The following is a 55,228-nucleotide window of genomic DNA, read 5'->3' as shown; positions in this document are numbered from 1 at the left end:
CTTGCCTTCCGGTTCTATGGTGCCCCGGGGGCCGTGCCGTTCACGGAAACTGTCTCGAGCCCGGCCGCACCGCCCGCCGATGCGCCCGCAGAGACCGCGGGCACCGAAGTGCAGAGCCGCGATTTCACCGCCGTGCGTTCAGGGATCATCGAGCTGGGCGGGCCGATGGGGCGGCGCTTTGCCGTGACTGTCGCGCCGGACGCCCCGCCCGCCGTCGATCTGCCCGCGCTGGCCGAACGGCGGGCCGACGGCAAGATGGCTCAACCCTTTTCTGCGGCCGATGATTACGGCGTGGTGCGCGGCCATGCGACGATCTCCCTTGATCTTGCTGCGGTCGACCGCCGGTTCGGGCTCTCGGTGGCCCCCGAGCCGCGCGCCGATCTCGTGTTTGACCTGCCGCTGCCGATCTCGGGCTCACGCGCCACTTTTGCGGAGACGCTGGTCGAGGATGTCTCCGAGCATCCTTGGGCGAACCTGCCCGTCAAGCTCACCCTTGAGGTGGAGGACGGGCGTGGCCAGACCGGGCAGAGCGCGACGGAAACTTTCGATCTGCCCGGCCGGCGTTTCTTCGACCCGCGCGCAGCGGCGCTGATCGAGTTGCGCCGCGATCTTTTGTGGTCGCGTGCCAATGCTGCGCGCTCGGCCCAGATCCTGCGCGCGCTTCTCAATCGGCCCGAAGACACGTTTCCGGCGCAGGAAATGGTCGAGGTGCTGCATGGGGTCGTCGAGCAACTCGAGGCTGTGTCTCTCACCCAGGAGGCGCGCGACGCGGTTGCGGGGATCCTGTGGCAAATGGCGGAACTGCTTGAGGATGGAGGTCTTGCCGATGCGCTTGAGGCGATGCAGCAAGCGCAGGCACGGCTGAGCGAGGCGATCCGCAACGGGGCCTCGAAAGACGAGATTGCGAAGCTCATGGCCGAGCTGAAAGAGGCGACCGACCGCTATATCGAGATGCTCGCGGAGCGCTCCCGGCAGGAGGAACAAGGACCGCAATTCGGCCAGCAGCACCCCGGCCAGCAGATCACCGGTGACCAGATCCAGGCATTGATGGACCAGATCCAGAAGCTGATGGAAGAGGGGCGGATGGCAGAGGCACAGGAACTCCTCGATCAACTCGCGCGGATGATGGAGAACATGAAGGTCACGCAGGGCCAGGGGGGGTCGGGGAGCGGTCCGGGCGGGCAGACGATGCAGGATCTGGGTCAGACCCTGCGCGACCAGCAACAGCTTTCAGATGATGCTTTCCGCCAGATGCAGCGCCCGCCGGGCGGTGGCGCCGGCGGCGAAGACCCGCAGACGGGCGCGGGTGGTGCCGAGGGAGACCCCGGCGCGAATCTGGCGGGGCGCCAACACGCGTTGCGCCGCGAGCTTGAGCGCCAGAAGGGGCTGATGCCGCGGCTTGGCGGCGAGGCGGCCGAGGCCGGGCGGCAGGCGCTCGACGAGGCGGGCCGCGCCATGGACGGCGCCGAGGAAGCGCTGCGACGGGGGGATATTGGCCGGGCGATCGACGGGCAGGCCGATGCCATCGAGGCCTTGCGCGAGGGCATGCGTCAACTCGGAGAAGCCTTTGCGGGAGAAAACGCAGACGGCACGCGGGGCGAAGGCGATCTCGGCCAGCAGCGCGCGGGCGATGCGACGGGCGGGCAGGGCACGCGGATGTTGCCGCGCGACCCGCTCGGTCGCGCCACCGGCGAGGGCAGCCAGATTGGCAGCGAAGGCAACATGCTGCAGGGCGAGGATGTCTACCGCCGCGCCCGCGATCTTCTGGAAGAGATCCGCCGCCGCACCGCCGAACGCAGCCGCCCCGAGGCCGAGCGCAACTACCTGCGCCGCCTGCTTGACAGTTTCGCACCACGCTGATCGGCGCGGCCCCGGGAAGGGTTAGGGGCAGGATCAGTTCGCAGGGGTCTGGCCGAGTTTCTCGGTCACCAGGCGCAGGCTGTCGTCGAGCCAGAGCCGCGCGGTATCTGCGAGCGCCACATAGGTGGCAAGGGCGGGTTGTAGATCCGGCACCGCTTCAGCAACGCGCGGCGCGAACACATAAAGCGCCAGAAGTCCCGCGGCGATCACTACAATGAGCGAAAAGCCGAAGCGAAATCCCGCGCTCCCGCGCGCTCCCGCCGGGCGGGAGCCAAGCGCGGCGGGGTCGCGGCCGCGATCGGCGCTGGCCCGCAGCGTGGAATTGATTTCCTCGATATCGGGCAGACGCTGGCGCCGCGCCACCCGGGCGCTGGCCGCCGGAGCAGTCTCTTCCGGATCGGTCTCGTCCGGGGCCGGATCCTCATCCGCATCCTCGGAGTTGAGATCGCTAAAATCGGGCGTCGGACGTGCGGGGCGCAGTGGTTCCTGCGGCGCGGCGCGCAGGGAAGGCGGGTCTTGCGGCGGGGGAGCTGGTGCGACAACCTTGGCAGGTTCGGGGGCGGCCTCCGGTTCGGTTTCAGCCTCATGCTGCACCTCAGGGGACACCTCCGGGGGCGCGGGCTTCGCCGCGGGCCTGCGCGGGGGGGCCGCGGGCTCAAGGTTCATCTCCTCTTGCATTTCGAGCCGCTGGCCTTCGGCCTGACGCGCGGCGGCCTCGCGTTCGGCTTCCTCGCGCAGGATCGCAAGCAGGTTCGCGTCAATTGCGCGGCGCGGCACTACCCCCACCCGGGGCGCCGGACCCAGATCCGCCTCGGCGCGCGGGGGCATGGAGGGCCCGGGATCGGGGCGGGGCGGCTCGTAGCGTTTTGGCTCGGGGCGCCGCGAGACGACCGGTTCGGCATCGACCAAGGGGGCCGCGGCAGGCCGTTCCGGCGGATCATAGGGCGAGGCGCTCCCGTCGAGCGGGTCAGTGTCTGCTGCCGGCTCCTCCATCGTGGAAGATGCCGCTTCGGCAGGGGGCGTCTCGAGAACGGGGGCTATTTCCGGGGGCGCGGGGGCGGCCTCCTGCATCAGCGCCGCAATCGAGGCATCGATCCCCTCGGGGGGCTCTGTCACCGCCTCAGGATCCGGCACGGCCATCGTTTCTGGGGCGGGCTCCGACGTCGGCGGGGGGGCGGCCTCGGGCGCCAGCGCGGCATCTTGCTCGTTGGGCGCATCCTCTTCCGGCGCGTCGCTCCAGTTGATCGCGGCGGCGGGCGCGGGCAGTTCGTAATCTTCTTCGTATTCTTCGGGCGCCGGATCTTCCGGTGCCATCGGCGGGCCATCGGCTGGCCCGGATGGCGGCGCTGCCTCTGCATCCGGCGTTGGCACGGAACGTTCTGCCCCGGCGATCATGGCGGCACTGGGTTGAAACCAGGTCTGGCCGCAGCCGGAGCATTGCACATCGCGCCCTGAGGCGGGAATGACCGAGTCATCTACCTCATATTGCGCCCCGCATCTCGGGCAGATCAGCCGCATGGTTCGTTCGCCTCGCCCTGCCTTTGCCATTCTGGCATTATCTCTAAACATGTTGTAGCAAGCCCGCTAACAAACTCCAAGCGTTTGAGTGGATTGGATGTCGCCCGGAAAACGGGTGCGAAGGAGGATCAGGCGTGATCGAGTTGCAGGATGTCGCCGTGGGCTATGGCGGGAGCGAGTTGCTCGCGGAGATGTCGCTCAAGCTTGTGCCGGGCTCGTTCCATTTTCTTACGGGGCCCTCGGGGGCGGGGAAAACCACTTTCCTGAAACTTTGCTATGCAGAACTGCTGCCTTCGGCGGGGTTTCTGGGCCTTTACGGGCAGGATGCGCGTACCATGAGCCGCGACGATATCGCGCAGATCCGTCAGCGCATCGGCGTTGTGCATCAGGATTGTCAGTTTCTCGATCATCTCTCTGTGGCCGAAAACGTGGCGCTGCCTCTGACCGTCGCGGGACGGCCGATCGACGCGCAAGCGCTGACCGAGCTTCTGGCCTGGGTCGGGCTGAAAGCGCAGATGGATGCGCTGCCCGCGCAACTCTCGGGCGGTGAGCGGCAGCGCGCGGCGCTGGCGCGCGCGGTGATCATGTCGCCCGAGGTGATCCTCGCCGATGAGCCCACCGGCAACCTCGACTGGGAGATGTCGCTGCGGCTCCTGTCGCTCCTCGTGCAGCTCAACAAGATGGGCAAGACGGTGCTGATCGCCACGCATGATCTGAACCTGATCCGGCAGACGAAAGCGCAGGTCTCGGCGCGGGTACTCAGGATCGCGAACCGCAGGCTGCAACTTGCAGGGGCGGATCTGTGATGCGCTTCAACCCCTTGAGCCATGAGCGTTCGACCTTTGACCGGATCGTGCCGCCCACTGGCTTTACCGCCAACCTCACCGTGCTCACCGCCGCGGCAATGGCATTCCTTGCGGTGTTTGCGCTCGCGCTTTCGCTCGCCTCTGGGCGGCTGGCGGACCGCTGGTCGGATGCGCTGGCGCGGTCCGCAACAATCCGCATCTCCGCGCCGCCAGAGCAGATCGAGGCGCAGTTGCGCGCGGTGCTGGATGCGCTCGCCACCACGCCCGGGATCGAGAGGTATCGCCCGCTCGACGATGCGGAAATGCGCAAGCTCCTCGATCCCTGGTTTGGCCCCGATCTGCCGGTCGAGGCGCTGCCGCTGCCGAAGCTGATCGAGATCACCGAGACCGCACAGGGGATCGATGCCGAGGGGCTCCGTCTGCGGCTAGCGGCGGAGGCGCCCGGCGCGGTGCTCGACGACCACACCCGCTGGCGCCGCCCGCTGGTGGCGGCTGCGGGCAAGCTGCGGCTGCTGGGCTGGCTCTCGCTGGTGCTGATCGGTGGCGCGATGGCCGGGTTGATCACGCTGGCCGCGCAGGCCGCGCTGGCCGCGAACGGGCAGGTGATCCGCACGCTCCGGCTCGTTGGCGCGAAAGACGGATTTATCGCCGGGGCCTTCGTGCGCCGCTTTACGCAGCGCGGCTTTGCGGGCGCAGCACTCGGGACATTGCTCGGCATGGGGGCGGTGGCACTTCTGCCTTCGGCCGATCAGGCGGGCGGCTTTCTGACCGGGCTTGGTTTTGCCGGTGCGGGCTGGCTCTGGCCGCTTGCGCTGCCGCCCCTTGCCGCGGTAGTGGCCTTTGTCGCCACCCGCGCCGCCGCGCTGCGCATGCTCAGAGGAATCCGCTGATGATCGTTTGGCAATATCTGCGCTCGCTCTTCTTCAATGTGCAGATGTATCTGATGTTGATGCTCTTCGCGGTCTGCGGCCTGCCCTATGCGCTGATTGGCGGGCGTTCCGCGGCGATTCATGTCTGCCGCGGCTATTGCCTCTGGGTGCGGTTCTCCGCACGCTGGATCGTCGGGCTGAAAAGCGAGGTTCGCGGCGCTGTACCACGCGGCGATGTGCTGATTGCCGCCAAGCACCAGAGCTTCTTTGACATCCTGATCATCTATTCGGCGATTCCGCGCGGCAAGTTCATCATGAAGAAGGAGCTGGTCTGGACCCCCTTCGTGGGCTGGTACGCCTGGCTGATCGGCTGCATCCCGGTTGACCGCGGCAAACGCGGCGCGGCGATCAAGGCGATGCTGACGCAGGCCAAGAACGAGCGTTTCGCGGGCGGGCAGCTGGTGATCTTTGCGCAGGGAACCCGGGTTGCCGCTGGGGCAAAGAAACCCTACAAGATTGGCGCTGGCGCGCTTTACACCGACCTTGGCCTCACCTGCGTGCCCGCGGCGACGAATGTGGGCGTGTTCTGGCCGCGCCATGGTATCTTGCGCAAACCGGGCGTCGCGGTGGTGGAATTCCTGCCCGAGATCGCGCCCGGCTGCGAGATCTCGGGTTTCATGGCGCAGATCGAGGCAGAAGTGGAAACCGCCTCGGACCGTCTGATGGCCGAGGCGGGGTTTGTCGCTAAATGACTGTCGCGCGCTGAAGGGGGCGGGTTACGCCGCCAGCCCCTTCGATCCCATCTCGATATACTTTTTACGCCGGTCGGAAATCAGCGCGGCACGTTTCTTGCCGGACAATTCATCGAGCATCTTGCCGATCTCGGCGCCCACCGCGGCGATGGTCGCGGCGCGGTCGCGCTGCGCGCCGCCCTTCGGCTCTGCGATGATGCGGTCGATCACGCCCAGTTTTTTCAGATCCTGCGCGGTCAGCCGCAAAGCTTCCGCCGCCTCGCGCATCTTCTCGGCGTCCTTCCACAGGATCGAGGCGCAGCCCTCGGGCGAGATCACCGAATAGATCGAATGTTCGAGCATGGCGATCCGGTTGGCCGTAGCAAAGGCGACCGCCCCGCCCGAGCCGCCCTCGCCGATGATCACCGAAATAAGGGGCACGCCGAGCATCAGGCATTTCTCGGTCGAGCGCGCGATGGCTTCCGCCTGACCGCGCTCTTCCGCGCCCTTGCCGGGATAGGCGCCGGGGGTGTCGACAAGGGTGATGACGGGCAGGTTGAACCGGTCCGCCATCTCCATCAGCCGGATCGCCTTGCGGTAGCCCTCGGGGCGCGCCATGCCGAAGTTGTGGGTGATTCGTGAGGCGGTGTCGTGACCCTTCTCGTGGCCGATCACCATCACCGGGCGGTCGTCGATGCGGGCGAGCCCGCCCATCACGGCATGATCATCGGCAAAATTGCGGTCACCGGCGAGCGGCGTGTATTCGGTGAAGAGCGCCTCGATATAGTCGCGGCAATGCGGCCGGTCGGGGTGGCGCGCGACCTGGCATTTGCGCCAGGGCGTCAGATCCTTGTAGAGATCCGTCAGCATTTGCGCGGCCTTCTTGTCGAGCGCCGCGGCTTCCTTTTCCACGTCCATTCCCGGGTTGGCCCGCGCCATGGCGCGCAATTCCTCCGCCTTGCCCTCGATTTCGGCAAGCGGCTTTTCGAATTCCAGATAGGTGGCCATCATCCCCTCCGTGACGCGATCGTCGCCTATATGACTGCGCGGAGGGGGATTTGCAACTGACGCAGGGGGAAGGGGTAGAGCAGCGTTGACGCCTGCGTCAATCCGCTTCAACCGAAACGCCCCGGCCGACGGACCGGGGCGTTCCTGTTCCCTCATGCAGCCGGGCCTCCCCTCCCTGCCGCTCCGGGATCCATACGATTCGTGTAACGAATCGTTTACAACTCGCCTAAGCTTTAATCATTTCGGCCTGTCTGACAATAACTTCTGCCTGCCGGATGGAAGCAATATCGACGAGACGGCCCTTGTAAACCGTGGCGCCAGCGCCTTCGGCCTTGGCCTTCTCCATCGCGGCGAGAATTTCGCGCGCTTCGGTGACCGCAGCCTCCGACGGCGTGAAGACTTCGTTTGCGAGCGTCACCTGTTTCGGGTGGATCGCCCATTTGCCCACCATGCCAAGCGTGGCCGAGCGGAGCGCCTGCGCGCGGAAGCCCTCATCGTCGGAAAAGTCGCCAAAGGGTCCGTCCACCGGCAGAATGCCATGGGTGCGGCAGGCGGCGACGATGGCCGTTTGCGCCCAATGCCACGGGTCGGACCAGTATTTCGCGCCGTCGCGCAGCATATAGTAGTTTTCCTGCGTGCCGCCGATGCCGGTCGTGGCCATCCCCATCGAGGCCGCGAAATCGGCGGCGCCGAGGCTCATCGCCTGCAGCCGCGACGACGCGGCCGCGATCTCTTCCACATGGGCGATACCGGCGGCGGATTCGATGATCACCTCAAGCGAGATCCGCTTTTTGCGCCCCTTCGCCGCCTCGATCGCGCTCACCAGCGCATCAACGGCGTAAACATCGGCCGCGCAGCCCACCTTCGGGATCATGATCTGGTCGATCCGTTCCGAGCCATCCTCCAGCAGCTCGACCACGTCACGATACCAATAGGGCGTATCGAGCCCGTTGATCCGCACCGAGAGATATTTGGTGCCCCAGTCGATGTTATGCGAGGCGTCGATGATGTTGCGGCGCGCCTGCGGCTTGTCGTCGGGGGCGACCGAGTCCTCAAGGTCGAGGTTGATCACATCCGCTGCCGAGGTCGCCATCTTCTCGAAGATCGCCGGGCGCGAGCCGGGGCCGAAGAGCTGGCAGCGGTTCGGACGGGCGGGGGCGGCGGGCTGGACGCGGAAGCTCATATATTCCCTCGGCAAGTATGTTTCTCTTGTGGCTGCATTTCCGATATAATGTTGCGCGCACGTTGGCAAGGCCATTTTGCAGATGCAGAAACTGCGGGCCGAAATGGTGATGAATTTTGTGGCGGCGTGAAAACTTGCACGTTTCTCCTGTCAAATCGCCAAATTGCGCAAGGAATCCCCCCTTTGCGGCGTGATTGTGCGTATCATTCCAAGGAAATTTGAACCCGTTCGTTGCATCTGTGGGTGAAACTTCCCTTCCTTTCCGAGGCTGCCATGTCGCTGATCGAAACGCCCTATCTGCTCTTTCTCGGGGATGCCCCGGACCAACTTGCCGCCAAGGTGGCGCAGGGCATCAAGGACTGGCGCCCGGAATTCGCGCTTGGCCAGTTCCGCATGGAGGGCTGCAAGGCTGATCTCGGTCTCGCCGACATGACGCTGGAAGAGGCGAAAGAAGCGGGCTGCAAGACGCTGGTGATCGGCGTGGCGAACCGGGGTGGCATCATCTCGCCCGCGTGGAAAAAAGTTCTGGTGGCGGCGCTCGAAGAAGGGTTCGACCTCGCCTCGGGCCTGCACAACCTCCTGCGCGACGAGGCGGATCTTGTTGCCGTGGCCGAAGCCTGCGGGCGCAAGCTGCATGACGTGCGCGTGCCCACGGTCGATTACCCGATCGCCAATGGCGTGAAGCGCAAGGGCAAGCGGATGCTCGCCGTTGGCACCGATTGCTCGGTTGGCAAGATGTATACCGCGCTTTGCGTCGAAAAAGAGATACGCGCACGCGGCATGGCGGCCGATTTCCGCGCCACCGGGCAAACCGGCATCCTGATCACCGGCAACGGTGTGCCGCTGGATGCGGTGATTGCCGATTTCATGGCAGGCGCGGTCGAATGGCTCACGCCCGACAATGACGCCGATCACTGGGATCTGATCGAGGGGCAGGGGAGCCTGTTCCATGTCAGCTATTCCGGTGTGACGATGGCGCTTGTTCACGGCGGCCAGCCCGATGCGCTGGTGCTTTGCCATGAGCCGACGCGGGCACATATGCGCGGCCTGCCGGGTTATAGCCTGCCCGCGCTTGATGCGCTGCGCGATCTGGCGCTGCAAATCGCCAAGGTCGCCAACCCCGAATGCAAGGTTGTCGGCATCTCGATCAACACGCAAAACATGCCCGAAGCCGAGGCGAAAGCCTATATCGCCAAGGTCGAGGCGGAGATGGGCCTGCCCACCACCGACCCGTTCCGGTTCGGGGCGGAGAAGCTGGTGGACGCGCTCGCCGCGATCTGAGAGCTTTCAGGCAGATCTGGCGCGGCCCCCCACGGGCGGGGCCGCCCGCAAGAAAGGGCAGAGCATGATTTCCGTCACGGCTGACACGTTCAAACTGGCCGAAGTTTTCACCATATCGCGCGGCTCGCGCACCGAAGCCAAGGTGCTCACGGTGCGGATCACCCGCGGCGGTGTCACCGGCTGGGGCGAATGCGTCCCCTATGCGCGCTACGGCGAGAGCCTGGAGAGCGTCACCGCTCAGATCGAGGCGGTGCCGGAAGGCATCACCCGCGCGGGGCTTTATGCGGCGCTGCCGCCGGGGGCCGCCCGCAATGCGGTCGATTGCGCGCTCTGGGATCTGGAGGCGAAGACGGCGGGCAAGCGTGCCTGGCAAATTGCGGGCCTGCCCGCGCCCCGGCCCGAAACCACCTGCTACACGCTTTCGCTGGCCGAACCGGAGGCGATGAAAGCCTCGGCGGCGCGCAATGCGCATCGCCCGATCTTGAAGATCAAGCTGGGCACGCCCGATGACATGGCCCGGCTGGAGGCGGTGCGCGCGGGCGCGCCGAAGGCCAAGATCGTAGTCGATGCCAATGAGGGCTGGACCGCGGAGATTTACACCGAGCTTGCGCCGCATCTGAAACGGCTTGGCGTGGCGATGGTCGAGCAACCGCTACCCGCAATTGACGACGAGGCGCTGATTGGTCTCGTGCGCCCGGTGCCGGTTTGCGCGGATGAAAGCTGCCATGACCGCGCGAGCCTCGCGCATCTGCGCGGCAAATACGACATTGTGAACATCAAGCTCGACAAGACCGGCGGGCTGACCGAGGCGCTGGCGCTGCGCGCGCAGGCGCTGGCCGAGGGCTATGGCGTGATGGTGGGCTGCATGGTTGGCTCAAGCCTCGCGATGGCGCCCGCCGTGCTGGTGGCGCAGGCTGCGGCCTATGTCGACCTTGACGGGCCGCTCCTGCTGGCGCAAGACCGCGAGAACCCGCTGCACTATGCGGATGGCATGGTTTATCCCCCCGAGCCGGCGCTCTGGGGCTGATGAGGAGATCGAGATGAGCCGGATCGTTTACCTGAATGGCGACTACATGCCCGAGGAAGAGGCGAAGGTTTCGATCTTCGACCGCGGCTTCGTGATGGGCGATGCGGTCTATGAAGTGACCTCGGTCCTTGGCGGCAAGATCCTCGAATTTGAAGGCCACATGGCCCGGCTTGAGCGCTCGCTGAGCGAATTGCAGATGGTCTGCCCGCTCAGCCGCGAAGACTGGCTGGCGATCCACCACGAGCTGGTGACGCGCAACGAGCTTGTGGACGGGATGATCTATCTGCAGGTGAGCCGTGGCAATGCGGGCGACCGCGATTTCCACTTCCCGCCGGCCGGCACCCCGCCCACGGTGGTGCTTTACACGCAGTCCAAACCGGGCCTCGCCGACGACCCGAAGGCGAAAGTGGGGATCAAGGTGATCTCGATCCCGGATCTGCGCTGGCATCGCCGCGACATCAAGACCGTGCAACTGCTCTACCCGTCGATGGCGAAGATGGCCGCCGAGGCGGCGGGCAAGCATGATGCGTGGTTTGTGGAAGATGGCTTCGTGACCGAGGGCTCGTCCAACAACGTCTATATCGTCAAGGGCAGCAAGATCATCACCCGTCAGCTTTCGCATGACATCCTGCACGGCATCACCCGCGCCTCGCTCCTGAAATATGCCGCCGAGGCGCAGATGGAGATCGAGGAACGCCCCTTCACCATTGCCGAGGCGCAAGCGGCGGACGAGGCCTTTTTCACCTCGGCCTCGGCCTTCGTGATGCCGGTGGTGGAAGTGGATGGGGCCGCGGTGGGCACCGGCAAGCCCGGCCCCGTGGCGACCCGGCTGCGCGAGATCTACCTTGAGGAAAGCCTCAAGCGCACCGTCTGAGCTGCCGCGAAAGACCTTTCAAAGCCCCGGTGCACGCGCCGGGGCTTTTGCATCCGGGGGGCTCAGCCGGTCTAGGCGGGTCGGAAGCGGATGGCCCCGACCGCGAGGCTCTGCACTTGGGTCGCCTCGATGATCAGCGTCGGCGTGCCGTCGAGCGAGACTTGCGCATCGGTGCCGATCTGCTCGATGACGAGATCTTCAGGGCGCGGCAGCGGGCCGTCGATGGCAAGCTCGATCACATCCCCCGGAGAGAAGCCGGTGATCCGCGGCAGATCCGGCGCCGGGGCGGCCTTGGGCGCCGCGGCTCTGGGCTCGGCCCGCCACTCGGCCAAAAGCACCAGCCCGACCGAAAAGATCAGCGCGATGAAAAGCGCAAGCATCCGGAAAACCTCTTTCCGCCAGGGTGCCGGGGGGCAAACCGCGCCACAAGGTGTTTCCAGCCCGCCGCCCTGGGGATTGTTGCGGGCCGGTCGTCAGTCTTTACCCAAAGGCGGCATTCGCGCCGCTGGAGCCGCTCAGGCTGCCGCGGTGGTGCGTAGCGTGATCGAGCTCAGCGGCAGGTCTTCCGGCAACACGCCATCGACCACCATCAGCACCGCGCCATCGAGGCTGATCACCGTGCTGTCAGTGCCGTAGAGCGCCGTGCTGATCGTGCCGCTCTCGGCCGAAGTGACCACTTCGATTCCGTCCTCATCGGCGTTGAAATCGGTCACATGCACCGGATCGAGGCCGATATTGTCGGAAGTGACGACGAAGCTGTCCTCGCCCTTGCCGCCGGTCAGGATGTCGCCATCCTCGCCCGAAAGCGTATCGGCGCCGTATCCCCCGTTGAGCACCGAGACAGAAGAGCCCCCCTCGGGCTCGACCGCCACCAGAAGGTCGTCGCCCCCGCCCCCCAGGAGCGTATCGGCAACACCGCCCGAGAGGATCACATCGGCGCCATAGCCCCCATCGAGGAGGTTGGTGCCCTCGGTGTCGATCAATGTATCCCAGCCGTCGCCGCCGGTCAGCGTGTCATCGCCCGCGCCGCCGTCAAGGGAATCGCCCTCGGTGCCGCCATCGAGGCTGTCATCGCCGGCGCCGCCCACGAGCATGTCGAACCCGGCCGCGCCGATCAGCGTGTCATTCCCGCCTTCGCCCAGAAGCGCATCATCGCCCGCGTCGCCCGAAAGCATGTCGTCGCCCTCGCCGCCGGCGAGGCTGTCATTGCCGGCATCGCCGAAGAGGCTGTCATTGCCGTCCTCGCCGAGCAGCGCATCATTGCCGTCGCCCCCGGAGAGGCTGTCGTTCCCGGTATAGCCCCAGAGCGCGTCGTCGCCCGCATCGCCGTTCAGCGTGTCGTCATTGGCGCCGCCGTCGAGCGTGTCGTTGCCCGCGCCGCCGGAGAGCAGATCGTTGCCATAGCCTCCGAAGGCATAGTCTTCGCCGCCGAGCCCCTCGATCGTATCGGCGCCGAGCGAGCCGAAAATATCGTCATCAAGATCCGTACCGGTGAGCGAATCCGGCCCGTCGGTCCCGTGTTCCGTTTCACCCGGCACGCGGGCATAAACGTAAGTACCATCGTCGAGATTGTCGGCCGTCAGAGCAACGTTGCCATCGAGCTCGTCCGTGGTCGAGCCATCGAAATAGGCCACCTGCGCGTCTCCGAGCCAGAGTTCGACCCCGGTATCGGTCTGCTCGAGCGTGAAGGACGTGCCCGCGGTGTAGGTATCGACCGAGACCAGCACCGCCTCGCCCCCCTCGGTGGTGTCGGCGCCGTCGTTGTAATCAGTCACCGTTACCGGATCGTCGCCCGGGCTCCAGCGCAGCGAATAGGCATCTGTGCCCGCGCCGCCCGTCATCGTGTCGCCATTGTCGCCCATCAGCACGTCGTCATTGCCGCCGCCTTCGAGAAGGTCGGGCGCGGTGGTCGCGCCATCGGCATCGACGGCATAAAGCGTATCGCTGCCATATCCGCCGTTGAGGGTGTCGGCACCGGCATCGTCAAAAAGCGTATCGGCACCAAGATTGCCGCGCAGCACGTCGTTCCCGGCGCCGCCAATGACCGTATCGTTGCCGTGACCGGCATCAATGTAATCATCCTCGTCGGTCCCGACGATGCTCTCGTCTTGCTCGGTGCCCCAGATCGCGTTGGTCGGACCTTCGGGGTTCTGGCTGCCGCCGCCGGTGTCTTCGTCACTGTCATCATCGTCATGCGCCATGACGATGCCTGCGAGAAGGATCGGAAACAGAGACATCAGAATGACACTGCCCATTTCGGACTCCGTTAACAAAAAGTTTCGCGCACGTTAGGCCTTTGGGTGTAAAAGTGGCAATAGCCCCATAAGCTATTTGCCTAAAAAGGAAAAATCCGGAAACAATCGCGCGGCGGTGGCGCGATTGTCCTTCTTTGGGTGGTGTCAGAGCGTGGAAGTTTGCAATGCTGCCACCAGGATCGGGGCGAGGCGGGCCGCCCAGAACTTCTGGCCCGATTCGTCGGCGATCAGATCCTGACGCAGTTCGATCAGCACATTGGGCCGTCCCGGGCCGAGGGCATGACGATCGACGCTGTCGCCCACGAGATGGCCCGAATAGGGCTCGTTGTCCCCCACGCAGATGCCCGCCTGCGCCAGCGCCGCAATCAGCGGCAGCGCCAGCCGGCTGTCGAGATGCGAATGCAGCACGCCCACTTCCCAGGGGCGCGGCGCGCGGCCGCGCAGTTGCGGCGTGAAGGAATGGATCGCGCAGATCACCCGGTCGGGCCGCGCCGCGGCGAGGGTTTCGAGCGCGTCGTGATAGGGGCGATGCAGTCGGTCGAGCCGCTCTTCCACCCCTGCCGCGGAGATCGCCCGGTTCGCCGCGATCACTGTGCCGTCGTAAAGCTGCATCACCAGCGTCGGGTCATCCTCGCCGCGGTTCGGGTCGATCACGAGGCGCGAGAAATCCGACCAGACCACCGGGGCGGCAAGATGGTCGGCAAGGCTGAGCCCGAGCCCCAGCGCGCCGATGTCATAGGCGATATGGCGCCCCATCTCGGCGGGGTCGATGCCCAGATCTCCTCCCGCGACCCAGTCGGGCACCCGGTTGGTGGCGTGATCGATGGTGACAAGCCAGCGGGAAGGGCGATTTTCGGTGATCCGGTGAAAAGCTGCGGGCGCGGTCATGGTTTCTTTGTCATTGTGTTTCACAACAGATTTACGCCCCGAGGGGCCGGAGTGCCAGTTGCCCTGTGCGACTTTTTGCGGCATAGATGACCCCGGCCCACGAAATGATTTAACCCTGAACAATCGAGGACGCATGAGACGCCTCCGTAACGTCAAGATCGTGGCTACGCTCGGCCCTGCATCTTCCGACTACAAGACCATCCGCGCATTGTTCGAGGCGGGCGCAGACGTTTTCCGCCTTAACATGAGCCACGGCACGCATGCCGAGCACAAGGTCCGCTACGACATCATCCGCCAGATCGAGGCCGATACCGGCCGCCCGGTCGCGGTGCTCGCCGACTTGCAGGGACCGAAGCTGCGGGTGGGCACCTTTGCCGCCGTCGCCGCCGAGCTTGAAGAGGGGCAGATGTTCCGCCTCGATCTCGACCCGACCGAGGGCGACAGCCACCGCGTTTGCCTGCCGCACCCCGAGATCTTCGCTGCGCTCGAAGCGGGCGCCCGGCTTTTGGTCAATGACGGCAAGATCCGCCTCAAGGTGATCGACTGTGGCCCCGATTTCGCCAATTGCGAAGTGATGGTGGGCGGCACAATCTCCAACCGCAAGGGCGTCAACGTGCCCGATGTGGTGCTCCCGCTCGCCGCGCTTTCGGAAAAGGACCGGGTCGATCTGGAATTCGCCTGCGAACTCGGAGCGGACTGGCTGGCGCTCAGCTTCGTGCAGCGCCCCGAAGACGTGATCGAGGCGAAGGAACTGGCGAAGGGCCGCGCTCAGGTGCTCTCGAAGATCGAGAAACCCGCCGCAGAACGCGCCTTTGACGAGATCCTCAAGGTCTCCGACGGCATCATGGTTGCGCGCGGCGATCTTGGCGTCGAACTTCCCGTCGAGGCCGTGCCGCCGATCCAGAAGCGGCTCATCCGCAAATGCCGCGCGGCGGCCAAGCCGGTGATCGTGGCGACGCAGATGCTCGAGAGCATGATCGAGAGCCCGATGCCGACCCGCGCCGAGGTCTCCGACGTGGCGACCGCGATCTACGAGGGCACCGACGCGATCATGCTTTCGGCGGAATCCGCCGCGGGCCGCTACCCGGTCGAGGCGGTGCAGACGATGAACGCCGTCGCCAAATCGGTCGAAAGCGATCTCACCTACCGCGATATCATCGAGGCGAGCCGCACCGCAGTGCGCCAGACCGTGGCCGACGGCATCGTTGCCGCCGCGCGCGAGATTGCCGAAACCACCGATGTCTCGGCGATCTGCTGTTATACCCAGTCCGGCAAGACCGTGGCGCTGGTCTGCCGCGAACGCCCGCGGGTGCCGGTGATCGCGCTCTCGCCGATCACCCAGACCCTGCGCAAGCTCTGCCTGAACTGGGGCGTGCATGCGGTACGCTGCGACGAGGTGAGCCGGTTCAAGGAAGCCGTGGTCAATGCGGCCCGTGCAGCGCGTGACTATGGTTTTGCGGACGAGAGCCATCAGATCATCGTCATCGCGGGCGTGCCCTTCAACGTGCAGGGCACCACGAACATCCTGCGCGTCGCCCCCTGCGACGAGCGCCTGATCTACCGGACCGACCCGGAATAGGCGCCCTTGCGGTTTTTCGCCCGGATTTCCCTTGCCAAAGGGCCGCGCCCGGTCTAAAGGCCCCCACCTACCCCGCACGGCCGGCCACGAGTGGCATGCCGAGTCGTGCGTTCACTCTCGCAAAGGAGATGAAAATGCCCAAGATGAAGACCAAATCGGCCGCCAAAAAGCGGTTCAAATTCACGGCGACCGGCAAGGTCATCGCTGGCCCGGCGGGCAAACGCCACGGCATGATCAAGCGCACGACCAAGTTCATCCGCGACAGCGCGGGCACGATGATCCTGTCCGATGCGGACGCGAAGATCGTCAAGAAATACATGCCCTACAACCGCTGATCTGGAGGCCTGAAACATGTCCCGCGTCAAATCCGGCAAGGTTACTCACGCCTCGCACAAGAAAGTTCTGAAGGCTGCCAAGGGCTACTACTCGGCCCGCTCGCGCAACTTCCGCACCGCCACCCAGGCCGTCGACAAGGCGAACCAATACGCCACCCGCGACCGTAAACAGCGCAAACGCAACTTCCGCGCGCTGTGGATCCAGCGCATCAACGCGGCTGTCCGCGCCTGCGATCTGGAAATGACCTATTCGCGCTTCATCAACGGTCTGGCGCTCGCCGGGATCGAGGTGGACCGCAAGGTTCTGGCCGATCTCGCGATCGCCGAGCCCGAAGCTTTTGCCGCCATCGTCGAAAAGGCGAAGGCTGCCGCGGCTGCGTAATTTCCCGCTTTCGGGAACTCGAACCCCCGCGCGGCACCCGCCGTCGCGGGGGTTTTGCTTTCGTCCGCTTGAATTCGGGGCCGGGCGCGGTATGAACAGCCCAGCCCACCAAGGAGAGACTTCATGAACGCGCTCGATGTGCTCAAGGCGAAATATCTCGAAGGCATCGGTGCCGCTTCCGACGAGGCGGGGCTGGAAGAGCTGCGCCTTGCCGCGCTGGGCAAGAAGGGCGAGATCAGCCTCAAAATGCGCGAGCTGGGCAAGATGAGCCCGGAAGAGCGCACCACCACCGGCGCTGCGCTGAACCGCCTGAAAGACGAGATCGACGCGGCGCTGCGCGCCAAAAAAGAGGCGCTGGCCGATGCCGCGCTCGATGCGCGGCTGAAATCGGAATGGCTCGATGTCACCCTGCCGGGCCGCCCGCGCCGTCAGGGCACGATCCACCCAGTGTCTCAGGTGATGGACGAGGTGACGGCGATCTTTGCCGATATGGGCTTTGCCGTGGCCGAAGGCCCGCAGGTGGAGAGCGACTGGTATAACTTCGACGCGCTCAACATCGCCCCCGAGCACCCCGCCCGGCAAGAGCATGACACGTTCTTCATGGCGCGCGACCCCGCCGACCCGCGCCCGCCCCATGTGCTGCGCACCCACACCTCGCCGGTGCAAATCCGCGCGATGCAGGAGCGCGGCGCGCCCATTCGCGTGATCGCGCCGGGCCGGGTCTACCGGATGGACATGGACCAGACCCATGCGCCGATGTTCCATCAGGTCGAGGGCATGGCGATTGGCAAGGATATCTCGATGGCGAACCTGAAATGGGTGCTCGAGGAATTCTGCAAGACCTTCTTTGAGGTGCCCTCGGTCGAGCTGCGCTTCCGCGCCAGCCACTTCCCCTTCACCGAACCCTCCGCCGAGGTGGATATCCGCTGCTCGTGGGAAGGGGGGCAGTTGAAGATCGGCGAGGGGAACTCGTGGCTCGAAATTCTCGGCTCCGGCATGATGCAACCCAAGGTGCTCGCCGCAGGCGGGATCGACCCGAACGAATGGCAAGGCTTTGCCTTTGGCATGGGCATCGACCGGATCGCGATGCTGAAATACGGCATCCCGGACCTGCGCGCCTTCTTCGAGAGCGACCTGCGCTGGCTGAAACACTACGGCTTCGCGCCGCTCGATCTGCCGACGGTGTTCGGGGGGTTGAGTAAGTGAGTGACGCAAGTGTCCCAGACTGGATCAATGCGATCTCCGCAGCAATGGGGGCGGTGGCTGTGATCGTCGGTTTGTTTGGGGCCAACTCTAAGATCAACGAAGCACAGAGAACTGCGAGAGAACTCCGGCGTTCTCAAGTCGCAGAAGAACTCATTGCGCTCGCGCACAATGCAGAAGACGCATTTCGGGATATTCGAAATCCGTTCGATTCCATTCCGGCGGACAAAGCACACGACGAGCGTTACGCCTACCAAATGCGTTTTGAACGCATCGGTAAGTATGATGAGCTTTTTCGTAGGCTCAGAGAGGCACAAATAAGAGTTCGAGCGGTAGTCGGAAACGAAGCCGTTGATGTCGCCACGTCTGATCTATTCGCCGCTCGGAACCAAGTCGCGATTGCGCTGAAAACACTGGCGGAATACGTCGAAGACCCGCCCACAGCTCCAAGCGAACATGATCGGAGGTTCAAAGTGAAGTTGCGCGGAGAAATCTGGGGCAGTTTCAACGAAAATGATCTCCTCGGTAAACAGATTATCCGATCAGTCGAGACCATAGAACGGGAACTGAACCCAATCGCCCGATTGGAGGCAAACAAATGAAATTCACCCTCTCCTGGCTGAAAGACCATCTCGAAACCGAAGCCTCGGTGGATGAGATCGCCGATGCGCTCACCGACCTTGGCCTTGAGGTTGAAGAGGTGGTGAACCCGGGCGCGAAGCTTGCCCCCTTCACCATCGCCAAGGTGCTGCATGCCGAAAAACACCCCGATGCTGACAAGCTCCGGGTGTGCAAGGTGCTGACCGACGAGGGCGAGAAGGTCATCGTTTGCGGCGCGCCGAATGCGCGGGCGGGCATCACCGTTGTGCTCGCCAAACCCGGCGACTATGTGCCCGGCATCGACACCACCCTGGGCGTGGGCAAGATCCGCGGCGTCGAGAGCCATGGCATGATGTGCTCCGAGCGCGAGCTGGAGCTTTCTGACGAGCATAACGGCATCATCGAGCTGCCCGAAGACAGCCTGAATTCCGAGGTCGGCTGCAAATTCATCGACTGGCTGGCGGAAAACCGCCCCGAGGCGGTGGACCCGATGATCCATATCAAGATCACGCCGAACCGCCCCGATGCTTTAGGCGTGCGCGGCGTGGCGCGCGACCTTGCCGCGCGCGGCCTTGGCACGTTGAAGCCGCTCGCCATCGAGCCGGTGCCGGGCGGCTTTGCCAGCCCGATCAAGGTGGCGATTGACGCGGGGCTCAAGGACAAGGGCTGCCCGCATTTCACCGGCCGGCTGATCCGCGGCGTGAAAAACGGGCCGAGCCCGGCCTGGCTGCAAGCGCGGCTCATCGCCATTGGCCTGCGCCCGATCTCGGCGCTCGTCGATATCACCAACTATTTCACCTATGACCTGAACCGCCCGCTCCATGTGTTTGACGCGGCGAAGGTGAAAGGCGATCTGCGCATTCTCCCGGCGGCGGGCGGCGAGGAACTGCTGGCGCTGGATGGCAAGACCTATACGCTCCGCCCCGGCCAGATGGTGATTTGCGACGACGCGGGCCCCGAAAGCCTTGCCGGCGTAATGGGGGGCGAGCTTTCGGGCTGCACCGAGGAGACCACCGATGTCTTCCTTGAAAGCGCCTATTGGGATCCGATCACCATCGCCGCCACGGGCCGCGCGCTCAAAATCACCTCGGATGCGCGCTACCGCTTCGAGCGCGGCGTGGACCCGGAGTTCACCCTGCCCGGGCTGGAGCTCGCCACGCAGATGGTGCTTGATCTGTGCGGCGGCGAGGCCTCCGAGGTGGTAAGCGATGGCGCCCCGCTTGAGACGCGCCGCGCCTACAAGCTTGACCCGGCGCGGGTGATCTCGCTCGTCGGCATGGAGATCCCCGAGGCCACGCAACGCGCCACGCTGGGCGCCTTGGGCTTCACGTTCGAGGGGAACATGGCGAGCCCGCCGAGCTGGCGCCCCGATGTGCTGGGCGAGGCCGATCTGGTGGAAGAGGTGGCGCGGATCGCCTCGCTCACCAAGCTTGAGGGCAAGCCCTTGGCGCGGGAGACGACCGGCGTGCCCGGCCCGATCCTGACGCCGTTGCAGATGCGCGAAAAGACCGTGCGGCGCACGATTGCCGCGCTCGGCTACAATGAATGCGTGACCTACAGCTTCATCGACGCGGCTTCCGCCACGATCTTTGGCGGCGGGCAGGAGGCGACGCGGCTCGAAAACCCGATTTCCTCGGAGATGACGCATCTGCGCCCCGACCTGCTGCCGGGGCTTTTGCAGGCCGCGGCGCGCAATCAGGCGCGCGGCTTTGCCGATCTCGCGCTCTTCGAGGTGGGCCCCGCCTTCAGCGGCGGCGAGCCGGGCGATCAACTCCTTCAGGCGGCGGGGCTGCTTGTGGGGGCTGCCGCCCCGCGTGACCCCTGGGGCTCGCGCCGCCCGGTCGATGTGTATGACGCCAAGGCCGATGCCGAGGCGGTGCTGTCGGCCATCGGCGCGCCCGCGCGTGCGCAGATCACCCGCAAGGTGGCGGCGTGGTTCCATCCGGGTCGGTCGGGCACCATTGCGCTTGGGCCGAATGTGATGGCGAGCTTTGGCGAGCTGCACCCGAAAGTGCTGCGCGAGATGGGGGTGAAGGGGCCTGCGGTCGCCTTCACGATCCAGATCGCCGCCGTGCCCTTCCCGAAGGTGAAAACGCCGACCCGTCCGGCACTTGCGCTCTCTGGCCTGCATGCGGTTGAGCGCGATTTCGCCTTTGTCGTCGACAGCCATGTCGAGGCGATCACCGCGGTTAATGCCGCCTACGGCGCCGACAAGGCGCTGATCGATCACGTCTCGGTCTTTGACCAGTTCACCGGCGCCAAGGCGGAAGAGCAGATGGGCGCGGGCAAGAAGTCGATCGCGCTGTCGGTGCGGCTGCAGCCGCGCGACAAGACGCTGACCGATGCCGAGATCGAGGCGGTGGCGCAAAAAGTGGTCGACAAGGTCACCAAGGCGACCGGCGGCGCGCAGCGCAAGTGAGCAAAAAACCTTGCGGCAGGTGACGCAGGTCACGCTTCGCAACGGGCAAAAACAGGGTAGGCTCTCTCCCATCCGGGGGGGAGCCTGATGATTTTTGACTATGTGATTTTGGGCGGAGGTTCGGCGGGCGCGGTTTTGGCCGCACGGCTGAGCGAGGAGGCCGAGGTGCGCGTTTGCCTTGTCGAGGCGGGGAACGCGGCAAAGGATATCCTCGTGCGCGCGCCCGCGCTCGTGGCGGCGCTGGTGCCGGGGTATCTGCGCGCGCATAACTGGGCGCTGCAGACCGTGCCGCAGCCGGGGCTGAACGGGCGGCGGGGCTTTCAGCCGCGGGGCAGGGGGCTGGGGGGCTCCTCCGCCATCAATGCGATGCTCTATGTGCGCGGCCACCCTTCCGATTATGACCATTGGGCCGCGATGGGGGCTGTGGGCTGGGACTGGGGCTCTTGTCTGCCGTGGTTTTTGCGCGCCGAGCGCAACATGCGCGGCGCCTCGGACCTGCATGGGGCGACAGGGCCCCTGCAGGTGGGCGACCAACGGCGCCCCCGCAAGATCTCCCGCGCCTTCATCGAGGCCTGCGCCGCGGTGCACTGCCCCGAGAACGATGATTTCAACGGGCCGCTGCAGGAGGGGGCGGGGCTCTATCAGGTCACGCAATTCTGGGACGGGCCGAAAAAGGGCGAGCGCTGCTCGGCTGCGGCAGGATATTTGCATCCGGTGATGGGGCGGCCGAACCTCACCGTGTTGACCGGTTGTCGCGCCGAGAAGGTGCTGACCGCGGGCGGCCGCGCGATCGGGGCCGAGGTGCGGCGGGGCGGTGAGAAACTGCGCCTTGAGGCGCGGGCCGAGGTGATCCTGTCGGCAGGCGCCTTTGGCTCGCCGCAACTGCTGATGCTGTCGGGCATAGGCCCCGGCGCGCATCTGCGCGAGCGCGGCATTGCGGTGGTGCATGATCTGCCCGGCGTGGGGCTGAACCTGCACGACCATCTCGATTATATCCTCTCCTACACCTCGCCGCGGCGCGATGTTGTGGGGCTCAATCCGCGCGGGCTGATGCGGCTTGCGCGTGCGGCGGGCGGCTGGCGCAAGCATGGCGAAGGGCTTTTTGCCTCGCCGATGGCGGAGGGCGGGGCCTTCCTGCGCTCTTCCCCCGAGGTCGAGATCCCGGATTTGCAGATCCATTTTGTCACCGGGATCGTCGATCAGCATATGCGCAAGCTGCATACGTCCGATGGCTGGTCGGCGCATATCTGTGCGCTGCGCCCCCAGTCGCGCGGCAGCCTGCGCCTCGCCTCCCAAAACCCGCGTCGCGCCCCGCTGATCGACCCGGCCTTTCTGGCCGATCCGCGCGACGAAGAGGTGATGCTGCGCGCCGCGCGGCTGCTGGAACAGATCGTGACAGCGGCCCCGCTGGCGCCGTGGCGGGGCAGGCGGCTCTACCCGCATGACGGTTCGGAGCGCGCGATCATGGCCGATATTCGCGCCCGCGCCGATACGGTTTATCACCCCGTGGGCACTTGCCGGATGGGGACGGATGCGGGGGCGGTCGTCGACCCGCATCTGAAAGTGCATGGGGTGGCGGGGCTGCGCGTCGTCGATGCCTCGGTGATGCCGCAGGTGGTGGGCGGCAACACCAATGCGCCAACGATCATGATTGCCGAGCGCGCCGCCGATTTCATCCGCCGGGCGCGCAAGGGGGCGTAAGCCCTCAGCGCTTCCTGCGCCGCACCACCGGCACCGTTGTGGCCGCATAATCGATCGAGGGGTGCGGCGGCTGGCCTTGTGTGTCGCGCCAGAACGCCGGGCCGCCGCGTGCAAGGAACAGCGGCAGCACCATGGCAAGCCCCGCCAGAAAGCCGCCGATATGGGCGATATAGGCCACGCCATCGCCTGACGCGTCGAGGCTGTTGAGAAGCTGCAGCCCGAACCAGAAGCCAAGCACGATCCAGGCACGGATCGTGAAGATCTTGAAGATGATGATCAGGATCACCAGAATATCAACGCGCGCGCGCGGAAACATCAGCAGATACCCACCCATCACCGCGGCAATCGCCCCCGAGGCGCCGACCATCGGCACCGGGCTCCACGGATCAAGCGCGATCTGTGCCCCCGCCGCAGCCAGCCCGCCCGCGATGTAGAAGAGCAAAAAGCCGAGCGGGCCGAGCTGGTCTTCCAGATTGTCACCAAAGACCCATAAAAACAGCATGTTGCCGCCGATGTGCATGAGCCCGGCATGCAGGAACATATAGGTGAAGAGCCCGTGCAGATAAACGCCATGCGTCACCGCGTCGGGATAGAGCGCGCCCCAAACCCAAAGGTTGCGCATATGGCCGCCCCAGTCCGCCGTCAGCACATAGACAACGCAGTTGAGCGCAATCAGCCCCCAGGTGACCCAGGGCGCGCGGTTCGAGGGGTTGTGGTCGCGGATCGGAAACATGAGGCGAGCCTTTCCCAAACCGGACAGAGCGTCAAGCGGATGAACCTCGAGCGCCTGAATTAGAAAGAACAGAAAACCCGTATCTTCGCCATCGACCCCGCAAGCAATGAGCCCATCTCGTTCCCTCCTTCGCGCGTCTCATACGCAGCGCGCAGCGTGGATCGGCGGGGCAAACCCTCGTCCCTCGGGCCGGCCCAGGCTCGCGTCACAAAGGATCGCGGTCTGCGGGATCGACAGCGGAACTGCGACGGCTTCGAAGCTGCGCCGAAATTGACCGTTTCGCATTGCCGTCGGGCTGATAAGGTGGCGCCGTCCCAGAGGAATTCAGATGAGCTCGCAAATTTCCCCCATGCGTTACCGCACCCTGCTTCTGGGTGGCACCGGCACGATCGGCCGCGCCACCGCCCGCGCCCTGATCGAGGCCGGTCATGGCGTCACCGCGCTCGTGCGCCCGGGCACGGACCCGGCGCTCCTGCCCGGCTGCACGCTCATCGAGGGCGATGTCACGCAGGCGGGCTTCGTGGAAGACCTGCTCCGCACCAAACCCCATGCGGCGATCGTCTCCTGCCTTGCCAGCCGCACCGGGGAGCCCGCCGATGCCTGGGCGATCGACCACCGGGCCCATTCGCTGGCCCTTGAGGCGGCGCTGGAGACCCGGGTGCAGCGCTTCGTGCTGCTGTCCGCGATCTGCGTGCAAAAACCCTATCTCGACTTCCAGAAGGCGAAGATCGCCTTCGAATCGCAACTCCGCGCCTCGCCGCTGCACTGGTCGATCGTGCGCCCCACCGCCTTCTTCAAATCCCTCTCGGGGCAGGTTGCGCGGGTGCAGGCGGGCAAGCCCTTCCTCGTCTTCGGCGACGGCACCCGCACCGCCTGCAAGCCCATTTCAGATGCCGATCTCGGCCGCTTTATCGCGTCATGCCTCACCGACGAGGAGAAGGTGCGGAAAATCTTGCCGATCGGCGGCCCGGGCCCGGCGATCACGCCGCTTGATCAGGCGGCGATGCTCGAACGCCTCACCGGCAAGAGGGTGAAGATCAAGCATGTCCCCTTTGCGCTGATGGAGGGGATCGTGGGAGTACTCTCCACCCTTGGCCGCTTTTCGCCAAAGCTGAAGGCCAAGGCGGAGCTCGCGAAGATCGGCCGCTATTATGCGAGCGAAAGCATGCTGTTGTGGAACCCGGTGACGGGCGCCTATGATGCCGATGCCACGCCCGAATTCGGCTCTGACCGGCTCGAGGATCATTACGCCGCGATGCTGCGCGGCGAGGTGGGTGATGACCGCGGCGCCCATGCGATCTTCTGAGTTCACGCTTTGGTGCGCCGAAGTGACGTGACAGCTTGCCGCAGGGTGCTACCTTCGTACCACTCGCCCCCTCGGGCGGAGAGCGGAGGAGACCATGCAAAGGCGCCAGTTCCTGATGACCTCCTGCCTTGCCGCGCTGTGCGGCAGCGCGGGCCTTGCCCGGGCCGAAGAGGCTTTCGAGGTCAGCCACAGCGATGCCGAATGGCAAAAGCGGCTTACCCCCGATCAATATGCGATCTTGCGCAAGCACGGTACCGAATATCCCTTCACCAGCCCGCTTCTGAACGAGCACCGCAGCGGCGTCTTTTCCTGCGCGGGCTGCGACCAGCAGCTCTTCTCCTCGGAGGCGAAATACGAAAGCGGCACCGGCTGGCCGAGCTTCTGGCAACCGATCTCCGAAACCGCCGTGGGCACCACCACCGACATCAGCCTCGGCATGACCCGGACCGAGGTGCATTGCGCGCGTTGCGGCGGGCATCTGGGTCATGTGTTCGAGGACGGGCCGCCGCCCACCGGGTTGCGCTACTGCATGAACGGCGTGGCGATGACGTTCCGGCCGGTGGATGCCTGAGATGACGCTCGCGTTTTTGGCGTATCTCGGCGGTGTGCTGACGATCCTGAGCCCCTGCATCCTGCCGGTGCTGCCCTTCGTCTTTGCTCGCGCGGGCCAGCCGTTCTGGCGCGCGACAGCGCCGATGCTGGGCGGCATGGCGCTCGCCTTTGCCGGTATCGCGACGCTGGCGGCGCTGGGCGGCGGCTGGGCCGTGGCGGCAAACCAATGGGCGCGCTGGGCGGCGCTGGCGCTCCTCGCCGCCTTCGGGCTGATGCTGCTTCTGCCCGGCCTGGCGGATCGGCTCACCCGGCCCGTTGTTGCCCTCGGCAACCGGCTCTCGGAAGGGGCCGAGGCGCAGCCTTCGGTTGCCGGATCGGCGCTGCTGGGCGTGGCGACGGGGCTGTTGTGGGCGCCCTGCGCGGGGCCCATTCTCGGGCTCATCCTGACCGGCGCAGCACTCAATGGCGCGAGCCTCGCCACCTCGGCGCTGCTGCTGGCTTATGCGCTGGGTGCGGCCACCGCGCTCGGTGTTGCCGTCTTTGCCGGCGGGCGGGTCTTTGCGCTTCTCAAGCGCGGGCTCGGCTGGGGCGAAGGGCTGCGCCGGGGGCTGGGCGCGGCGGTGCTCGTGGGCGTGGGGGCGATTGCGCTGGGCCTCGACACTGGCGTTTTGACCAAACTTTCCACCGCCTCGACGAACCGGCTCGAGGCCGGGCTGATCGACCGGCTCGGAGGCGCGAAGACTGCCTCTGTGGTGATGCCCGAGGCGGACGGGGCGATGATGATGCAGGGCGCACCGGCGATGACCGGGGGGGCCGCGATGACGGGCGGCCCCGCCATGACCGGGCCAGCAATGACAGGCCCGGCGATGCTGGCGGCTGGCCCGGCGATGACCACGCCCGCGCTGCCGGTCGAGGGGCGGATGCCGCCGCTCACGGGGGCAGTGCAATGGCTCAACTCCGCGCCGCTCACCGCGGAAGAGTTGCGCGGCAAGGTGGTGCTGATCGACTTCTGGACTTACTCCTGCATCAACTGCCTGCGCGCACTGCCCCATGTGAAGGCCTGGGCTGAGGCATATGGGCCGCAAGGCCTGGTGGTGATCGGCGTGCATGCCCCCGAATTCGCCTTCGAGAAAGACCCGGGCAACGTGAAGCGCGCAACCGAGGATCTCGGGCTCTCCTATCCGGTGGCGCTCGACAATGACTATGCGATCTGGCGCGCCTTTCAGAACCGCTACTGGCCCGCGCATTATTTCGTCGACGCCGAGGGGCGCATCCGGCACCACCATTTCGGCGAGGGGGGATATGAAGAATCCGAACAGGTGATCCGCCAGCTTCTTGCCGAGGCGGGCTTGAGCAAGGTCGCCCTGCCGCCCGCCGAAGTCACGGCTACGGGCGTTTCGGAAGCGGCCGACATGGCCGATGTGCTCTCCCCCGAAACCTATCTTGGTCACGCCCGCGCCGCGAACAATGTCAACGCCGAAGGTCTGGTCGCGGATGAGGTGCATGACTACGCCGCGCCAGATGATCTGCGGCTCAACGAATGGGCGTTCGACGGAGGCTGGAGCGTCGGCGCCGAGGCCGCCCGGAGCGCCAGAGCGCAAGACGCGATCCGGTTTCGCTTCCATGCGCGCGACCTGCATCTGGTGCTCTCGCCCGAAGCGGCTCCGGTGCCCTTCACCGTGATGATCGACGGTGCGCCGCCGGGGGCCGATGCGGGGCTCGATGTCGATGCCGCGGGTAATGGCTCAGTCACCGAGGACCGGCTCTACCAGCTTTACCGTGCCAAGGGCGCGGTTGGGGAGCACGCGTTCGAGATTCGCTTCCATGCCCCCGGCGTCGAGGCCTTCGCTTTCACCTTCGGATAGGAGCCCGCCATGACACGCCTGATCCTTGCCCTCGTCCTGACTGCGCTGAGCCTTTCGTCCGCGCCGGCCCCGGCCGAAGAGTGGCGGGCGATTCCGGCTCCGACCACCTCCATCGTCGAGACCGGGCCACAGACCGCGGTTTTTGCCGGGGGCTGTTTCTGGGGAGTGCAGGGGGTGTATCAGCACACCAGAGGGGTGATCTCCGCCACATCTGGTTATGCCGGTGGCGAGGCGGGCACGGCGCATTATGAGCGGGTCAGCCGCGGCGACACCGGCCATGCCGAGTCTGTTCAGGTGGTCTATGATCCGGCGCAAGTGAGCTACGGGGCGTTGATGCAGATCTTCTTCTCGGTTGTGCATGATCCGACCGAACTCAACCGGCAGGGGCCCGATGTCGGCCCGCAATACCGTTCGGTGATCTTTCCGCAGACACCTGCGCAGGAGGAATCGGCCCGCGCCTACATTGGCGAATTGAACCGTGCCCGGGTGTTTCCCGCAGCGATCGTGACACAGATCGAGGAAAATGCCCCCTTCTACCCGGCCGAGGCCTATCATCAGAACTTCCTTGCGCGGCATCCGACGCATCCCTACATCGTGCAGGAAGACCTGCCCAAGATCGATGCGCTCGCCCGCCTTCTGCCGTCTGCGTTCCGCGCCGATCCGGTGCTTCTGCCGCTAACGAATTGAGCAGAATGCTGCTTTGTGTCTGCGGTTTGATTATGGTCAACCTCGCGTGCCATGGTTTGTGCCAAGAAGGGTGCGACAGTGAAGGCGAGAGGACCGATGGAACCCGCACCCCAGAGCCGCGCGCCTGAAACCGCCCCCGCATGCCCCTTCGCGCAGCGTCGCCCGGTGAAGCCGCCGCCGCGGCCCGAAAAGGTGGGTCTGCGCGATGTCTTGCGGCTGGTGCGGCAAGACATTCTCGCGGTGCAGCCCAGGCGGCTCTTTCACGCCTGGATGGCGGAGTTTCGTTCGCCCTTCTTCACCTCCTACCTCTGCAACGACCCCGACCTCGTCGACCTCGTGCTGACGCGCCGTCCGCATGATTTTCCGAAGTCGCTCCGGCTCTTCGAAGGGCTGACACCGCTTCTGGGCCATTCAATCTTCATCACCAACGGCCCAGAATGGGAGCGCCAGCGCCGCATCATCGACCCCGCCTTCGACGGCGGGCGCACCAAGGAGGTGCTCCCAGCGATGTGGGATGCCGCCGCCTCGATGGTGGAGCGGATGCGCCCCTTTGCCGATGGCCGCCCCGTCGATGTGGAAGGGCAGGCGAGCCATGCCGCGCTCGATGTGATCTTCCGCACGCTTTTCTCGATCCCGGTTGAAGATGCGACGGCCAATGCGGTGTTCGACGCGTTCCGCGCCCATCAGGCCTCGCGCCCGATGGTGAACACCGGCACGCTCTTCAGCCTGCCGCGCTGGCTGCCCAAGCTGCGCTTTGGCGCAACCACCAAAACGGCCAAGCAAATCCGCGGCTTCATCGCGAGCCTTGTCGAGGCGCGCGCGGCCGAGATCGCGGCTGGCACCGCGCCCGACGATCTCGCCACCCGGATCATGACCACGCCGGACCCGGTCGACGGCAAATGTTTCACCCCCGCCGAGATGGTCGATCAGGTCGGCATCTTCCTGCTGGCGGGCCATGAAACGGGGGCGGCGGCGCTTGCCTGGTCGCTCTATCTGATGGCGCTCTTCCCAGAATGGCAGGAAAAGCTCGCCGCCGAGGCGCAAGAGGTGATCGACGCCGAGAAGATCTATGCCTCCTCGGTGTCGCGCCTCAAGCTCGCCCGCGCGGTCTTCCGCGAGTCGATGCGGCTTTACCCGCCGGTGCCGATGTATCTGCGCGAGACGGTGCAGGAAGAGGAACTGCGCGGCCGCAAGGTGGCGAAGGGGTCACTGATCGTCGTCAGCCCCTGGCACTTGCACCGCCACGAGCGGATCTGGAAGGATCCCGACGATTTCGACCCGACGCGCTGGGACAGGCCCGAGGGGCGCGAAAGCGCGCGGCTGTCCTATATTCCGTTCTCCGCCGGGCCGCGGGTCTGCCCGGGGGCGGGCTTTGCCATGGCGGAGGGGCCTTTGTTGCTCGCGATGGTGCTGCGCAGCTACCGCGTCGAGATGGTCGAAGGGCGCGAGCCGATGCCGGTGGCGCAGCTCACCGTGCGCGGCCGCGACGGGATCTGGCTCCGGCTTACGCCGCGCGCAGCCGTGGCCCCGGTGCAATCGGGCGCCAGCATTGCGGCGATGGAAGAAGCCTGAGGCCGCAAGCCACGGGATCAGCGCAACCGCTGGACGATCTTGCCCAGTTCCGCGCGTTCTTCCGGGCTCGTCTGCTCTTCGCCCTCAGGCGGGCGCATCCAGACCTCGCGGCCCTGAAACCCGAAATCGCCGTCTTCCTCGAGCCGCTTGATCAGTCGCGACATGGTCTCGCGCTGCACTCCGATCAGATCGGCAAGATCGGAGCGCGTCATCGGTAGCTGCATCCGCATCAAGCCGTCTTCAAGGCAGCCATGGCGCGCCATCAGCCAGGTCATCAGCTTTGCCAGCCGGTCCTTGTTCGAGGTCGTGGCCGCGGCGATGATCCGGGCATGGCTGCGGTCGATTTCCGCCACCGCACGCACCATCAACCGCTCGAGAATCGCCGGGTGGTTGCGCACCAGGGTCTCGGCGCTCATCCGGGTGACGGTGCAGACCCGCGAGGGGATCAGGGCGCGCGCCTCGGTCTGGTGCTCGCTGCGGCTCAGAAACGAACGGAACCCGATGATCTCGCCCGGATAGGCGAGCCGCATCAGGGTCGAGGAGCCATCCGGGTTATGGCTGCGCAGGGCAACGAGCCCCTTGGAGACGCAAAGCACCGCGCGGTTGCGGCTGCCCTGTTCGAACACCACCTCACCCGCCGCCACCTCGCGGCGCGAGAAGCTGCCGTTCAACTGCAACACCGACCCCAGCCCGACCGGGTGCCAGAGGCTCTTTTCGTAAAAGATGCAGCGCCCGCAGGGATGGCTGGGCGGATCGAGGATCTCGGGCATGGCGCGCCTGTGCGATACTTAGATGCCATATATAGCGCGTTGACTGGAGGTGCGCGACTGCGACGCATGGTATCAGCTCGCCAGCGCTGCCACGGGGGGCGAAATCTGTGAGATCGGTCATTTACAGCTGTTCGGGGGCGGACTAGAGGCGGGCGGAAGCCTTGGAAAGAACGGATACGTGCCGATGACCGAGACCGCAGCACCGCCCGCGTCATCCTGCCCGGCCGCGCGGCCTCCGAAACCAGCGGCACGGCAGGGCAAAGTCTCGCTCTGGCGTTACCTGCTGCTCTTTCAGCGCGACATCCTCTCTGCCCAGCCTGCGCATCTTTACCGCGCCTGGATGGCGGAGATGCGCACGCCCTTCTTCCGCTCTTTCCTTTGCAACGAGCCCGAACTCGTGCACCGGGTTCTGCGCGGTCCGGTGCGTGACTTTCCGAAATCCGAGCGGATCCGCGTAGGGTTGAAACCGCTGTTGCGCGAAAGCGTCTTCATCACTAATGGCGCAACATGGGAGCATCAACGCCGTATCATCGACCCGGCCTTCGAGGGCGGGCGGCTGCGCGAGGTGTTCCCGGCAATGTGGCAAAGCGGTGTCGCGGCGGTCGAACGGCTCGCGACGGCGGCCGATGGCACGCCGCACGAGATCGAGGCGGAAACGAGCCATGTGGCGATGGATGTGATCTTCCGCACCATGTTCTCGATGCCGATCGAGCATGAGATCGCGCAGGCGGCGTTCGAGGGTTTCCGCGCCCATCAGGCGGCGCATCCGGTGGCGAACCTCTCAGCCATTCTGCCTTTCCCGAAATGGGTTCCGGGCTTTCATTCGAAGAAGACCCGCGAGACGGCAGCGGCGATTCGCGCGCTGATCGGCCAACTTGCCGAGATGCGCGCCGCGGAGATCGCCGCGGGCACCGCGCTCGATGATCTGGCCACCAAAATCATGACCACGCCGGACCCGCAGACGGGCGCGGTATTTGACACGGCCGAGATGGTCGATCAGGTGGCGATCTTCTTTCTGGCCGGGCATGAGACCTCGGCCGCGGCGCTCGCCTGGTCGCTTTATCTGCTCGCCACCCATCCCGACTGGCAGGAAAAACTCGCCGCCGAGGCGCGCGAGATGCTCACTGATGCCGAGCCGCCGTTTCAGGTGATGAGCCGGCTCAAACTGGCGCGTGCCGTCTTTCGCGAGGCGATGCGGCTCTATCCGCCGGTGCCGATGTTCGTGCGCGAGGCGGCCTGCCCGATGACGTTCCGGGGGCGCAGCGTGCCGAAGGGGGCGCAGATCGTCGTCTCGCCGTGGCATTTGCATCGCCATGAACGGATCTGGGAGAACCCCGACGCGTTCGACCCCGGCCGCTGGGAGACCGAAAACGGCAAGGCGGGCTTGCGCGATGCTTTCGTCCCCTTCTCGGAGGGGCCGCGGGTCTGCCCCGGTGCGGCTTTCGCCATGGCAGAGGGGCCGCTTCTGCTTGCGATGTTCCTGCGCGCCTACCGCTTTGCGCCGGTGGCGGGCGAGGTGCCAATGCCGGTCGCGCATCTGACCGTGCGCTCGGATCACGGCATCCGGCTGAAGATCACGCCGCGCGCCTAAACCGAAATCGTCAGGCAGCGGTCGGCGAGTGCCGCATCGGCATGGCGGTGGCTGACGAAGATGATCCCGGCCTCGGGCAGGAGCTTGCGCAACCCGGTGAGCGTGCCATGCGCGGTGGCGGCATCAAGCCCTTCGGTCGGCTCGTCGAGCATCAGGATCGGCGGGCGACGCAGGGCCGCGCGGGCAAGGGCGAGCCGTTTGGCCTGCCCGCCCGAAAGGCCGACACCCTGGGGCCCGAGGAGCGTTTGCAGCCCCTCGCGCGCATGCAAAACGCCTGCCAGATGCACCGCCTCAAGCGCTTGCCACATCCGCTCCTCGTCTTCCGCGCGTTCGGGGGGCAGCGCGAGGGCGAGGTTTTCCGCGATCGTCCCGGAAAGGAGCGCCGAGCGCTGCGGCACCAAAGTGAGTTTCGCGCGCAGCCGGTCCTCCGGCCAGTCTTCGAGCGGCGCGCCCGAGAGCAGGATCTCGCCCGAACTGGGGGCGATCAGCCCTGCGAGGGTGGAAAGCAGCGTCGATTTTCCGGCGCCGGAAGGCCCGGTGATCAGCAGCGTCTCGCCCGGAGCCAGCGTGAAGGAGAGTGGGCCGAAGCTTGCGCGTGCCGCTCCCGCGCGGCAGTGCACGAGCGCCCGGGTCTCAAGAAGAGCGGCCCCCGCGCGGGGTGCTGGCGCGGCTTTCGGTGTGCGGCGGGCGGGGGTGTCGACAAGCGCGAGCACGCGTGTTGCCGCGCCCTGCATCCGCCCCCATTCGGCCAGGCCGCGGCGCAGGGTGGTGAGCGTTTCGGCAAGTGCAAGCGCCACGAAAAAGCCGATTGCGGCCTCGGCGGGGCTGATCTGGCCAGCCTCCGCCGCCCGCCCTCCGATCAGAAGCGCCGCGGTGGCCGCGAGCCCGGAAGCGAGGGCGAGCGCCGCGCCCGACCACTGATCGATCATGTCGAGCCGCTGGCGCGCAGCCTCCTCGGCGCGCACGGCGGCAAGCGCGCCATCCGTCTGCCGTTCGAGCGCGCCCGCGACGGCGAGGTCCGCACGGTTGCGCATCAGATCGAGGCTCGCGGCGCGGATCGCCTGCAAACTCGTTTCGGCCGCCGCGGCCGGGGCATGGGCGGTGAGCGCGGTCAGCGTCAGGATCGCGATGCCACCAAGCGCATAGATCGCCAGCACCGCCACCGCGGTGGCGGGGGTGACAAGGAACCAAAGCGCCACGAAAGCCGCAGCCTGGGTGGCACAGGCGGCAAAGAAGGGCAGAACGAGGCGCAGCATCAGCCCGTCGAGCGCGTCGATATCGGCGGTGAGGCGATTGAGCGCCTCGGCGCCCCGCAGCCGCGCCTGCACCTCATGCGGCAGCCGCGTGATCCCGGCATGAACGGCGCCGCGCAGCCGGGCGAGGGCGCGCAAGGTGGCGTCATGGCTCAGCATCCGCTCGCCATAGCGTCCCGCGGCGCGGCCAAGTGCCAGGAACCGCACCCCCGCCGAGGGGCGGAAGAAATCAAAGGCGATGCCGATCCCGCCGATGCCTGCCGCGGCGGCGGCAGTGACGAACCAGCCCGAGAGGCCAAGCAGCGCTGCCCCCATCACCATCACGACGATCGAGAGCACGAGGCCGCGGACAAATGCCATGCGCTCGGTTTCGGAAATCAGCCGGGCAACGGCGAGCAGCGCTTTCATGGATGACCTCCCGGCTCGAGCGTGATCACCCGGTCACAGGCGGCGATCACGGTGGGATCATGACTGGCGATGAGCAGCGCCGCGCCTTTGGCGCGCAGGGCCATCAGCCCGGCGATCACCGCCTGCGCCGTCTCTGCATCAAGGTCTGCCGTGGGCTCGTCGGCAAGAATGAGGCTGGCGCGGGCATGGTGGGCGCGCGCCAGCATCAGCCGGCGCGCCTCGCCGCCCGAGACACCGCCGCCGATATCGCCCAAAGGTGTGGCAAGCCCCTCGGGCAGGGCGGCGATGACGTCTTCGGCCTGCGCCGCTTTGAGCGCGGCGGCCAGGTCGCCGTCACGGCCGAGCGTGATCGCCTCGGCAAGGGGCGCGGCGATGAATTGCGGCGCTTGCGGCAGCCAGCCCATCGCCGCGCGCAAAGCGTCGGCACTTTCGTCATCGAGCGCGGTCTCGCCCCAGCGGATCACCCCGGCATCGGGCCGGATCAGCCCGGCGAGCGCAGCCAGTAGCGTGGTCTTGCCTGCGCCCGAGGGGCCAGAGAGCGCCACCGCCTCGCCCGGCGCGATCTGGCCCTCGGCAAAGCGGATCGCCGCCGCCGAGGGGGCGGGGCGCAGGCTCAGCCCCTGCCAGGAGAGCACCGCCGGGGCGGGAGGCGTTGCGGGCGTGCCATAGCCCAGAAGGGTGCCCTCGCGCGCGAGCGTCTCCTTCGCGGCGGAAAGCTCGGTCGCGACGGCCAGAGCCGAGGCGCGGTCATGCCAGGCGGCGGAGAGGTCGCGCATCGGCTGGAACACGGTCGGCGCGATCATCAAGAGGAAGATCCCGGCCTCCGGGCTGAGCGGCCCGCCCCAGGAGCCCCAGGGGATCTCGCCGAGCAGGTTGAAGCCCACGTAAATGGCCACCAGAGCCACGCCGAGGGCGGAGAAGAGCTCCAGCACGGTCGAGGAGAGGAACGCCACCGCAAGCACCTTCATGGTGCGCGCGCGCAGCCGTTCAAAGACATTGGCAAGCTCGGCACCGGCGCGGGTTTCGGCCCCGATCAGCCGAAGGTCGGTGACGGCGGCGATGCGGTCGACCAGCGCGCCATTGAGCGACCCGATCTGCACCATCTGCCGTTCGGAGGCCTCCTGCGCGGCGATGCCGATCAGCGCCATGAAAATCGGGATCAGCGGCAGCGCGATGAGGAAGATCAGCACCGCAATCCAGCTGAAGGGTAGCGTGATCGCAATGAGCGCGAGCGGAACGATTCTTGAGCGCATCATCGCTGGGCTGTAGCGCGCGGCGAAGGGGCCGAGAAGCGCGAGTTTCTCCCCCGCAAGCGCGGCCAGTTCGGCGGGGGTAAGGCCGGACGCGCGGGCATCGAGCCTTGCAGCGGCGCGCAAAAGCGCTTGCCGCTCGGTCGCCACGAGCCGGGTTGCGGCGCGACTCGCGAGCCCTTGGGCGGCGGCATCGAGCCCGGTGCGCAGGGCCATCAGCGCCAGAAAGCCCGCAGAGGCCTCCCAGATCGGCAGCAGCACGGGGGCTTCCAGGAGCCCGCCGACGGCCAGTGCGACAAGCGCAGCCTGGGCGGCCCAGAGGAGTTCGGAAACGGCGGCAAGCAGCCCTGCCAGACGCAGTCGCCCCGCCACCGGGGCGACAAGGCGGGCCAGTTCGGCCTTGGCGGAAGAGGTGGGAGAATCGGTCTTGGTCATGCGTTCAGAAAAGCAGGGCGCGCGGGCGCGCAATGGCATTTGAGGGCCGGGAAGACCCCGGCTCCGGCAAGCTCTATCACCCTCTGGCGCGAACCGCCACCACGTCGCGGTTGACGTCGCGGTTGGCAGAGGGTAAGGCAACGCGATGACGGCAGGGATCGAGATCGAAAATGTCAGGCTTGCGCGCGAGGAGCAGTCGGTATTCGCCGGGCTGAACCTGCGGCTTGTCGAGCGGCGTATCGGCGTGGTGGGGCGCAACGGGGCTGGAAAATCCTCGCTGATCCGGTTGATGGCGGGGCTGATGGCGCCGCAGGCGGGGCGGGTGCGGGTGGCGGGCGTCGATGTCGCGCAGGACCGGCATGCGGCGCTCCACACGGTGGGGATCCTGTTCCAGAACCCGGATCACCAGATCATTTTTCCGGTCGTGATCGAGGAAATCGCCTTCGGACTTGAGCAGATGGGGCTGACACGGGCCGAGGCGCGGGCGCGGGCGCGTGCTGTGCTGGCGCGGCATGGTCGGGAAGACTGGGCCGAACGGCTCTGCCACACGCTCTCGCAGGGGCAGCGGCAATTGCTGTGCCTGATGGCGGTGCTGGCGATGGAGCCGCGCTGGATCTTTTTTGACGAACCCTTCGCGAGTCTCGACATGCCCACCGCGCTCGCGATCGAGGCGCGCATCGCCGCGCTCGAACAGAATGTGGTGCTTGTCACCCACGATCCCGCCCGGGTGGCGGGGTTTGACCGCATCCTCTGGCTCGAAGGTGGTGCCGTCGCGGCCGATGGCGCGCCCGATGACGTGCTGCCGCGCTACAGTGCTGCGATGGAAGCGCTTGCGCGGGATCTCTCATGCTGAGCCTCGCGCTGGCGCGGCGCAGCTGGGCGCACCGGCTGCCGGCTTCAGTCAAATTTGCCGTTCTTGCGGTGCTCATGGTGGCGCTGATGCGGATCGGATCCTTGCCCGGACAGATCGCCGGGCTCGCGCTGGCCCTCGGGTTGACGCTGAGCCTCGGGATTGGCGCCGCGCGGATCGCGGCGCGGGCGCTGCGCCCCGTGCTCTGGATCGTCGCGGTGATCCTTGTCTGGCATCTCTGGGCGGACGAGGCGCGGCAGGGGCTCGCCTTCGGGCTGCGCGTCGTCACCATGGTGGGGCTGGCAAATTTCGTGACACTCACCACACCGCTGCCCGAGATCATCGCGCTGATCGAGTGGCTGGCGCAGCCCCTCGCCCGTTTCGGCCTCGCGCCCCGGCTGCCGGCGCTGGCGGTGGGGCTCGTGTTGCGCTTCATCCCCGAGCTGCGCGCCCGCCATGCGGCGATGGCGGAGGCCTGGCGGGCGCGCTCTGCGCGCCGCCCGGGCGCGAAGATCGTTGCGCCTTTGGCCTTTTCGCTGCTAGACGATGCCGATCATCTGGCCGAGGCGCTGCGCGCGCGGGGCGGAATTGCGCCCCCGCCGGCCGCCAAGACTTAACGCCGAGACTTAACAAGGAAGAGACCGGAATGGAACGTAACCTGACCCTGATCGTCCTCTTTGCCGCGCTGATCGTGGTGCTGGGCCTCGTTCCGGCGATTCCGCTTGGTTTCGGCGTGCCGATCACCATGCAGTCGCTCGGTGTGATGCTGGCGGGCGCGGTGCTGGGCAGCTGGCGCGGTGCGCTTGCGGTGGTGCTGGTGCAATTTCTCGTGGCGCTCGGCCTGCCGGTGCTCGCGGGCGGGCGCGGCGGTCTTGGCATTTTCGTCGGCCCCACTGCGGGCTTCCTGATCGGCTGGCTTCCGGCCGCTTTCGTAACCGGGCTCGTGGTCGAACGCGTTCGCGCCCTGCCGGTGGCAGTGGCCGCGGGGATCGGCTCGGTGCTCGGCGGCATCGTCGTCATGTATGCGCTCGGCATTGCCGGTTTCTGGCTTTTCAAGAATGCTGCGCTGCAGCCCGGCGATACGCCGATGAGCCTCTGGGCGGCGACGCTGATCATGGCACCCTTCATTCCTGGGGATCTCGTCAAGGCCGTACTGGCCGGTCTGATTGCCCGCACGATCGCGCGCTACCGCCCTTCGGCGCTGATTGCCCGCTTCTGAATCGCTGGCCGCGACACTCTGGCACCTTCGCCCGATTGTCGCGCAACTCACGGAAAAGTGGCCGATTTTTATGTCATGACGGGCTGCGACCGGCTGTCCTGTCATGAAAATTTCGTGTGCACGTAACGGAAGCGTCTTCCCGGGCGTTCATGGCCTATATGCGCCATCACCGGGGGCTATCATGTTCGATACCACGCTTTCCACGCCACGTCGCCGCGTTCGCAGCCTGTTTCTTTCCGACCTCCATATGGGGGCGCGCGGATGCCGCGCTGACGACATTCTCGAATTTCTGAATTCCGTGGAGGCCGAGACGATCTATCTCGTCGGCGACATCCTCGACATCTGGCATCCCGGCAAGGTGCATTGGGGGCCGAAGCAGGATGCGATCTGGGAAGAGCTCACGCGCCGTCAGGCTGAGGGCGCCCGGGTGGTCTATCTGCCGGGCAACCATGATGCCGCGCTGCGTCCGGGTGGCGGGGGCCGGCTCGACCGGTTCGAATGCGCCGACAGCCTGACCCATGTCGCCGCCGATGGCACGCGGTATCTGGTGATCCACGGCGATCAATGCGATGCGCGGATCTTCCGCTTCCATCTGATGACACGGATCGGCTCGCGCGGTGATGCGGCGCTGCGTGCAATCGACGCCTGGCTGCGCCACCTGCGCCCCTCGATGGAGCGGGGCCTGTTCGAGTTGCTTATTGCGGGCGTGAACCGGCTTATGATGGTGGGCAACGGGTTCGAGAAACGCCTCGCGGCGCTTGCCCGCATCGAAGCGCATGAAGGCGTGATCTGCGGTCATTTCCACAAGGCGGCGCTGCGCCGGATCGAGGGCAACATCATCTACGCCAATTGCGGAGACTGGGTCGACAGCCGCACCGCGCTGGTCGAGACTTTCGACGGTGCGCTCAAGCTGATCGAATGGCAGGCGGTGGCGCCTGCGGCGGCGGTGGCGCCGAAGGCCGCTGCGGTCGGGGTGGCGCAATGATCGCGACTGTCCTCGCCGTCTTCACGTTCCTTGCTCTCTTGCTCCATCTCGCCTCGGGGGCGCTGACCGCCTGGCGTTACCGCCGCCCCGGCCCGAGTGTGCTCCCCGCCGACCCGCCGATGGTCACGCTGTTGCGCCCCGTGTGCGGGCTCGACACGCATGATGCCGAAACGCTCGGCTCCACCTTCCAGCTCACCTATCCGAAGCTCGAAATCATCTTTTGCGCCGCCCAGGAGGAGGATCCGGCGGTGGCGCTGTTGCGCCGCCTGATCGCCGAGAACCCCGGGGTGAATGCCCGCGTGATGGTGGGCGAAGACCGGATCACCGCGAACCCGAAGCTGAACAACCTCGAAAAAGGCTGGCAGGCGGCGCGCGGCAGTTTCGTAGCGATGACCGATTCGAACTTGCTCCTGCCGCCCGATTACATTGAACAGCTGCTCTCGGCCTTCCGTGCCGATACCGGCCTTGTCACCTCGCCCCCCGTCGGCGTGCGCGGCGAGGGGCTCGCGGCGGCACTCGAATGCGCCTTCCTCAATGGTTTTCAGGCGCGCTGGCAACTTGCGGCCGACAGTGTCGGGCTTGGGTTCGCGCAGGGCAAAACGCTGATGTGGCGCCGCGAGGTGCTTGAGCGTGCGGGCGGGCTCGTCAGTCTTGGCCGTGATCTGGCCGAGGATGTGGCCTCCACCAAGCGCGTGCGCGCGCAGGGGCTGAAGGTGCGCCTCACCCGCCAGGCCTTCACCCAGCCGATCGGCCCGCGCAGCCTTGGCACCGTCTGGGCGCGGCAATTGCGCTGGGCGCGGGTTCGGCGCGACGGGTTTGCGGGCCTCTTTGCCGCCGAGATCCTGCTTGGCCCCTTTGTGCCGCTTTTCGCGCTGATCCCGGCCTGCGGCTGGGCGACGGGGCCGCTCGCGCTCCCCTTCCTCGGGCTCTGGTATGGCTCGGAACTGGTGTTGATGCGTTTCGCCGGCTGGCCCGCGAAACGTGTGGATATCGCGGCAATGGTGCTGCGCGACCTTCTTCTGGCGCCGCTCTGGGTGCAGACTTGGCGCGCGCGGGGGTTTGAGTGGCGCGGCACCGCGATGGCGCCGGGCACGGCGAAGGAGGTGAAGGCATGAAAGGGCTGAGCTGCATCATTCCCGCCTATAACGAGGCGCCGCGGATCGAGGCCGTCCTGAATTCGGTGGTCGGTCATCCGCTGATCGACGAGGTGATCGTGGTCGACGACGGCTCGCGCGACGGCACCGCCGATGTGGCGGCCCGCGTGCCAGGGATCCGGCTGATCCGTCTGCCCCAGAACCGCGGCAAAAGCTGGGCCGTGGCCGAAGGCATCGCGGCCGCCGAGCATGACCTTATTTTGCTTCTCGACAGCGATCTACTGGGCCTCGCGCCGGAATCGCTTGCCGCGCTGATCTTCCCGGTGCGCGAGGGCCGCGCCGATGTGACGATCTCGCTGCGGGGCAATGCGCCCTTCCTGTGGCGGCTGATCGGGCTCGATTACATCTCGGGCGAGCGGGTGCTGCCGAAAGCGCTGATCGGATCGCCCGAGGCTTTGCGCGCACTGCCGCGGTTTGGGCTTGAGATGCACCTGAACCGGCGCATGATCGCCGCGCGGGCACGGATCATGGTCGTGCTCTGGCCGAAAGTGGCAAGCCCTTGGAAGGGCTCGAAACGAGGGCGTTGGGCTGGGATCAAGGCCGATATCGCGATGCTGGCCGACATGTTCCGCACCGTGCCGCTGCCTGCGGCGATGGCGCAGATCTGGGCAATGTGGGGGCTGCGCGCCTGACCTCAGCGCCGCCCCGCCGGCGCATCGGGCAGGCCACCGAATTCGACCAGGAATTTTGCCGAAAGCGGCAGGCTTGCGGCGCCCAGCGCACGCGCCTGCGGCCCCGCGGTGCCGGCCAGAACCGCCGGTCGTGTCATGCCCGAAAGCCTTATGAGATCGAGTTCGGCCTCGATGCCGCGGATCAGCCGTGTCTGCAGCGCTTCGGGCATCCAGCCATCGACCACCATGGCCTGCAGATCACAAAGCGCGCCTGCCGAAGCCGCGACATGAGCGAGGGCCCGCGCCGCCTGCGCCAGCCAGGGGCCTACGATCTCTTCCTCCAGCGTCCAGTCAGGGGCGGATTCCCAAAGGAAGGCACCATCGCGGCCGCGCGCGGCCAGCGCCTTTTCCAGCGCGCAAAGCGAGGCATATTCCACCAGTTGGCGCGCGCCGCCGCGGCCATCGGGGACCGGCATCGAGGCGAGCGCCGCGGCATTCCCGCTTTGCCCCGTGAACATCGAGCCGCCGAGCACCAGCCCGCCGCCCACGAAGAAGCCAAGGAAAACATAGACGAAATCACGCGGCAGCCTGGTCTTGCCGAAAATCAGCTCGGCGTTGCAGGCGGCAGAGGCATCGTTTTCGAGCAGCACCGGCCAGGGCAGGTCTGCTGCGAGCTCGGCGCGCAGGTCGTGGTCGCGCCAGTCGTCCATGGCACCGGCGGGAAGCCCGAGGCTCTCGGCCCAGTCCCAGAGCTGGAACGGCAGGCCGATGCCAAGGCCCTGAATGCGTGCTTTCAAAGCGGCGGGCAGGGGGGCTGTCAGCTCCGTCGCGGCCTCCCGGGCGAAGGCCCGAACGCCTTCCGGGCTTGGGTGATCATGCCGCATCACCCGCACCGCGCGCACCGTGCCGACAAAGTCGATCAGCACCATCTCGGTGCGCCGCCGCCCAACTTTCAGGCCGAGGAAGAATGCGCCCTCCGGGGCAAGCGACATCGGCACCGTGGGCTGGCCGACCTTGCCGCGCACCGGCGCCTCGCGCGCGAGCAGCCCGGCGGCCTCGAGCCCGCGCATGATCACCGAGACGGTCTGTGCGGAAAGCCCGGTCAATCGCGCGATCTCGGATTTCGCAAGCGCGCCATGACGGCGGATCAACGAGAGCACCAGCCGTTCGTTATGCGCCCGCATTGCCGAGTGATCCGCGCCGATCTTGCCCGATGCCGTCACCGTCTCACGTCCGCTGTCGTCCCTTGACGTTGCCTGCACCTCATCCTCCCGCGCCTGCGCACAGGATGGCGCGCTGGCCCGGACGGGTCAAGAAATAATTAAATTTTGATGATTTATGGGGCGGCAGAGCCGACCTGAGCCCGTTTGGCCCAGATCGGCGAATGTGAGTGCATCAGGCCTTCGGCCCGGCTTCGAGCGCATCCTCGAACGTGCGCAGTCCGGTCGTCGGCGCCTGCACCAGAACCGCCATATTGCCGGGCTTGTGCTTGTTGCGCAGCATCTTGGTATGCGCCTGCGGGATCTCTGCCCAGGGAAAAACCTCGGACATGCAGGGGTCGATGCGGCGCTCAAGCATCATCCGGTTCGCCGAAGCCGCCTGTTTCAGATGCGCAAAGTGGCTGCCCTGCAGGCGCTTCTGGTGCATCCACATGTAGCGCACGTCGAAGGTGCAGTTGAAGCCAGAGGTGCCGGCGCAGATCACCACCATGCCGCCCTTCTTGCACACCAGCGAGGACACCGGGAAGGTTGACTCCCCGGGGTGTTCAAACACCATGTCGACGTTCACGCCCTTGCCGGTGATATCCCAGATCGCCTTGCCGAACTTGCGCGCCTCTTTCAGCCAGACATTATACTCGTCGGAATTCACTTTGGGCAGTTGCCCCCAGCAGTTGAAATCCTTGCGGTTGATCACGCCCTTGGCACCGAGGTCCATCACGAACTGGCGCTTGTCCTCGTCGGAAATCACACCGATCGCATTCGCGCCAGCCGCGTTGATCAGCTGGATCGCGAAGCTGCCAAGCCCCCCCGAGGCGCCCCAGACCAGAACATTCTGCCCCGGTTGCAGATCGTGCGGCGCATGGCCGAAGAGCATCCGGTAGGCGGTCGCCAGCGTCAGCGTGTAGCAGGCGCTCTCTTCCCAGGTCAGGTGTTTGGGGCGGCGCATCAATTGCTGCGCCTGCACGCGGGTGAATTGCGAGAACGAACCGTCATGCGTCTCGTAGCCCCAGATCCGCTGGCTGGGCGAAAACATCGGGTCGCCGCCGTTGCATTCCTCGTCGTCGCCGTCATCCTGGTTGCAGTGGATCACGACCTCGTCACCCACTTTCCAGGTTTTGACCTTGTCGCCCACTTTCCAGACGATCCCGGCGGCATCGGATCCGGCGATGTGATAGGGTTGCTTGTGGCCGTCAAACGGGCTCACCGGAATGCCGAGCCCGGCCCAGATACCGTTATAATTCACCCCCGCCGCCATCACGAGCACCAGCACCTCGTGGCTGTCGATTTCCCATGTCGGCACGACCTCGACCTGAAAGCTCTGCTCGGGCTCGCCATGCCGCTCGCGCCGGATCGCCCAGGCGTACATGTTCTTGGGCACATAACCGAGCGGCGGCATCTCGCCGATTTCATAAAGGTCTTTCTCGGGCGCGTCGTAAGGCGCAATGCCGGTGTTCTGATCGAGGGCCATCAGCGTCTCCTGGGTTTCGCCGCGCCGCAGAATCGGGCGGCGTCGTGAAGGAAGTAAAGCTGGCGACGCAACAATGCAATGCCCAACGTGACGTTTTTGTAATTTTATGACTGCGATAATTTCTGCGGGTGAAAATTCAGGCGGTCGTGCCGGGCGCGGCCGCCTGCAGGGCTCAGTTGTAAGTGAAAGTGCTGATCTGGCAGATGTTGACGTTGTTCTTCACCAGCTCCTCACCATCTTCGAACACCGCCTTGAAATCGAATTTGCAGTAGCCAGAGGCATCGTCGAAATCGATCATCACCGAGGAGCCCGAGGGCAGGACATCATTGCCGAGGATATCTTCCTCCCAGCTGTCAGAGCCTTTGTTCGAGCCGTAGAAGCGGACCATCGTGAACCCCGTGTTGTTCACGATCCGCACCCGGCGGTCGAGTGCCGCGGCGGGTAAGGCCAGGGATGCGATCATGGCCGCAACCGTGGTCCCCATCAGAAATCTTCTGGACAGCATGTCTTTCCCCTTCTGATCTGGTCTCGATGCGAGACGACGTAATCTCTTCCGCCCCAGAATGACAGGTTCGTGATCGGCGGCAAGGCATGTCTTGGGGGGAATATTTGCGCCAAAGTCGTTTCCGTCGTTGCCGCGGCGCAGCGAATTGACAGCGACACATTCTTTCGCGTATTTGCCTAGTCGAAGCAACAATCTTGCGAAGATCAGAATCGCCCGATGCCGGAGGCCGAGATGACCGACACGACGAAGACTGCACCCGCCACGCGCCGCGACAAGCCCTGGCTGTTTCGTACCTATGCCGGGCATTCGACGGCGGAAAAATCCAATGCGCTCTACCGGATGAACCTCGCCAAGGGGCAGACCGGGCTCTCGGTCGCCTTCGACCTGCCGACCCAGACCGGCTATGACAGCGATCATGTGCTCGCGCGCGGCGAGGTGGGCAAGGTGGGCGTGCCGGTCTGCCATCTGGGAGACATGCGCGCGCTCTTTGACCAGATCCCGCTTGAGCAGATGAACACTTCGATGACGATCAACGCGCCCGCGCCATGGTTGCTTGCGCTTTATATTGCGGTGGCGGAAGAGCAGGGGGCGGATGTCTCGAAGCTGCAAGGCACGGTGCAAAACGACCTCGTGAAGGAATATCTGAGCCGCGGCACCTATATCTGCCCGCCGCGTCCCTCGCTCACGATGATCACCGATGTCGCCGCCTATACCCGCGAACATCTGCCGAAATGGAACCCGATGAATGTCTGCTCCTATCACTTGCAGGAGGCAGGGGCGACGCCGGAGCAGGAGCTGGCTTTCGCGCTCGCCACGGCGATTGCCGTGCTCGACGATCTGAAAGCCAAGGTGCCGGCCGAGAGCTTCCCCGAGATGGTGGGGCGGATCTCGTTCTTCGTGAACGCGGGTATCCGCTTCGTCACCGAAATGTGCAAGATGCGCGCTTTCACCGAGCTTTGGGACGAGATCTGCCGTGCGCGCTACGGGATCGAAGACGAGAAATACCGCCGCTTCCGCTATGGGGTGCAGGTGAACTCGCTCGGCCTGACCGAGCAACAGCCGGAAAACAACGTCTACCGCATCCTGATCGAGATGCTGGCGGTGACGCTGTCGAAAAACGCGCGCGCCCGCGCGGTGCAATTGCCTGCATGGAACGAGGCGCTCGGCCTGCCGCGGCCCTGGGATCAGCAATGGTCGCTTCGCATGCAGCAGATCATGGCCTATGAGACCGATCTTCTCGAATATGGCGATCTCTTTGACGGCAACCCGGCGGTGACGGCGAAAGTCGAGGCGCTGAAGGACGGCGCGCGGCAAGAGCTTGCCACCATCGACACGATGGGGGGGGCGATTGCCGCGATCGATTATATGAAGGAGCGGCTTGTCGACTCTCATGCCGCGCGCATTGGCGGCATCGAGAGTGGCGAAACCACGATTGTCGGCGTGAACCGCTGGACCGAGGCCGAGCCTTCGCCGCTGCTGGGCTCCGATGGCGGCATCATGACGGTCGATCCGAAAGTCGAGGAAGACCAGATCGCGCGGCTTCAGGCCTGGCGTGCGACGCGCGACGATGCGGCGGTGAAAGCCGCGCTCGAAGCACTGCGCGCCGATGCTGCGGGCGGGCGCAACATCATGCCTGCGTCGATTGCGGCAGCGAAAGCCGGCGCGACGACGGGCGAATGGGCGGGGGTGATGCGCACGGTGCACGGTGAATACCGCGGCCCCACCGGGGTCTTGCGTTCGCCCTCAAACCGGATCGAAGGGCTTGACGGTATTCGCGCCGCAGTCGATGTCGCCTCCTCGCGGCTGGGGCGGCGGCTCAAGCTCCTGGTTGGCAAGCCGGGGCTTGACGGGCACAGCAATGGCGCCGAGCAGATTGCCTTCCGCGCCCGTGACTGCGGCATGGATATCACCTACGAGGGCATTCGTCTGACCCCCGAGCAGATCGTCGCCCAGGCGGCAGAAGAGAATGCGCATGTGGTGGGGCTTTCGATCCTTTCGGGCTCGCATCTGCCGCTTCTTGAGGAGGTGATGGAGCGGATGCGCGTGGCGGGTCTGTCTCATGTCCCGGTGGTGGTTGGCGGCATCATCCCCGAGGAGGATGCGGCGAAACTGAAGGCCTTTGGCGTGGCACGGATCTATACGCCCAAGGATTTCGAGTTGAACCGGATCATGATGGATATCGTCGCGCTTGCCACGCCAAGCGAGGCGGCGGCCTGACCCGGAGCGGCGGGGGGCTGTCTGCCCCCCGCACCCCCCGAGGATATTTGTGGCAAGATGAAAGGACCGCTTTCGTCCCGCGGCAAGGATCTCCGCCGGAAGCATCGGCCAAGGCCGATTTCCCGCCTTCCGGTCCCCCGGTGCGCCCTGTAAGGTCGCGCCATGACCGTGCCCGCCACACTCACATTTTCCGAGGATCAGGCCGAGGCCTGGGATGCCGTTGCCGCTGCGCTGGAGGCGGCGGGGGTTGATATTCTCGATGGCACGCTGATGCCCGACGGCGGCGCGGCGCGGGTGATGGCGGTGATCGGCAAAGCGGGCTCGGGCAAGACGCTGCTTCTGGCCCAGCTTTACAAGGCGCTTGCCGAGGCGGGGGTGGAGATCGTCTCGGGGGATTGGGAGGGCAAGCGGCGCAAGGAGCGGCGCACGCTCGCGATCCTTGCGCCCACCAACAAGGCGGCCTCGGTGCTGCGCGCGCGCGGCGTGCCGGCAACGACGATCCACCGCATTCTCTATACGCCGGTTTATCACGAGGAATATGAGCGCATCGCCGAGTGGCTGGCGGGGCAGGGGGAGCGGCCCGACCTCGAGCTTTTGAAGATCGACGGGCTTTCCGATCTCGCGCTCGACCGGGCGAAAGCGTTTTACGAGACCAATGCCTCGATCCCCGGGGCGCTCGCCGCCGCAGGGCTCCGGGGCTCGGATTTCATCTCCGGCTGGAAGCGGCGCGACGATCCGCTCGACATCGGCTTTGTCGACGAGGCCTCGATGCTCGACGAGCGCCAGTTCGACGACCTGAAAGAGATCTTTCCGACGCTCGTGCTCTTTGGTGACCCGGCCCAGCTTGCGCCGGTGAACCAGTCTGGCCACATGTCGTTTGAACGCCTGCCCGAGGCGTCGGTCCATGCGCTCCACCGCATTCACCGGCAGGCCGATGACAACCCGATCCTCGATCTGGCGCATGCGCTGGCGGATGAGCATCTCGATTTTTACAAGTTCGAGCGGATGGTGGCAGAGGCGGCGGCGCGTGACCCGCGCGTGGTGCGCGCCGAGCGGGTGCAGAGCGATCTGATGGCGCGCTCGCCGGTGCTGGTGTGGCGCAACGCCACCCGCATCCGCCTCATCCAGGCGTTTCGCGCGGCCCACGGTGCGCCTGCCGATGCGCTTTTGCCCGGTGAACCGCTCATCTGCGACGGGATCGAGCTGCCGCTCAAGCACCGCAAGAAGCGCATCGACCTTGAGGCGCGCGGGCTGATCAAGGGCGCGCAGGTGATCTACCTCGGCCCCGGCAAGAAGCCCGGCTTTTCGCGCCTGCATGTGATCGGGGCGGAAGATCCGCGCCTTTCGGCGGCCTCGATCGTCAAGATCGAGATGCCCGACGAGGAAGAACCCTTCATCCCCTTTGCGGCGCGGATGGGGGCCACGTTCCTGCATGGCGCGGCGGTGACGATCCACAAGGCGCAAGGGTCGCAATGGCCCGATGTGCAGGTGTTTGCCCCCGATATTTACGCCGCCTTCCGCACCGGGCGCAGCGAGGCGGGGATTCCGCTCTGGAAGCGGCTCGCCTATGTGGCGATCACGCGCGCCGAGCACCGTCTGATGTGGGTGACGCAGGCGCGGCTGGCGCGCCCCTCGGCGCCGCTTGGGATCGAGGATTTGCCCACCGGCGCGGCGACATTGAAGCTCGAGGCCGAAGAGCAGGGGTGAGCCCGCGCGGTTCGGCCTTCCCCTTTCTGTCGCGCTTGCCTAATCTCGCCCCAACCAAGGAGAGGCCCGATGCGTTGCGTTTTCGTTCAGTTCCGTTGCCAGCCCGGCAAGACCTATGCCGTGGCCGATGCCATCTATGACCGCGAAGTGGTGAGCGAGCTCTATTCCACCTCGGGCGATTTCGACCTGATGGCGAAGGTCTATGTGCCCGAAGAGGAAGATGTCGGGCATTGGCTGAACCAGAATCTCTTCGACATCGAGGGGATCAGCCGCACCCTGACGACGATGACTTTCAAGGCGTTCTGAGCGGGGGGTTTTAACGCCGGATCAGCCGGAACAGCGCCGAGGCGGCCCAGCCCGCAAAGACCGCGAGCGCGAGCGAGAGCGCGCCGTAAAGCGCGGGCTGTTCGCGCGAGAGCGTGTAGACGAGCCGCTCAAGGCCGACCCGGCGCACCCGGATCCGGCTCTCGGCGCGGTCGATCAACGTGCCCGCACGCAAAAGGAAGATCCGCGCCTTGTAATCGCCCTCGATCAGATTTGCGGGCAGGTCGAAATCGGCCCGGAAAAGCGTGTCCTGCACCAGTTTGACCCGGCTCATCTTGAGCTGGTAGGCGCCCTGCTCGGAGCGGATCCGCATCAGCGCCTCGGCATAGGGGCGGGTGTCGTTTTCGCCAAGCGGCCCGGCGAAGCTCTGCATCGCGAGCGGCAGCGAGATCCGCTCCAGCGCATCGAGCGCTGGTGGCAGGATCTTTTCGAGCGGGGCCGAAGCGGCAACGGCGTAATAGCTCGGCGCCTCGGGTACCACGGTCTTGCCGGTATTGACCCAAATCCCGAAAGCGCGGGACTTGCGCCGCACAGTGACGCGCTGAAGCGGTCCTTCAAGCGTGACGATCACGCCGAGCCGCCCCTCGGGCTCGGGTGCGTCGCGCTTCACCGCGCCGTAGATCAGAACGGTGGAGCCGTCGAAGGAGGCCGTGATGCCGATATCTTCGGCGCTGAGACCTGCCACCACCTTTTCCGCCTGTGCGGGCAGCGCAAGGACAAGGATGGCGATCAGGGCAGCGAGTACGCGGGTCATCTCGTTCGCCCTGTCGAAAGGCTGTAAAGCTCGCCAGGCGGCAACAGCAGGTCGAGCCCGAGCTTCACGCCGACGGCGAGCACAAGGAGCGCGAGCAGGATGCGCAGCTGTTCCGCCTTCAGCCGCGCGCCAAGTTGCGAGCCGACCTGCGCGCCGACCACACCGCCGAGGATGAGCAAAAGCGCCAGCATCACATCGACCGACTGGTTGGTGATCGCATGGAGCATCGTGGTGAAGGCGGAAACGATCAGGATCTGGAAGAGCGATGTGCCGATCACCACCTTGGTCGGCATGTCGAGCAGGTAGATCATCGCCGGCACCATGATGAAACCGCCGCCCACCCCCATGATGGCGGCGAGCACCCCGACCGCCATGCCGACGAGCAGCGGCGGGATCACCGAGATGTAGAGCCCCGAGGTGCGGAATTTTACCTTGAACGGCAGCTTGTGGATCAGCCCGTGATTGCGTGCCTTGGGGCGCGGCAGGTCGGTGCGATGGCTGCGGCGGAGCGCGCGCACCGATTCCTGCAGCATCAAAAGCCCGATCGAGCCGAGGAACACGACATAAGCAAGCTGCACGGCGAGATCGAGCTGGCCGAGCCGGGTCAGATAGTTGAAGAGCATGATCCCGAGCCCCGAACCGACGAGACCGCCCGCCTGCAGCACAAGCCCCATCGGCACATCAACCGCCTTGCGCTTGAACTGCGCAAGCACGCCGGTCACCGAGGAGGCCACCACCTGATTGGCGCCAGTGGCCACGGCGACGGCCGGCGGAATGCCGATGAAAAAGAGAAGCGGCGTGATCAGGAAGCCGCCGCCCACCCCGAAAAGGCCCGACAAAAGGCCCACGAGCCCGCCAAGGCCCAGCAGCAAAAAGATGTTCACCGAGATTTCGGCGATGGGAAGATAGATCTGCATGGCGACGCTTCGGCTTTGCTCCTGCAGCATGACGCGCAAGGGAGAGGGTAGCAAGACCCGCTTTCCGCGGGGTTAAGCGGTTTTGAGCATCCGTCGCAAGATCCGTTCGAATTTCTGTGCACCGAGCGGCGCCATCGCCTTGGTCTGCGCGTGGCTGATCTCCTCGTCGGCCATCCCCGCGCCCATGTTGGTGATGACCGAAACGGCGGCGACGCGCAGGCCAAGGAACCGCGCGAGGATCACCTCGGGCACGGTCGACATGCCCACCGCATCGGCGCCGAGCCCCCTGGCGGCGCGGATCTCGGCGGGGGTCTCGAAGGAGGGGCCGGAGAACCAGCAATAGATCCCTTCGGGAAGGGCGATCCCCTCGGCCGCCGCAGCCGCCTTCAGCGCGGCGCGCAGCCCCGGGTCGTGGGCTTGCGTCATCGGCACGAAGCGCGCGTCTGTCGGTTCGCCAATCAGGGGATTGGTGCCGGCAAAAGCGATGTGATCGGAGAGCAGCATCACATCGCCCGGACCAATATCGGGGCGCAGGCTTCCGGCCGCATTGGTGAGCAAGAGGGTCTCGCAACCCAGATCGCGCAGCACTTCAAGCGGCAGGCGCATCGCGGCCGGATCGCCGTGTTCGTAGTAATGCACCCGCCCCCCGAAAACGGCGACGCGCACGCCCTCAAGCATGCCGATCACGAGCTTCGGGTTGTGGCCCGACACCCCCGCCTTCGGAAAGCCCGGAAGCTCGGAGTAGGGGATCTCCACGCCCTCGATGTCGTCGGCCAGATGGCCGAGCCCGGAGCCCAGAATGAGCCCGAAGCGCGGTGGCTCTGCTCCGGCGCGGGCGCGGATGAGGGCGGCGAGGTCAGCGCTCTTTGACATAGGGTTGGCCTCCGGCACGGGGGGGGATTGCGCGGCCGACAAAGCCCGCCAGCACGATCACGGTGAGAATGTAGGGCAGCGCGTCAAGCGCAGGCACCGGGATCTTCATGTGCAGCGTGCCCTCGATCACATCGGGGCGGAGCGCAATCGCCTGCAGGAAGCCAAAGAGCATCGTGGCCCAAAGCGCTTGCCAGGGCCGCCATTTGGCAAAGATGAGGGCGGCCAGCGCAATATAGCCGCGCCCCGCCGTCATCTCCCGGCCAAAGCCTGCCTGCAACGACGTGGCCATATAGGCCCCGGCGATGCCGCAGAGCACGCCCGTCAGCACCACGGCGGTATAGCGCAGCCGGATCACCGAGACCCCGGCGGTATCGACCGATTCCGGGTTCTCGCCCACCGCACGCAGCCTGAGCCCGAAGCGGGTGCGGTAGAGGAGCCACCATGTCAGCGGCACGCACAGAAGGGCGATGTAAACGAGGATAGAATGGCCCGAGAGCACCTTGGCATAAAACGGGCCAAAGCCCGGCACGGCTGCCAGCGTCTCCACGCCGGGGAGCTGGATCGGAGAAAACCGCGCCGCGCCCGAAAGCGGCGGGGTGCGCCCGCCTTGGCCAAAGAGCGTCTGCGCGATCAGCACGGTCGCGCCGGAGGCGACGAAATTGAGCGCCACGCCGGAAATGAGCTGATTGCCGCGGAAGGTGATCGAGGCGAGCCCGTGCACGCCAGCAAAAAGGAGCGAGGCAAAGATGCCCGCGCCAAGCCCGATCCAGGCCGAGCCGGTGGTGGCGGCAACCGCCCCCGAGGCCATCGCCGCCATCAGCATCTTGCCCTCAAGCCCGATGTCGAAAATGCCCGCGCGTTCGGAAAAGAGACCGGCGAGGCAGGCCAGCAGCAGGGGCGTGCCGAGCCGCAGGGTGGAGCCCAGAACTTCGATCAGCGTTGCATAATCCATCACGCGGCCCCCCGGGCTGTGCGGAAGAAGGGGGTGAGCATCATCCGCACCATCGTGTCGAGCGCGCCGGTGAAGAGGATCACGAGCCCCTGCACCAAAAGCCGCAGCTCAATGGGAATGGTGGTCCAGAGCCCCATTTCCGCCCCGCCCTGATAGAGAAAGCCAAAGAGAAGCGCGGCCAGAAACACGCCAAACGGATGGTTGCGCCCCATCAGTGCGACGGCGATGCCGATGAAGCCCGCGCCTTCAGATGCATTCTGCACCAGCCGCTCACTTTCCCCCATCACGTTGTTGATCGCCATCAGCCCCGCCAGCCCGCCCGAGATCAGCATCGACAGCATGATCACCTTGGTGGGGGAGATCCCGGCATAAACCGCGGCACTTTCGGATTTGCCGAAGGCGCGGATCTCGTAGCCGAGCCTTGTGCGCCACAAAAGCGCCCAGACCGCAAAGCAGGCGGCAATGGCCACGAAAAAGCTCACATTCGCGGGCACCTTGTTCGAGAAAATGAGCGAAAGCCCCGGAATCTCGCCAAAGTTCGGGAGCTTTGCGCCAACGGGGAAGCGCGCCGAGGCCGGGTCCATTTGCCCGATCGGGCGCAGCACCTCAACCAGCATGTAAACAATGAGCGCCGCACCGATATAGTTGAACATGATCGTGGTGATGACGATATGCGAGCCGCGTTTCGCCTGCAGCCAGGCCGGAATCGCGGCCCAGGCGGCACCGAAAAGCGCGGCCCCCACGCTTGCCGCCAAAAGCGCAATCGACCAGTGCGGCCAGGGCAGGGCAAGGCAGACCAGCGCCACGCCCAGCCCGCCCAGTTGCGCCTGCCCCTCGCCGCCGATGTTGAACTGCCCGGCGTGATAGGCGACCGTTACCGCAAGCCCGGTGAAGATGAACGAGGTGGTGTAATAGAGCGTATAGCCCCAGCCGTAAGGCGAGCCGAGCGCACCATCGACCATCACCGTCACCGCCTCGACCGGATCGCCGCCGATGGCAAGGATCACGAGCGCCGAGATCACCGCGGCCAGCAGAAGCGAGATGAGCGGCACCAGAACGAGATCGGCCCAGGTTGGGAGTTTTGCCATCACGCGGCCCCTGCTTCGGTCGCGACCCCGGCCATCAGAAGGCCCAGTTCGCGCTCATTGGTCTGATCGGGCAGGCGCTCGCCCATGATCTGCCCGTCGAACATCACCGCGATCCGGTCGGAAAGGGACAGGATCTCCTCCAGCTCGACAGAGACGAGGAGGATCGCCGCGCCCGCATCCCGCAACTCGACGATGCGGCGGTGGATGAATTCGATCGCGCCGATATCAACGCCGCGGGTCGGCTGGCCTACGAGCAAAAGCACCGGGTTGCGCTCGATCTCGCGGGCGAGCACGATTTTTTGCTGGTTGCCGCCCGAGAAGCTTTTGGCGGGCAGCTGCGGGTTTGGCGGGCGCACGTCGAAGCGCGCCATCTTGCCCTCGGTGTCGCGGATGATCGCGTCATTATCCATGAAAAGCGCGTTCGCCTGATAGTCGGGCGCGCCGTGATAGCCGAAGGCGATGTTCTCCCAAGCCGCAAAATCGAGGATGAGGCCAAGGTGATGGCGGTCTTCGGGCACATGGGCGATGCCCGCGGCGCGCCGGGTCTCGCCGGTGGCGCCGGGGCCCGAAAGCACCAGATCTTGCCCCGAGAGGCTGACGCGCCCCTCGATCTTGCCGGGCGCAAAGCCGCCCAGCACTTCGAGAAGCTCGGACTGCCCGTTGCCAGCCACACCGGCAATGCCGAGGATCTCGCCCGCGCGGATTTTAAGGCTGACGCCCTTGAGGCGTGCAACGCCCGCGCCATCGGTCACCCGCAGGTTCTCGACGTCCAGCACCGTTGCGCCGGGTTGCGCGGTCGCCTTGGGCACATGCAGCAGCACCTTGCGCCCCACCATCAGCTCCGCCAATGCCTCGGGCGAGGTTTCGGAGGTGGTGACCGTGGCCACCATTTCCCCGCGTCGCATGACGCTCACCCTGTCGGTGATCTCCATGATCTCGCGCAGCTTGTGGGTGATCAGGATGATCGTTTTGCCCTGCGCCTTCAGTCCGCGCAGGATGCGGAACAGGTGGTCCGCCTCGTCGGGGGTGAGCACGCCGGTCGGCTCGTCGAGAATGAGGATATCGGCCTGCCGGTAAAGCGCCTTCAAGATCTCGACCCGTTGCTGATGGCCGACCGAGAGCGCCTCGATCACCGCCTCGGGATCCACCTCAAGCTCGTATTCCTCGGCGAGATGGGCGAGCGTCTTGCGTGCCTTGGCAAGCGAGGGGCGCAAAAGCGCGCCCTCTTCGGCGCCGAGAATGACATTCTCGAGCACGGTGAAATTCTGCACCAGCTTGAAATGCTGGAACACCATGCCGATGCCCGCGCGGATCGCGGCCTGACTGTCGGTGATGGTGGTGGGGCGGCCGTTGATGAAGATCTCGCCCGCATCGGCGCGGTAAAAGCCGTAAAGGATCGACATCAGTGTCGATTTGCCCGCGCCATTCTCGCCGATGATGCCATGGATCGTGCCGGGCATCACCCGGATCGAGATGTCCTTGTTCGCCTGCACCGGCCCGAAGGCCTTGGAAATGCCGCGCAATTCGATGGCCGGAACCCCGGCCTGCATATTTGAAGGGGCGGCAGTTGCCTGCCGCCCCGTGTCCTTGCCCAAAGTCATCATTCCACCGGGCAGGTGTTGTCCGTCATGTAGTCGTGCACCGCGATCTCGCCCGCCTTGATCTTTTCGGCGGCGGCATCGACCGCGGCTTTCATCTCCGGGGTGATCAGATCGGCGTTATATTCGTCGAGCGCATAGCCCACGCCCTCATCCTTGAGCCCCGAGACAACGAGGCCGGTCTCAAGCGCCGGGCCATCCTTGAACGCCTCATAGACCGACAGATCGACGCGCTTGACCATCGAGGTCAGCATATGGCCCGGGTGCATGTAGTTCTGGTTGCTGTCGACGCCGATGCCGAGAATGCCCTCGTCGGCGACGGTTTGCAGGATGCCAAGCCCGGTCGAGCCCGCCGCCGCATAGACCACATCGGCGCCCTGCGCGATTTGCGCCTTGGTGAGTTCGGAGCCTTTCACCGGGTCGTTCCACGCGGCGGGCGTGGTGCCGGTCATGTTCATCACCACTTTCGCCTCGGGGTTCACGGCCTTCACGCCCTGCGCATAGCCGCATTCGAACTTGCGGATGAGCGGAATATCCATGCCGCCGACAAAGCCGACGGTGCCGGTTTTCGAGGCCATCGCGGCGAGCATGCCGACGAGATAGGAGCCTTGTTCCTCCTGGAACACGACCGAGCGGACGTTGGGCTGATCGACCACCATGTCGATGATGACGAATTTGGTATCCGGGTAATCCGGCGCCACGGTGTTGAGCACATCGCCAAAGGCAAAGCCGGTCATCACGATCGGGTTCGCGCCCGATTCGGCAAAGCGGCGCAGCGCTTGCTCGCGCTGAGCTTCGGACTGCATCTCGAGCTGCTTGTAGCTGCCGCCGGTTTCCGCGACCCATTTCTCGGCGCCATTGAAGGCCGCTTCGTTGAAGGATTTGTCGAACTTGCCGCCGAGGTCGAAGATCAGCGCGGGGTCGGCCGCGGCTGCGCCCGCGCAAAGCGCCAAAGAGGCGGCTGCGCCCAGAAGCTGTTTCATCATCGTCATGGATCTCTCCCGGTCAGTGTTGTGCGTTCCGGGGCGGAACGCTCTTGGCGGGCGCGGCCCGCAAACCGATTGAATTAGGGCCGCGAAACCGGGAGAGGGTCAAGCGGGATTTTGGGGCCCGCCATGCGGGAGGGCGGCATTGCTCAAAGCGTCAGCACCAGCACCAGCGCATCTTCCGTCGTGCCGTCCGGCGCGTGGTAATAGCGCTTGCGGCGGCCCGCTTCCGTCCAGCCTGCGGCGGCGTAAAGCGCGCGGGCGGGGGCATTGGAAGCGGCCACTTCCAGAAAGGCTGCGCTGGCGCCGCGGGCACGGGCCTCTGCGGCAAAGCCCGTCACGAGCCGCGCAGCCTTGCCCTGTCGGCGCGCCCCGGGCGCAACCGCGAGCGTGAGCAGCTCCGCCTCGTCGGCGATCACCCGACCAAGCAGGAATGCTTCTGGTTCGCTGAGCAGGAAACAGGGGGCAGAAGCCAGAAGCTCGGAAAATTCTGCCGCCGACCAAGGGCGCGGCGTGGTGAAACAGGCGCTGTGCAAGACGGCGAGGGCTTCGGGTGCCATCAGTCGAGCAGCTTTGGCGGCGCGTCGGAGGGCGGCGCGGCATCGGCGCCGCGCAGATAGAGCGGCGCCGGGCGCGGTTGTTCCGTGCCAAGGCGTCTCCTCGCGACGTGTGCGATCGCCACGGCGAGCGGATAGGTGGCCGTCGCTTCCGGGGCCATCATTGGGTTGCCCGCCAGCTCCGCCAAAAGGCTTTCCAACGGCGCAAGGCGCGGTGTCTCGGCACCGGTTTCGGAAAACATCTGGGCATAGGCCTCGCCACGGCGCGCATCGAGAAGCACGGTCACGGGGCGGGAGGCGCC

At 65.9% G+C, this 55,228-nt stretch carries 51 protein-coding genes and 1 pseudogene (2 of these 52 cut by a window edge); 29 read left to right on the top strand and 23 right to left on the bottom strand.

The annotated features are described in order from the left end of the window. Window positions 1–1,860: the 3' portion of a DUF4175 domain-containing protein gene (locus CRO22_RS02360; RefSeq protein WP_097068490.1), read on the top strand. 687 nt of this gene lie to the left of the window's left edge; only the last 1,860 of its 2,547 coding nucleotides appear in the window; its start codon lies beyond the left edge, outside the window; its stop codon occupies window positions 1,858–1,860. Window positions 1,861–1,893: 33 nt separating this feature from the next. Here CRO22_RS02360 and CRO22_RS02355 read toward each other — a convergent pair whose 3' ends face one another. Continuing rightward, window positions 1,894–3,174 carry a hypothetical protein gene (locus tag CRO22_RS02355; protein WP_245860882.1) on the bottom strand — a complete coding sequence of 427 codons (1,281 nt, stop codon included), beginning with the start codon at window positions 3,172–3,174 and terminating at the stop codon, window positions 1,894–1,896. Between the two features lie 147 nt (window positions 3,175–3,321). Then, window positions 3,322–3,378, bottom strand: a pseudogene (locus tag CRO22_RS19475) (MJ0042-type zinc finger domain-containing protein); the annotation flags it as partial. A gap of 134 nt (window positions 3,379–3,512) precedes the next feature. Between CRO22_RS19475 and CRO22_RS02350 the strand changes: the two are divergent. From CRO22_RS02350 to CRO22_RS02340, 3 genes are read left to right on the top strand one after another with little or no spacing between them, the layout of a single operon-like run. Beyond that, window positions 3,513–4,184: a cell division ATP-binding protein FtsE gene (locus CRO22_RS02350; RefSeq protein WP_097068488.1), complete on the top strand. Its 672-nt coding sequence runs from the start codon at window positions 3,513–3,515 to the stop codon at window positions 4,182–4,184. Next, window positions 4,184–5,074, top strand: coding sequence for a cell division protein FtsX (locus CRO22_RS02345; protein ID WP_097068487.1), 891 nt, complete (start codon window positions 4,184–4,186; stop codon window positions 5,072–5,074). Before CRO22_RS02350 ends, CRO22_RS02345 begins: the two co-directional genes overlap by 1 nt. After that, a complete protein-coding gene (locus tag CRO22_RS02340) occupies window positions 5,074–5,805 on the top strand; it encodes a lysophospholipid acyltransferase family protein (protein ID WP_097068486.1) in 732 nt (243 codons plus the stop codon). Before CRO22_RS02345 ends, CRO22_RS02340 begins: the two co-directional genes overlap by 1 nt. A gap of 24 nt (window positions 5,806–5,829) precedes the next feature. On the opposite strand, the gene CRO22_RS02335 is transcribed toward CRO22_RS02340, so the two are convergent. Together CRO22_RS02335 and CRO22_RS02330 are read right to left on the bottom strand one after the other, a co-directional pair. Then, a complete protein-coding gene (locus CRO22_RS02335) occupies window positions 5,830–6,792 on the bottom strand; it encodes an acetyl-CoA carboxylase carboxyltransferase subunit alpha (protein WP_097068859.1) in 963 nt (320 codons plus the stop codon). A gap of 226 nt (window positions 6,793–7,018) precedes the next feature. Beyond that, entirely contained in the window at window positions 7,019–7,975 is a 957-nt protein-coding gene (locus CRO22_RS02330) for an L-malyl-CoA/beta-methylmalyl-CoA lyase (protein ID WP_097068485.1), read from the bottom strand. Window positions 7,976–8,254: 279 nt separating this feature from the next. Between CRO22_RS02330 and dgcN the strand changes: the two genes are divergently transcribed. The 3 genes from dgcN to CRO22_RS02315 all read left to right on the top strand — a co-directional run bounded on the left by dgcN (window position 8,255) and on the right by CRO22_RS02315 (window position 11,157). After that, a complete protein-coding gene (gene dgcN / locus CRO22_RS02325; protein ID WP_097068858.1) occupies window positions 8,255–9,256 on the top strand; it encodes an N-acetyltransferase DgcN in 1,002 nt (333 codons plus the stop codon). Window positions 9,257–9,320: 64 nt separating this feature from the next. Continuing rightward, entirely contained in the window at window positions 9,321–10,283 is a 963-nt protein-coding gene (gene dgcA, locus CRO22_RS02320) for an N-acetyl-D-Glu racemase DgcA (protein ID WP_097068484.1), read from the top strand. 13 nt (window positions 10,284–10,296) lie between these two features. Continuing rightward, complete coding sequence (locus CRO22_RS02315) at window positions 10,297–11,157, top strand: D-amino-acid transaminase (RefSeq protein WP_097068857.1); 861 nt, start codon at window positions 10,297–10,299, stop codon at window positions 11,155–11,157. A gap of 71 nt (window positions 11,158–11,228) precedes the next feature. On the opposite strand, the gene CRO22_RS02310 is transcribed toward CRO22_RS02315, so the two are convergent. The 3 genes from CRO22_RS02310 to CRO22_RS02300 form a co-directional block, all read right to left on the bottom strand. Next, window positions 11,229–11,537, bottom strand: a complete 309-nt coding sequence (locus CRO22_RS02310) for a hypothetical protein (RefSeq protein ID WP_097068483.1) — start codon at window positions 11,535–11,537, stop codon at window positions 11,229–11,231. A 135-nt stretch (window positions 11,538–11,672) separates the two neighbouring features. Beyond that, complete coding sequence (locus CRO22_RS02305) at window positions 11,673–13,412, bottom strand: calcium-binding protein (protein WP_097068482.1); 1,740 nt, start codon at window positions 13,410–13,412, stop codon at window positions 11,673–11,675. A gap of 144 nt (window positions 13,413–13,556) precedes the next feature. Beyond that, window positions 13,557–14,300, bottom strand: coding sequence for an N-formylglutamate amidohydrolase (locus CRO22_RS02300; RefSeq protein ID WP_097068481.1), 744 nt, complete (start codon window positions 14,298–14,300; stop codon window positions 13,557–13,559). 133 nt (window positions 14,301–14,433) lie between these two features. On the opposite strand from CRO22_RS02300, the gene pyk reads away from it, so the two are divergent. From pyk to CRO22_RS02265, 7 genes are all read left to right on the top strand, one after another. Then, window positions 14,434–15,879 carry a pyruvate kinase gene (gene pyk / locus CRO22_RS02295; RefSeq protein ID WP_097068480.1) on the top strand — a complete coding sequence of 482 codons (1,446 nt, stop codon included), beginning with the start codon at window positions 14,434–14,436 and terminating at the stop codon, window positions 15,877–15,879. A 134-nt stretch (window positions 15,880–16,013) separates the two neighbouring features. Beyond that, entirely contained in the window at window positions 16,014–16,214 is a 201-nt protein-coding gene (gene rpmI, locus CRO22_RS02290; protein WP_097068479.1) for a 50S ribosomal protein L35, read from the top strand. A 16-nt stretch (window positions 16,215–16,230) separates the two neighbouring features. After that, window positions 16,231–16,596, top strand: coding sequence for a 50S ribosomal protein L20 (gene rplT, locus CRO22_RS02285; RefSeq protein ID WP_097068478.1), 366 nt, complete (start codon window positions 16,231–16,233; stop codon window positions 16,594–16,596). 123 nt (window positions 16,597–16,719) lie between these two features. Next, entirely contained in the window at window positions 16,720–17,802 is a 1,083-nt protein-coding gene (gene pheS / locus CRO22_RS02280; RefSeq protein WP_097068477.1) for a phenylalanine--tRNA ligase subunit alpha, read from the top strand. Further along, entirely contained in the window at window positions 17,799–18,401 is a 603-nt protein-coding gene (locus CRO22_RS02275; RefSeq protein ID WP_141399404.1) for a hypothetical protein, read from the top strand. Before pheS ends, CRO22_RS02275 begins: the two co-directional genes overlap by 4 nt. Then, window positions 18,398–20,818, top strand: a complete 2,421-nt coding sequence (pheT, locus tag CRO22_RS02270) for a phenylalanine--tRNA ligase subunit beta (RefSeq protein WP_097068475.1) — start codon at window positions 18,398–18,400, stop codon at window positions 20,816–20,818. Before CRO22_RS02275 ends, pheT begins: the two co-directional genes overlap by 4 nt. An 87-nt stretch (window positions 20,819–20,905) precedes the next feature. Continuing rightward, window positions 20,906–22,519 (top strand): GMC family oxidoreductase, encoded by a 1,614-nt coding sequence (locus CRO22_RS02265; RefSeq protein ID WP_097068474.1) that lies wholly within the window; start codon window positions 20,906–20,908, stop codon window positions 22,517–22,519. 4 nt (window positions 22,520–22,523) lie between these two features. On the opposite strand, the gene CRO22_RS02260 is transcribed toward CRO22_RS02265, so the two are convergent. After that, window positions 22,524–23,252, bottom strand: coding sequence for a rhomboid family intramembrane serine protease (locus CRO22_RS02260; RefSeq protein WP_097068473.1), 729 nt, complete (start codon window positions 23,250–23,252; stop codon window positions 22,524–22,526). Window positions 23,253–23,580: 328 nt separating this feature from the next. On the opposite strand from CRO22_RS02260, the gene CRO22_RS02255 reads away from it, so the two are divergent. The 5 genes from CRO22_RS02255 (at window position 23,581) to CRO22_RS02235 (ending at window position 29,234) form a co-directional block, all read left to right on the top strand. Continuing rightward, window positions 23,581–24,558, top strand: a complete 978-nt coding sequence (locus tag CRO22_RS02255; protein WP_217991860.1) for an NAD(P)H-binding protein — start codon at window positions 23,581–23,583, stop codon at window positions 24,556–24,558. A 94-nt stretch (window positions 24,559–24,652) separates the two neighbouring features. After that, window positions 24,653–25,129 carry a peptide-methionine (R)-S-oxide reductase MsrB gene (gene msrB, locus CRO22_RS02250; protein ID WP_097068472.1) on the top strand — a complete coding sequence of 159 codons (477 nt, stop codon included), beginning with the start codon at window positions 24,653–24,655 and terminating at the stop codon, window positions 25,127–25,129. Window position 25,130: 1 nt separating this feature from the next. Continuing rightward, the gene (locus CRO22_RS02245; RefSeq protein ID WP_097068471.1) at window positions 25,131–26,975 is read left to right on the top strand and encodes a cytochrome c biogenesis protein DipZ; all 1,845 of its coding nucleotides are present in this window, start codon (window positions 25,131–25,133) and stop codon (window positions 26,973–26,975) included. A gap of 9 nt (window positions 26,976–26,984) precedes the next feature. After that, window positions 26,985–27,662: a peptide-methionine (S)-S-oxide reductase MsrA gene (msrA, locus tag CRO22_RS02240; protein ID WP_097068470.1), complete on the top strand. Its 678-nt coding sequence runs from the start codon at window positions 26,985–26,987 to the stop codon at window positions 27,660–27,662. Window positions 27,663–27,758: 96 nt separating this feature from the next. Beyond that, window positions 27,759–29,234, top strand: coding sequence for a cytochrome P450 (locus tag CRO22_RS02235; protein ID WP_097068469.1), 1,476 nt, complete (start codon window positions 27,759–27,761; stop codon window positions 29,232–29,234). Between the two features lie 17 nt (window positions 29,235–29,251). Here CRO22_RS02235 and CRO22_RS02230 read toward each other — a convergent pair whose 3' ends face one another. Beyond that, the gene (locus tag CRO22_RS02230; protein ID WP_097068468.1) at window positions 29,252–30,004 is read right to left on the bottom strand and encodes a Crp/Fnr family transcriptional regulator; all 753 of its coding nucleotides are present in this window, start codon (window positions 30,002–30,004) and stop codon (window positions 29,252–29,254) included. A 184-nt stretch (window positions 30,005–30,188) separates the two neighbouring features. Here CRO22_RS02230 and CRO22_RS02225 point away from each other — a divergent pair, with 184 nt between their 5' ends. After that, window positions 30,189–31,595 (top strand): cytochrome P450, encoded by a 1,407-nt coding sequence (locus tag CRO22_RS02225; protein ID WP_097068467.1) that lies wholly within the window; start codon window positions 30,189–30,191, stop codon window positions 31,593–31,595. On the opposite strand, the gene cydC is transcribed toward CRO22_RS02225, so the two are convergent. Together cydC and CRO22_RS02215 are read right to left on the bottom strand one after the other, a co-directional pair. After that, window positions 31,592–33,256: a thiol reductant ABC exporter subunit CydC gene (gene cydC / locus CRO22_RS02220; protein WP_097068466.1), complete on the bottom strand. Its 1,665-nt coding sequence runs from the start codon at window positions 33,254–33,256 to the stop codon at window positions 31,592–31,594. The two genes, CRO22_RS02225 and cydC, sit on opposite strands and share 4 nt — an antisense overlap. Continuing rightward, complete coding sequence (locus CRO22_RS02215) at window positions 33,253–34,941, bottom strand: ABC transporter ATP-binding protein/permease (RefSeq protein ID WP_097068855.1); 1,689 nt, start codon at window positions 34,939–34,941, stop codon at window positions 33,253–33,255. The genes cydC and CRO22_RS02215 overlap by 4 nt, the downstream gene beginning before the upstream one ends. 145 nt (window positions 34,942–35,086) lie before the next feature. Here CRO22_RS02215 and CRO22_RS02210 point away from each other — a divergent pair, with 145 nt between their 5' ends. The 6 genes from CRO22_RS02210 (at window position 35,087) to CRO22_RS02185 (ending at window position 39,781) form a co-directional block, all read left to right on the top strand. After that, window positions 35,087–35,794: an energy-coupling factor ABC transporter ATP-binding protein gene (locus CRO22_RS02210; protein ID WP_097068465.1), complete on the top strand. Its 708-nt coding sequence runs from the start codon at window positions 35,087–35,089 to the stop codon at window positions 35,792–35,794. Then, window positions 35,788–36,408, top strand: coding sequence for an energy-coupling factor transporter transmembrane component T family protein (locus tag CRO22_RS02205; protein WP_097068464.1), 621 nt, complete (start codon window positions 35,788–35,790; stop codon window positions 36,406–36,408). Before CRO22_RS02210 ends, CRO22_RS02205 begins: the two co-directional genes overlap by 7 nt. Window positions 36,409–36,437: 29 nt before the next feature. Next, window positions 36,438–37,010, top strand: coding sequence for a biotin transporter BioY (locus tag CRO22_RS02200; protein WP_097068463.1), 573 nt, complete (start codon window positions 36,438–36,440; stop codon window positions 37,008–37,010). Window positions 37,011–37,191: 181 nt separating this feature from the next. Next, entirely contained in the window at window positions 37,192–37,995 is an 804-nt protein-coding gene (locus CRO22_RS02195) for a UDP-2,3-diacylglucosamine diphosphatase (RefSeq protein ID WP_097068462.1), read from the top strand. After that, window positions 37,992–39,110, top strand: coding sequence for a ceramide glucosyltransferase (locus CRO22_RS02190; protein WP_097068854.1), 1,119 nt, complete (start codon window positions 37,992–37,994; stop codon window positions 39,108–39,110). Before CRO22_RS02195 ends, CRO22_RS02190 begins: the two co-directional genes overlap by 4 nt. Beyond that, a complete protein-coding gene (locus CRO22_RS02185; RefSeq protein WP_097068461.1) occupies window positions 39,107–39,781 on the top strand; it encodes a glycosyltransferase family 2 protein in 675 nt (224 codons plus the stop codon). Before CRO22_RS02190 ends, CRO22_RS02185 begins: the two co-directional genes overlap by 4 nt. A 2-nt stretch (window positions 39,782–39,783) precedes the next feature. Here the strand turns inward: CRO22_RS02185 and CRO22_RS02180 are convergent, their stop codons facing one another. The 3 genes from CRO22_RS02180 to CRO22_RS02170 form a co-directional block, all read right to left on the bottom strand. Next, window positions 39,784–40,944, bottom strand: coding sequence for an ROK family transcriptional regulator (locus CRO22_RS02180; protein WP_097068460.1), 1,161 nt, complete (start codon window positions 40,942–40,944; stop codon window positions 39,784–39,786). A 211-nt stretch (window positions 40,945–41,155) separates the two neighbouring features. Then, window positions 41,156–42,448, bottom strand: a complete 1,293-nt coding sequence (ccrA, locus tag CRO22_RS02175; protein WP_097068459.1) for a crotonyl-CoA carboxylase/reductase — start codon at window positions 42,446–42,448, stop codon at window positions 41,156–41,158. 172 nt (window positions 42,449–42,620) lie between these two features. Beyond that, the gene (locus tag CRO22_RS02170) at window positions 42,621–42,932 is read right to left on the bottom strand and encodes a hypothetical protein (protein ID WP_097068458.1); all 312 of its coding nucleotides are present in this window, start codon (window positions 42,930–42,932) and stop codon (window positions 42,621–42,623) included. Window positions 42,933–43,184: 252 nt separating this feature from the next. Here CRO22_RS02170 and CRO22_RS02165 point away from each other — a divergent pair, with 252 nt between their 5' ends. The 3 genes from CRO22_RS02165 (at window position 43,185) to CRO22_RS02155 (ending at window position 47,183) form a co-directional block, all read left to right on the top strand. Then, complete coding sequence (locus CRO22_RS02165) at window positions 43,185–45,170, top strand: protein meaA (protein WP_097068853.1); 1,986 nt, start codon at window positions 43,185–43,187, stop codon at window positions 45,168–45,170. A gap of 162 nt (window positions 45,171–45,332) precedes the next feature. Beyond that, window positions 45,333–46,877 carry an ATP-dependent DNA helicase gene (locus tag CRO22_RS02160; RefSeq protein WP_097068457.1) on the top strand — a complete coding sequence of 515 codons (1,545 nt, stop codon included), beginning with the start codon at window positions 45,333–45,335 and terminating at the stop codon, window positions 46,875–46,877. A gap of 69 nt (window positions 46,878–46,946) precedes the next feature. Beyond that, window positions 46,947–47,183, top strand: a complete 237-nt coding sequence (locus CRO22_RS02155; protein WP_097068456.1) for an Lrp/AsnC ligand binding domain-containing protein — start codon at window positions 46,947–46,949, stop codon at window positions 47,181–47,183. Window positions 47,184–47,193: 10 nt separating this feature from the next. On the opposite strand, the gene CRO22_RS02150 is transcribed toward CRO22_RS02155, so the two are convergent. The 9 genes from CRO22_RS02150 to tsaB form a co-directional block, all read right to left on the bottom strand. Then, window positions 47,194–47,955, bottom strand: coding sequence for a TIGR02186 family protein (locus CRO22_RS02150; protein WP_097068455.1), 762 nt, complete (start codon window positions 47,953–47,955; stop codon window positions 47,194–47,196). Further along, window positions 47,952–48,872 (bottom strand): sulfite exporter TauE/SafE family protein, encoded by a 921-nt coding sequence (locus CRO22_RS02145; RefSeq protein ID WP_097068454.1) that lies wholly within the window; start codon window positions 48,870–48,872, stop codon window positions 47,952–47,954. The genes CRO22_RS02150 and CRO22_RS02145 overlap by 4 nt, the downstream gene beginning before the upstream one ends. Before the next feature lie 72 nt (window positions 48,873–48,944). Further along, window positions 48,945–49,745, bottom strand: a complete 801-nt coding sequence (locus tag CRO22_RS02140) for a purine-nucleoside phosphorylase (RefSeq protein ID WP_097068453.1) — start codon at window positions 49,743–49,745, stop codon at window positions 48,945–48,947. Beyond that, window positions 49,729–50,697 carry an ABC transporter permease gene (locus CRO22_RS02135; protein WP_097068452.1) on the bottom strand — a complete coding sequence of 323 codons (969 nt, stop codon included), beginning with the start codon at window positions 50,695–50,697 and terminating at the stop codon, window positions 49,729–49,731. Before CRO22_RS02135 ends, CRO22_RS02140 begins: the two co-directional genes overlap by 17 nt. Further along, window positions 50,697–51,785 carry an ABC transporter permease gene (locus CRO22_RS02130; RefSeq protein ID WP_097068451.1) on the bottom strand — a complete coding sequence of 363 codons (1,089 nt, stop codon included), beginning with the start codon at window positions 51,783–51,785 and terminating at the stop codon, window positions 50,697–50,699. The genes CRO22_RS02135 and CRO22_RS02130 overlap by 1 nt, the downstream gene beginning before the upstream one ends. Further along, on the bottom strand, window positions 51,785–53,386 hold the full coding sequence (locus CRO22_RS02125; protein ID WP_176518519.1) for an ABC transporter ATP-binding protein: 1,602 nt from the start codon (window positions 53,384–53,386) through the stop codon (window positions 51,785–51,787). The genes CRO22_RS02130 and CRO22_RS02125 overlap by 1 nt, the downstream gene beginning before the upstream one ends. Continuing rightward, on the bottom strand, window positions 53,386–54,375 hold the full coding sequence (locus CRO22_RS02120) for a BMP family lipoprotein (RefSeq protein ID WP_097068449.1): 990 nt from the start codon (window positions 54,373–54,375) through the stop codon (window positions 53,386–53,388). The genes CRO22_RS02125 and CRO22_RS02120 overlap by 1 nt, the downstream gene beginning before the upstream one ends. Window positions 54,376–54,518: 143 nt before the next feature. Further along, window positions 54,519–54,929: a GNAT family N-acetyltransferase gene (locus CRO22_RS02115; RefSeq protein WP_097068448.1), complete on the bottom strand. Its 411-nt coding sequence runs from the start codon at window positions 54,927–54,929 to the stop codon at window positions 54,519–54,521. Continuing rightward, a protein-coding gene (tsaB, locus tag CRO22_RS02110) for a tRNA (adenosine(37)-N6)-threonylcarbamoyltransferase complex dimerization subunit type 1 TsaB (protein WP_097068447.1) crosses the window boundary here: on the bottom strand, window positions 54,929–55,228 show its final stretch. 315 nt of this gene lie beyond the right edge of the window; only the last 300 of its 615 coding nucleotides appear in the window; its start codon lies off the right edge, out of view; the stop codon is at window positions 54,929–54,931. The genes CRO22_RS02115 and tsaB overlap by 1 nt, the downstream gene beginning before the upstream one ends.

The organism is Rhodobacter maris, from assembly GCF_900217815.1.
In the GTDB taxonomy this organism is placed as follows: domain Bacteria; phylum Pseudomonadota; class Alphaproteobacteria; order Rhodobacterales; family Rhodobacteraceae; genus Rhodobacter; species Rhodobacter maris.
This window is presented reverse-complemented; position numbering and strand designations above follow the sequence as displayed.

Excerpts from the sequence above, each read along its gene's own strand:
- ccrA (WP_097068459.1), bottom strand. The coding sequence starts at position 42,448 with ATGGCCCTCGATCAGAACACCGGCATTGCGCCTTACGACGCGCCCGAG.
- CRO22_RS02135 (WP_097068452.1), bottom strand. The coding sequence starts at position 50,697 with ATGGATTATGCAACGCTGATCGAAGTTCTGGGCTCCACCCTGCGGCTC.
- rplT (WP_097068478.1), top strand. The coding sequence starts at position 16,231 with ATGTCCCGCGTCAAATCCGGCAAGGTTACTCACGCCTCGCACAAGAAA.
- CRO22_RS02315 (WP_097068857.1), top strand. The coding sequence starts at position 10,297 with ATGAGCCGGATCGTTTACCTGAATGGCGACTACATGCCCGAGGAAGAG.
- CRO22_RS02160 (WP_097068457.1), top strand. The coding sequence starts at position 45,333 with ATGACCGTGCCCGCCACACTCACATTTTCCGAGGATCAGGCCGAGGCC.
- CRO22_RS02170 (WP_097068458.1), bottom strand. The coding sequence starts at position 42,932 with ATGGGGACCACGGTTGCGGCCATGATCGCATCCCTGGCCTTACCCGCC.
- CRO22_RS02225 (WP_097068467.1), top strand. The coding sequence starts at position 30,189 with ATGACCGAGACCGCAGCACCGCCCGCGTCATCCTGCCCGGCCGCGCGG.
- CRO22_RS02355 (WP_245860882.1), bottom strand. The coding sequence starts at position 3,174 with ATGGCACCGGAAGATCCGGCGCCCGAAGAATACGAAGAAGATTACGAA.
- CRO22_RS02200 (WP_097068463.1), top strand. The coding sequence starts at position 36,438 with ATGGAACGTAACCTGACCCTGATCGTCCTCTTTGCCGCGCTGATCGTG.
- CRO22_RS02340 (WP_097068486.1), top strand. The coding sequence starts at position 5,074 with ATGATCGTTTGGCAATATCTGCGCTCGCTCTTCTTCAATGTGCAGATG.
- dgcA (WP_097068484.1), top strand. The coding sequence starts at position 9,321 with ATGATTTCCGTCACGGCTGACACGTTCAAACTGGCCGAAGTTTTCACC.
- CRO22_RS02265 (WP_097068474.1), top strand. The coding sequence starts at position 20,906 with ATGATTTTTGACTATGTGATTTTGGGCGGAGGTTCGGCGGGCGCGGTT.
- CRO22_RS02305 (WP_097068482.1), bottom strand. The coding sequence starts at position 13,412 with ATGGGCAGTGTCATTCTGATGTCTCTGTTTCCGATCCTTCTCGCAGGC.
- msrA (WP_097068470.1), top strand. The coding sequence starts at position 26,985 with ATGACACGCCTGATCCTTGCCCTCGTCCTGACTGCGCTGAGCCTTTCG.
- CRO22_RS02300 (WP_097068481.1), bottom strand. The coding sequence starts at position 14,300 with ATGACCGCGCCCGCAGCTTTTCACCGGATCACCGAAAATCGCCCTTCC.
- pyk (WP_097068480.1), top strand. The coding sequence starts at position 14,434 with ATGAGACGCCTCCGTAACGTCAAGATCGTGGCTACGCTCGGCCCTGCA.
- CRO22_RS02330 (WP_097068485.1), bottom strand. The coding sequence starts at position 7,975 with ATGAGCTTCCGCGTCCAGCCCGCCGCCCCCGCCCGTCCGAACCGCTGC.
- CRO22_RS02140 (WP_097068453.1), bottom strand. The coding sequence starts at position 49,745 with ATGTCAAAGAGCGCTGACCTCGCCGCCCTCATCCGCGCCCGCGCCGGA.
- CRO22_RS02190 (WP_097068854.1), top strand. The coding sequence starts at position 37,992 with ATGATCGCGACTGTCCTCGCCGTCTTCACGTTCCTTGCTCTCTTGCTC.
- CRO22_RS02130 (WP_097068451.1), bottom strand. The coding sequence starts at position 51,785 with ATGGCAAAACTCCCAACCTGGGCCGATCTCGTTCTGGTGCCGCTCATC.
- CRO22_RS02150 (WP_097068455.1), bottom strand. The coding sequence starts at position 47,955 with ATGACCCGCGTACTCGCTGCCCTGATCGCCATCCTTGTCCTTGCGCTG.
- CRO22_RS02260 (WP_097068473.1), bottom strand. The coding sequence starts at position 23,252 with ATGTTTCCGATCCGCGACCACAACCCCTCGAACCGCGCGCCCTGGGTC.
- pheS (WP_097068477.1), top strand. The coding sequence starts at position 16,720 with ATGAACGCGCTCGATGTGCTCAAGGCGAAATATCTCGAAGGCATCGGT.
- CRO22_RS02235 (WP_097068469.1), top strand. The coding sequence starts at position 27,759 with ATGGAACCCGCACCCCAGAGCCGCGCGCCTGAAACCGCCCCCGCATGC.
- CRO22_RS02120 (WP_097068449.1), bottom strand. The coding sequence starts at position 54,375 with ATGACGATGATGAAACAGCTTCTGGGCGCAGCCGCCTCTTTGGCGCTT.
- CRO22_RS02310 (WP_097068483.1), bottom strand. The coding sequence starts at position 11,537 with ATGCTTGCGCTTTTCATCGCGCTGATCTTTTCGGTCGGGCTGGTGCTT.
- CRO22_RS02335 (WP_097068859.1), bottom strand. The coding sequence starts at position 6,792 with ATGGCCACCTATCTGGAATTCGAAAAGCCGCTTGCCGAAATCGAGGGC.
- CRO22_RS02215 (WP_097068855.1), bottom strand. The coding sequence starts at position 34,941 with ATGACCAAGACCGATTCTCCCACCTCTTCCGCCAAGGCCGAACTGGCC.
- CRO22_RS02195 (WP_097068462.1), top strand. The coding sequence starts at position 37,192 with ATGTTCGATACCACGCTTTCCACGCCACGTCGCCGCGTTCGCAGCCTG.
- CRO22_RS02345 (WP_097068487.1), top strand. The coding sequence starts at position 4,184 with ATGCGCTTCAACCCCTTGAGCCATGAGCGTTCGACCTTTGACCGGATC.
- CRO22_RS02165 (WP_097068853.1), top strand. The coding sequence starts at position 43,185 with ATGACCGACACGACGAAGACTGCACCCGCCACGCGCCGCGACAAGCCC.
- CRO22_RS02180 (WP_097068460.1), bottom strand. The coding sequence starts at position 40,944 with ATGCGGGCGCATAACGAACGGCTGGTGCTCTCGTTGATCCGCCGTCAT.
- cydC (WP_097068466.1), bottom strand. The coding sequence starts at position 33,256 with ATGAAAGCGCTGCTCGCCGTTGCCCGGCTGATTTCCGAAACCGAGCGC.
- CRO22_RS02185 (WP_097068461.1), top strand. The coding sequence starts at position 39,107 with ATGAAAGGGCTGAGCTGCATCATTCCCGCCTATAACGAGGCGCCGCGG.
- rpmI (WP_097068479.1), top strand. The coding sequence starts at position 16,014 with ATGCCCAAGATGAAGACCAAATCGGCCGCCAAAAAGCGGTTCAAATTC.
- msrB (WP_097068472.1), top strand. The coding sequence starts at position 24,653 with ATGCAAAGGCGCCAGTTCCTGATGACCTCCTGCCTTGCCGCGCTGTGC.
- CRO22_RS02155 (WP_097068456.1), top strand. The coding sequence starts at position 46,947 with ATGCGTTGCGTTTTCGTTCAGTTCCGTTGCCAGCCCGGCAAGACCTAT.
- CRO22_RS02245 (WP_097068471.1), top strand. The coding sequence starts at position 25,131 with ATGACGCTCGCGTTTTTGGCGTATCTCGGCGGTGTGCTGACGATCCTG.
- CRO22_RS02255 (WP_217991860.1), top strand. The coding sequence starts at position 23,581 with ATGAGCTCGCAAATTTCCCCCATGCGTTACCGCACCCTGCTTCTGGGT.
- CRO22_RS02205 (WP_097068464.1), top strand. The coding sequence starts at position 35,788 with ATGCTGAGCCTCGCGCTGGCGCGGCGCAGCTGGGCGCACCGGCTGCCG.
- pheT (WP_097068475.1), top strand. The coding sequence starts at position 18,398 with ATGAAATTCACCCTCTCCTGGCTGAAAGACCATCTCGAAACCGAAGCC.
- CRO22_RS02115 (WP_097068448.1), bottom strand. The coding sequence starts at position 54,929 with ATGGCACCCGAAGCCCTCGCCGTCTTGCACAGCGCCTGTTTCACCACG.
- CRO22_RS02125 (WP_176518519.1), bottom strand. The coding sequence starts at position 53,386 with ATGACTTTGGGCAAGGACACGGGGCGGCAGGCAACTGCCGCCCCTTCA.
- CRO22_RS02230 (WP_097068468.1), bottom strand. The coding sequence starts at position 30,004 with ATGCCCGAGATCCTCGATCCGCCCAGCCATCCCTGCGGGCGCTGCATC.
- CRO22_RS02210 (WP_097068465.1), top strand. The coding sequence starts at position 35,087 with ATGACGGCAGGGATCGAGATCGAAAATGTCAGGCTTGCGCGCGAGGAG.
- CRO22_RS02145 (WP_097068454.1), bottom strand. The coding sequence starts at position 48,872 with ATGCAGATCTATCTTCCCATCGCCGAAATCTCGGTGAACATCTTTTTG.